Source organism: Micromonospora sp. NPDC047527 (genome assembly GCF_040643015.1).
GTDB lineage: Bacteria > Actinomycetota > Actinomycetes > Mycobacteriales > Micromonosporaceae > Micromonospora.
In genome coordinates, this window is the sequence record NZ_JBEYTK010000002.1 from 225177 (window position 1) to 282847 (window position 57671).

Here is a 57671-nt window from a genome sequence, read left to right on the forward strand (position 1 = left end):
GTTCGACGTGCTGCCGCTGGCCGTGCCGGAGGCCGGGCTGACCGGTGTCGCGGTCATCCTGCCCACCCCGGTGAACCCGGCGGCCCGGGCCGGGCACCGCGTCTACCTCAAGCGGATGCTGCTCACCGAGAACGCCGACGGGCTGCTACCGGACTGGGCGTTCTTCGCGCACTGCGTGGTGGACGCGACCGAACTGCGCCCCACCGCCAGCCGGGAGGCCCTCTACGAGGACACCCTGTTGACGGCGACCCGGGAGGCGCTCGGCGACCAGATCCGGGGTTGGCTGGTCCGGCTGGCACGGCACGACCCGCGCCGGCTGGCCGAGTTCCTCCAGGTGCACCACCTGGGGGTGAAGGCACTGGCACTGCACGACGACGAGATGCTCAGGCTGGTCGACCGGTGGTGGCCGATGGACACCAACGTCGGCACGCTCACCCTCGCCGAGTTCCGGGAGCGCTACGGGGTGGTCCGCTACGCGGCCAGCCTCGACGAGTTCCGTCAGCTCGCCGCGGTGGCCGCCGCGCAGGACCTGGCGGTCGTCAACGCCGGCTACACGTACGACACCGAGCTGATCGAGCGGCTGCCGGTGGTGGACCGCTCGGTGCTGATCGAGCGGCTGGAGCCGAGCGACCTCACGACCCGCTTCGAGGCACTCGACCCGCAGGTGGAGTTGGCGCTACGGCCGTTCCTCACCGCCGCCCAGCGGGCCGTCGAGCGGTCCGGCTGCGAGGTGGTCGTGCGGGCGTACGATCCGGTTTCGCTGCCCGCGCTCTACCTGGTCAGCCGGTCGGCGGCGTTCAACGACCAGCTCGCGGCGAGCCGGGACCGGGCCGACGAGCTGTGGGGCGGGGTGCTCGACGCGCTCGCCGCCACGGCCCCGCCGGACCGCCCGCAACTGGTGCTCAACCACCGCAACCCGCTGGTGCGCCGGGTGGCCATGTTGAGCGACCCGGAGTTGGTCGGGCTCGCCGTCGAGGCGCTGTACGGGCAGGCGCTGCTGCTCGGCCACCACCCGATCCGCGCGGCCGACGCCGCGTTGTTGAACGATTCCTTCCTCGGCCTGCTCGGCCGGGCTGTGCCGGGACGGGAGTGAGCATGAGCGACGAGGATCTGTGGCGGGTGCTGCGCGGCATCGCCGACATGCCGTACGGGGCGGGGCAGATCGCCGCGCTGGAGCAGTTGCTGCGCCGGGTGGACACGGCCGACGACCGGCACCTCGCCTTCGTCGCCCGGATGCAGGCCACCACCGGGTACGTCTACGGCGGTGAGCCGGCGAAGTCGTTCGTGAGCTTCTCCTGGTGCCTGTCCGAGTTCGACCGGGACCCGCAGCCCTACCACCAGGGCCACCTGCACCAGTTGCTGTGGCACTTCAAGTACATGGTGTCCGGCCTGCTGAAGTTCCCCGAGGTGCCGTTGGACCGCACGTACGCGGTGCTGGACGACATGGAACGGCGCTACCGGGCCGGCGGGCACAGCCTGCAGACCGTCCACAAGCACCGGTTCCGCGTGGCCGACCATGTGGGCGACGCCGAGGCCGCCGCGCACTGGTACCGGCTCTGGCAGACCACCCCCCGCGACGACCTCTCCGACTGCGCGGGCTGCGACCCGACGAGTCAGGTCGGCTACCTCGCCGAGACCGGGCGGGACGCCGAGGCGGTGGCGCTGGCCGAGCCGGTGCTCGCCGGCCGGCTCACCTGCACCGAGCAGCCGCAGGCGATCCTCACCGCGCTGCTCCTGCCGTACCTGCGCACCGGCCGGGGCGAGGCGGCGCGGGACGCGCACCGCGAGGCGTACCGCCGGCTGCGCGGCAACCTCGCCGACCTGTGGGACATCGGCGACCACATCGAGTTCTGCACGCTGACCGGCAACGAGGGGCGGGCGGTCGAGCTGGTCGAGCGGCACCTGGACTGGCTGGACCGGCCGCCGTCCCCGGCCGCCGCCATGCACTTCGCGGCGACCGCCGCCGCCGCGCTGCGTCAGGCCGGAACGGCGACCCTGTACCGCCGTGCCGCCGAGGGCCGGCCGGCCGCCGAGGTGCCGGCGTCGGCGCTGGCCGACGAGTTGACCGAGACGGCGACCGGGCTGGCGGCCCGGTTCGACACTCGCAACGGCACCACCTGCCAGTCGGAGTGGATCGGCCGCCGGCTCGCCGTGCGGTCGAGCGGCGAGCACCTGCCGCTCTCCGCGAGCGTCCGCCGCCGGCCGGCCCGCCCGGTCAGCCCGGCGCGACCGGCCGGGGACGAGCCGGCCGCCAGTCAGGGTGGGTCGTCGTCCGGCGATCGGGGCGAGGGTGTCCGCGCCGGCACCGGCGAGCCGCCGACCGTGACCCTGCCCGCCGACGCCGGCCCGGACGACCTGCTGGATCTCGCGGAGATGAGCTGGGGGCGGCACGACCGGGCCACGTTCCGGGCGGCGTTGGTCGCCTTCGACGACCGGTTCGGCGCTGACGACCTGCCCACGCGCACGGCCGCGCACCGGTTGGCGCTGCGCGCGGCCGAGCATGGCGACGAGGACGACATCGCGGGCGCGGTCGAGATGAACCGGGCCGCGCTGGAGCTGTACCGGGAGGCGGCCGACGAGGTTTCGATCCAGGTGGTCGCCGGGCGGCTCGGCGTGCTGTTGACCCGGTCCGACGAGGCCGCCGAGGAGGGGCTGACGCTGGTCCGGGAGGCCGCCGAGGCGCTCGATCGGCTCGGCGACGACCGGCAGCGGGCGGCCGGGCACGACCGGGTGGCGTTGGCGCTGCTGCACCGGGAACGCTGGGCGGACGCCCTCGCGGCGCTCGACCGGGCACCGGCCGACGCGGGTGGCGACCAGCACCTGACGGCCCGGATCGCACTGCACCGGGCACACCTGCTGGAGCAGTCGGACCGCGCCGACGAGGCTCGCGTCGCCGCCGGTGAGGCCCGTCGGCTCGCCGGTGAGCTGGGCATCGGTGAGTTGGTCACGGCGGCCTGCCTGGCGTACGCGCGGCTGGTCGACGATCCGGCCGACGCCGTGGACGCCTGCGACGAGGCGCTGCGATCGGCGCCCGCGGAGGCGGAGTTGCCGGTGCGGGTCGCTCGCGCACGGGCACTGCTCTCCGCCAACCGGGCCGCCGACGCGGTGGACGACTTCGTCGAGGCGGTGACGCTCTGCGTGGAGCGGGGCGCCGAGGGGGACGCGTTCCTGCGCTGGGAGCTGGCGAATGCGTACCGGATGGTGGGCCGGCTCGCCGAGGCAGCCGAGGTCGCCGAGGAGGCCGTGCTCGGTTTGGACCGGTTGGGTGCGCAGGCCGAGGCGGACCGCTGCCGGCATCTGCTGGCCGGCGTCTACGCCGGGCTCGGTGAGATCGATCCGGCTGTGGCACTCCTGGAGCAGTTGGCCGAAAACCTCGATGGACCGGACAATCTCCCGCACCGGGCGCAGGTGTTGGAGGAGGCCGGCGGGATCCTCTACGACGTCGACCGGGACGCGGTGGCCGCCGAGCGGTTCGCCGCAGCCGCCACCGCGTACCGGCTCGCCGACCTGCGGCTGGACGAGCTGCGGGCTCGTCGGCGGGAGGCGTACGCCTGGTTCTGGTGCGACGACCGGCCAGCGGCGCTGCGCGCCGTCGAGCAGGTGGACGAGTTGGCGGCGACGCTGGCCGAGATGGTGGAGCCGGCGGCGACGTACGAGCTGGCGATGGCGGCCGAGGCCGGAGCCCGGGTGCTGACCGTGGAGGACCGGCCGGACGAGGCCCTGCGGCGGCTCGCCGGGGTGCCCGACCGGCTGCGGTCGATCGAGGCGTTCGGCGAGGCCGCCCAGGTGGAGATCCTCGCCGGTGAGCTGTTGCTGCGCCTGGACCGGCCGGCGGAGGCGGAGCCCCTGCTGCGCCGCGTACTCGGTGGGCTCCCGGCCGACTCGCGGCCGGTCCGTCAGACGGCCTGGCTGCTGGCGCGTGCGCTGGACCTGCTGGATCGACCGACGGAGGCCGCCGCGCTGCGCGCGGAGCACCACCTGGACGAGGACCACTGACCCTCGTCGGCCGCCCTCTGCCAGGCCAGCGGGCGGCCGACGGTGGGGCGGGCGCAACTGACCGGTAACCATCTGGGGCTGATCGCGGTCTACGCTTGCCCGGTGAAGGTGGAACAGCAGGCACGGGGTGCGGTGGGTGCGGGTCGACGCCGGTCGCGCAAGGACGAGATCCTGGAGATCGCGGTGGGTCTGTTCGCCGCCCGCGGCTACCACGGTGTGTCGATGGACGACATCGGCGCGGCCGCCGGGGTCACCGGTCCGGCGCTCTACCACCACTTCGCCGGCAAGGAGGCCATGCTGGCCGCCGCGCTGATCCCGGTCAGCGAAGGGCTGCTGGCCGGCGGGCGGGAGCGCTCAGCCGGGCACCCGGACGACCCGCGCGGCGTACTGGAGTCGTTGATCGACTTCCACGTCGAGTTCGCGTTGGCCAATCCGGCGGTGATCGCGCTGCACCTGCACGAGTTGGACCGCCTGCCGGAGGAGCCGCGACGGCGGATCCGCCGCCTGCAACGGCTCTACGTCGAGGAGTGGGTGACCGTGCTCACCGCGCTGCACCCGGGCATGCCCGACGGTGAGGCCCGGGTGCTCGCCCACGCGGCGTTCGGCCTGATGAACTCGACCCCGTTCCTCGGTGGTGAGGTGGACCGCCGGCGCCGCGCCGAGTTGCTGCGCGGTGCCACCCTCGCCGCGTTGCTCGCCTGAGCCGACTCGTCAGAAGCGGTCCGGTCATGGTTCCCTGAGGCGTCCCGACATTCGGACACCTGGAGGAAAGATGATCGAGTCACTGCTGGTCGCCAATCGGGGCGAGATCGCCCGCCGGATCATCCGGACCGCCAAGCGGCTCGGCATCCGAGCGATCGCGGTGTACTCGGAGGCCGACGCCGACCTGCCGTTCGTCGCCGAGGCGGACGAGGCGGTGCTCATCGGCCCGCCGAACCCGACGCAGAGCTACCGCAACACCGAAGCGATCCTCGCCGCCGCGAAGTCCACCGGCGCGCAGGCCATCCACCCCGGCTACGGCTTCCTGTCGGAGAACGCCGAGTTCGCCCGTACCGTCGAGTCGGCCGGGCTGATCTGGGTCGGGCCCGGCGCGGACGCGATCACCGCGATGGGCGACAAGATCAATGCTCGGAACCTGATGGCGGCGGCCGGCGTCCCGGTCGCGCCCGGCACCACCGACCCGGCCGCCGACCTGGAGGCGGCGGTGACGGCCGCTGCGGAGATCGGCTATCCGGTGATGGTCAAGGCCGCCGCTGGTGGCGGCGGCATGGGCATGGGCGTGGCCGTCGACGAGGCCGCGCTGCGCACCGAGTACGACAAGGTGCGCGCGTTCGCCGAGCGGATGTTCGGCGACGGTTCGGTGTTGATCGAGCGGTACTTCCCCCGGGTACGCCACGTCGAGGTGCAGATCCTCGGCCTCGCCGACGGTCGGGTGGTGGCGCTCGGCGAGCGGGAGTGCTCGGTGCAGCGGCGCAACCAGAAGCTGGTCGAGGAGTCGCCGTCCCCGGCGGTCTCGCCCGAGCTGCGGTCGCGCCTCCTGGCGGCGGCGGTACGCGCCGGTGCGGCAGTCGGCTACCGCAACGCGGGCACGGTGGAATGCCTGCTCGATCCGGCCACCGACGAGTTTTTCTTCCTGGAGATGAACACGCGGCTTCAGGTGGAGCACCCGGTGACCGAGTACGTGTACGGCGTCGACCTGGTGGAGGAGCAGTTGCGGGTGGCGTCCGGGTTGGCGCCGACGTTCGACCCGGATGCGTTGACCCCGCGCGGGCACGCCATCGAGCTGCGGATCAACGCCGAGGACCCGAAGCGTTTCCTGCCCGGCCCCGGCAAGATCACGACCTGGGTGGAGCCCACGGGTGAGGGTGTGCGGGTGGACTCCGGCTACACCGAGGGCAACACGGTCACCCCGTTCTACGACAGCCTGCTGGCCAAGCTGATCATCAGCGGCGACACCCGCGACGAGGTGATCACCCGTGCGCGGGCCGCGGTCGCCCAGTTCCAGATCGTCGGCCCGAAGAACAACGTCCCCTTCTTCGCCGAGCTGCTGGAGAACGACGAGTTCCTCTCCGGCGCCTACGACACGGCCATCGTCTCCCGCATGCGCTGAGCCGGCCGCGCCGTCGACGGCCGGTGGTTGCCGGGCCGACGGTTGCTGCCCCGGCGGCGCGGCGACACTGGCATCCGCGCCCTTTGCTCTGCTTACCTGGACGCAACACGGGATGTCCGGATACCGGACGATCGGTGTTGCGTCCGTTGAAGCAGTGCAAAGGGGGGCGTGCACCCGACCTCCGTCCCGATCCGACGTCACAGCGAGGTGACCGATGAGCCAGTTGCCAGATTCCGTCTCGATCCGCGAGGTCGGGCCGCGGGACGGGTTGCAGAACGAGGACCCGATCCCGACCGACGCCAAGGTGCGGCTGCTCGACGCGCTCTCCGGCACCGGCGTACGCCGGATCGAGGCGGTGTCTTTCGTGCATCCGAAGGCGATCCCGCAGATGGCCGACGCCGACGAGGTGTGGCAGCGTGCGGCGAAGGCCGACGGGGTGCGCTACTCGGCGCTGGTGCCGAACACGCGGGGCGCGCAACGGGCCCTGGCCGCCGGGTTCACCGAGATCGAGGTGGTGGTGTCGGCCAGCGACACGCACAACCGGCGCAACGTCAACCGCTCCACCGACGAGTCGCTGGACGACATCGCCGAGCTGATCGACCTGCTGCACGGCGCCTCCGCGCGGGTCGAGGTGATCGTGGCGACCAGCTTCGGCTGCCCGTACGAGGGGGACGTCGACCCGGAGCGGGTGGCCGGCATCGTGGACCGGGTCGTCCGCGACGGCGCGGACCGGGTGGCGTTCGGCGACACCACCGGCATGGCCACTCCGCGTCGGGTCCGCGAGCTGCTGACCGCGGTACGCGACCGCAACGCGCACGTGCCGGTGCTGCTGCACTTCCACAACACCCGGGGCACCGCGCTGGCCAACCTGCTGACCGCCCTGGAGCTGGGGGTGACCGAGTTCGACGCCAGCGTGGGCGGCCTGGGTGGCTGCCCGTACGCGCCGGGTGCGAGCGGCAACCTGGCCACCGAGGAGGCCGTGCACATGCTGCACGACATGGGCATCGACACCGGCATCGACCTGGCGGCGCTGATCGAGGCCGCCGAACTGGCCGAGGAGTTGCTCGGCAAGAAGCTTCCCTCCGGCGTGCTGCGGGCGGGTCCGCGTACCCGACTGACGCCGATGCCGAGCTGACGCGCCGCGACATGGTGGAGGGGCCGGCGTGGTGCCAGCCCCTCCGTCGTTCCCGGTCGGTCAGCTCACGGAGGTGAGCATGCTCGGCCAGCTGTCGCGGAAGATGTCCGCCCCGGCGCGGTCCGCGCTGCGCTCGGTGGCGGCGAAGGTGCCGGCGAAGAGGTTGCTCACCCGGTTCGCCTCGGCGGTGCTCGGGTACGCGTTGGTGCAGCTGGTGCCGGCGCTACCGCCGGACATCAGGAGCGCGCAGTTGCCGTTGTAGTTGTCCGGCAGGCCGAGGATGTGCCCGATTTCGTGGGTCATGATCCGCAGCACGCTGTACTGGGCGGCCTGCTGGGTGTCGATGTAGACCCGGCCGTTGCCGAGGCTGGTCCGCTGGGCGTACGAGCCGCCGCCGGTGATCCGGTAGATCCGGAGGTTGGAGCCGCAGTTCGCCGAGAGTGTCAGGTTGACGGTGGCGTTGTTCCAGATCGTGGCGGCCTGGTTGGCGACGCTGGCGTAGCTGCCGGCCTGGCTGGTGTTGTAGCAGATGGTCATGGCGGCGGACGCGGGCGAGGGGTTGGCGACCGTGATGCCGAGGGTGGCGAGTGCCGTCGCGAGCGACGCGACCGCGAGCCGCTTGAGTCGTGAGGTCATCGCAGACTCCAATCTGGGAGGGGGTGCCAGGAGCCTATCCGCAGACATCTATAAACTTCAATGCCTACCGCCTGTCGTCCCCTCCCGGATTGGTGCCGCGGGCAGCCGCTACTGCGACCACCAGGTCGGCTGGCGGGACCAGCGGTGCCGACGCAGGGTCGACAGCAGGTCCGGCTCCAGCGGCTTCCCGTCGCTCACCGCGATGTTGCTCTCGACGTGCGCGATCCGTCGCATCCCCGGAATGGTGGTGCAGACCCGAGGGTCCGCCAGGATGAAGCGCAGCGCCGCCTCCGGCATCGGCATCCCGGCCGGCAGGTCCTTGCTGAGCGCCTGCGCCCTGGCGACGCTCTCGGCGAGGTTCTCCGGCACGAAGTACGAGTTGCGCCAGTCCCCCTCCGGCCAGGTCGAGTCGAGGGTCAACGTGCCGGTCAACGTGCCCTCGTCGAACGGGACCCGCGCGATGACCGCGACGTCGTGCGCCTCGGCCACCGGGAACAGCTCGTCCTCAGGGGCCTGGTCGAAGATGTTGTAGATGACCTGCACGGCGTCGACCAGCCCGGTCTCGATCGCCCGTACGCCGTTCCACGCCTCCCAGCGGTTGACCGAGATGCCGATCCCGCCGATCAGGCCACTGGCCCGCAGCCCGGTGAGCGTGTCCCGCCAGCGCGGGTCGTCCGTCCAGGAATCCTCCCAGACGTGCAGGTGCAGCAGGTCGATCGACTCCAGCCCGAGATTGTCCAGGCTCTTGTGGACGTACTCCTCGATGTGGTCCGGCGGGAAGACGTCATCGAGGGTCGATTCGCGGGTCGACGGCCACCGCATGTCCTTCGGCGGGACCTTCGTGGCCACGTAGAGCCGGGTGCCGGGGTTGGCCCGCACCAGGTCGCCGAGCACCTGCTCGCTGTGCCCGCGCCCGTACACCCAGGCCGTGTCGAAGAAGTTGCAGCCCAGGTCGACGGCCCGCTGGAGCGCGGCCAACTTCTCGTCGTCCTCGACGCCGGTCCAGCCGTGCAGGCCGCCGCCGACCCCCCACATGCCGTACGAGATCTCACTGACCTGCCAGCCCAGCCGGCCGAACCTGCGGTATTGCATGGTCACCTTCCTGCTGCGAGGGGATGGCGGAGACGGGCTCGCCCCAGGTCCGCACCGCCTGCCGGTAGTCCGAACCGGTGATCGCGAAGGCCCGTACGAGATCCTCGGGGACGCCCGCCGGGGGCCGGACCAGGCCCGCCGTCCATCGCGGCTCGGCACCCCGGGCGCGCTTGGCGCCGTACGTGCCGGCACCGAGGTGCACCACGGGCAGCCCACGCTCCGCCGCCAGATCCCGGGGGCGGTACATGGTCAGGTTGAAGTACGAGTACGCCGCGGCCCGCTCCTCGAAGCCGGCCGCGCGGACGTACACCCCGTCCGGCCACAGGTAGTTGAGGCTGAACCCGACCACGTCGTCGCCGGCGTGTTCCAGGAGCACCAGGCTGTACGCGTCCAGCGCCGACACCTGGGACGCGAAGTAGCGCTGCATGTCGGCGTCGGTGTCCGGGCCGCCGTACTTGCGCTGCGTCGCGCCGAGCAGCGGCGCGATCACGTCCACGCTCTCGGAGAGCCGGACCGACTCCACCCGGTCGACCGCGTCGTCGTACCGCCGGCGTTCGCGTCGCCACTCCCGCCGGCCCGCCGCCTCGGCGGCCCGGTCGGAGACCTCGCCGCCCGGCGCGGGCAACACCGCCTCCGCGGACAGCATCGACGGCACCGGACCGCGACCGGCCGGGCCGACCGCCCGGTCCCAGGCCGCCTGGTACGCGGCCACGTTCTCCGTCGGGGTGTAGAGCAGGGCGACGCTGGCCGCGCCGAGCCGCGCGGCGAGCGCCTCCACCTCGGTGAAGAGCGCGGTCAGCACGGCGTCCCGCCGGACGCCGGTCAGCTCCTTGGAGATCGCGACAGCGCCGTGGTAGCCGGCCCGTGAACCCACCAGCAACGCGGGCAGAAACGCCGCGTGCTCCTCGGGCGACAGTGGCCGTTCCAGATTCTCCTCGGCGATGTGACTTGGGCTGTACGCCAGGTTCATCGACGGCACGCTCGCGCCGCCCCAGAGATATGTCGCCACCGCCGCCACGGTGGCTCCCGTAGCGTCCCGCGCCACCAGGTAATTGGTGACAAACGACGGGTCGGTCTCGGCCCAGGCCATCCACGGGTAACCGAGGTAGAACCCCTCACCCTCGGCGAGGCCGTTCCACACCTGCTCGCCGATCTCGCGGATTGATCGCAGGGCCGTGACCGACACGTCGCCGTTCATCAGCCGTCCTGGTCGCGGCCGTCGTCGAGCAGCTCCAGGGCAACCAGGTCGTCGTACGTCTCCCGCCGCCGGATCAACGAGACCTGGTCGCCGTGCACCAGCACCTCGGCGGGCCGCAACTGACTGTTGTAGTTGCTGGTCATCGTCATGCCGTAGGCGCCCGCCGTGAAGATCGCGAAGAGAGCGCCGGCCTCCAGCACCGGCAACGACCGACCCCGGGCCAGGTAGTCACTCGACTCGCAGATCGGACCCACGACGTCGTACGTCGTCAGACCCTCGAGGCCCGACACGTCGCGGGAGGATGGGACCGCCCCCGCGGCGGGCTGCACCGGCCACATGAAGTGGTAGCTGTCGTACATCGCCGCGCGGGCGATGTGCGTCATGCCGGCGTCGATCACGGCGAGTTGGTGGTCGCCGGCCTGCTTGAGATAGCGGACCGTGCTGAGCAGGATCCCGGCATTGGCGGCGATGGTGCGGCCCGGCTCGAAGATGACCTGACCGCCGTCCCGGGTGAACCCGGTGAGCCGGTGCACGATCACTTCGGCGAAATCGTCCCAGCTCGGCGCGGTGCGGTCGATGTACTCGGCCGGGAAACCACCGCCCAGGTTGAGCGTCGTGATGCGGTGCCCGACCGCCTCCAGCCGCGCGACGAGGGCGAGCAGGCGATCCAGGGCCACGGCGTACACCTGCGGGTCGAAGATCGGGCTGCCCAGGTGGACGTGGAAGCCCTCGATCCGCAGCGCCTCGTCGGCGGCGGCACGCGTGAACAGCGCCTCGGCCCGCTCGATGTCGACGCCGAACTTGCCGCCCCGGGTGCCGGTGGTCGTGCGGGCCGGGGTGCGCTGGTCGGGCGCGACATCGGGGTTGACGCGGATCGCCAGCCGAGGACGTGCGCCCTCCTCACGGGCGATCCGCGACAGCAACTCCACCTCTGCCTCGGACTCGACGTTGATGCAGCGGATGTTGCGGCGAACAGCCTCCCGAAGCTCGGCCTCGGACTTGCCCACCCCGGCCAGCACCGTCCGCTCGGGGTCGATCCCCGCCACCATCGCCCGGTGCAGTTCACCCCCGCTGACCGCGTCGATGCCGGCGCCCTCCCGGCCGAGCAGCCTGAGCAGGTGCACGTTGCCCAGCGCTTTCGCGGAGAAGCACACCAGTGGGCTGATCGCGTCGAAGGCCTTGGCGAACCGGCGGTAGTGATCGATAAGGGTGCTCGCGGAGTAAACGTATGTGGGTGTGCCGAACCGCTCGGCCACCGAGGTCAGCGACACCCCTTCGCACCAGAGGGAGCCGTCGCGATAGGTGAACTCATCCATCAAATCCTCATTCGGGAGATCAGCGATCAGGATATCGCCCACTCAACGAAGAGCTACCCCTATCCGTACTCGTACAGGCCGTCCTGTTCGAGGGCGCGGATCCGCTGGTAGTCCTCCTTCAACCGGCCCGGATCGTCCGCGATCAGATAGAGATGGCCGGGCGAGGTGAACAGGTCGACGGTCCGGTGCACAGGGGTGCCGGGCACCAGGTCCAACGCCGACCCGCAGAAGATCGAGGGGATCTCGGTCAGCCGTTGGGCTGCGCCCTCGGCGACCATGCCGTCGTAGGGCGCCACCAGGCAGACGACCATCAGGGCCCGCTGCCGCCGGTAGCCGGCGCCGATCCGCCGGGCGAAGCGGTCCGGGGCGGTGTACCGCTCGACAGTCAGCGACAACTGGCTCATCCCCGTCGCCTGCGCGGGGCCGGCCGGGGTGACGCCGCCCTCCAGCCGTGCCCCGGACTCGATCAGCACCGGCCCCCGGTCGTCGACGAGCAGCTCGGTGTGCGCCGGGCCGGTACGCACGCCGAGCGCGTCCAGCACACCCTCGACGAACGGGCGCAGCACGTCCTCGATCTCGCCCGTCCCCTCCAGCAGGACCTGCCGGTCGTACACCGGTCGGCCGTCGACGAAGAAGCGGTCATCGCGCCAGATCTCGTGGATGTGGTGCCGGCCGTCGAGACTCACGCTGTTGACGAAGTACTGCTGGCCGACGAGTTGCTCCTGCACCAGCAACGAGTCGTTGAGCTGGCCCATGGCGTTCGTCGCGCCGAGCAGCTTCGCGGTCGCCGTCTGGGCCCGGGCGGCATCCGCGCAGAAGTACACGCCTTCCGAGCCGGCGCTGGCCGCAGGCTTGACCACCACCGGCAGCACCTGGCTGGCCGCCAGCCAGTCGTCGAGCTCCTCCACGCTGCGCACCCGCGCGCCGAGCGGCACCCGCAACCCGGCGCGGGCGACCGCGCTCATCATCGCGGGCTTCTCCCGCCGGGGACGGTCGGCCGAGTGGACGTTGCCGGGCAGCCCCAGCAACTCCGCGAGGTCGTCGGCCACGTTGACGCCCCACTCGCTGCCCGCGATCACCTCGGTGGGTCGCATCGGCGCGAGCAACTCGGCGGTGGTGCTGAGGGCCTGCGGGGATTCGCCCCGCACGGTCAGCACGGTCAGGAAGTCGTCCCGGCGCAGGCCGGCGGCGTACCGCTCGTTGATGGTGCCGGTGAGGACCGCGACGCAGCGCCAACCCTGCCGGTTGAAGGCGGGTGCCAGCAGCGCGCCGGTCGAGAACGGGTCGACGATCACGATGACCCCGCCCTCGGCCACCCCGGCGGCCGGGGGAGCCACGACCGTCTCCGTCACGAAGGAGGCCCGGTACGGACGCAGGTCGAGGCCGTGGGCAGGGCTGAGCACGTCCAGTCGCATCGGCAGCGGAGCCGCCCAGGTGGCCAGCCGATCCGGTGGCCGGGCGTAGCAGAGGCTCATCGCCGGCTCGCTGAGCCGTTCGGTGCTGAGCACCAGCTCCGCCTCGTCGCAGCCGTCGTCGTCGGGGTCGAGGTGGTGCAGCGGCACCGGCACGAACCCGAGCCGGCTCTTGAAGGTGAACAGGCCAGCCTGGGCGATGTGGCCGTACAGGGTGGGGTCGGTGCCGAGGGAGATCCAGGCGAAGTCGCGCCGTCGGGCCTCCTCGAACGCGGCGAGGTAGAGCGCCCTGCTGATCATCGCGTCGCGGACCTGCGGCCGTGCGGCGGAGAAGGCCACCCGCATCGCCTCGTCGGTCGCGGCGACGCGGCAGACGACGCCGGCGATCAGCTCGTCGCCGGAGCGAGCGGAGACGAGGAAGAAATCGGCGAGCCCGGCCTCGGTGGCGACCACCGAGTGCGCCGCCGGCAGACCGTGCGGCATGGCGGCGATCTGGGCGTCGTACACGGCGAGGAACTCGGCGAACAACTGTGGAGTGAGTCGGGCGTGCACCTCGATGGTGAGCCCCTGCGCGTCGACGTGCCGCTGCACGTCCCGGAAGTTGCGCCGTTCGGCCTTGGAGAGCCCGGCGAGGAACTCCTCCTGATCGGCCGGGGTGCGGCGTCCCCACGTCACCCACCGTGGCTTGATCCGGAAGCCCGCGGCCTGAAGGTTCGCCCACTGCTCCCGGGGCGGGTCGGTCACGACGACCACGTCCGCGTCGTCCGCCCACCGTCGGTCCAGTGCCTCCTGCGTCGTCACCGTGCATCTGCGCAGGCCGTAGTAGTCTTTCGCGCCGTCTCCGGACACGCGTCCCTCGCTTTTCTGATCCCAGCCCGGGCGCTGTTCGACCGCGTTGTCCCGTCATGCCCCACTGTCGACTGTGGTCGACGAACCGGCGTTGCTCAGCGTAGCCCGCATCGACAAGACGGCCGCGAACGCGATCAGGGCGGCAGCCGGAGACAGCAGGCGCGCCTCGGTGGGGCCGAGCCAACCCAGGACCGCGCCCGCCCCCAGCGTTCCGACCGCGCTGCCCACCGCCATCATCGTCGCCGCCAGGGCGAACGACTCGTTGATCACCGTCTTGGGCACCAGGCTGCCGAGCAGCCCGAACTCCTCCGAGCTGAGCGCCGCCAGCGGCAGGCCCGCGAGGAACAGACACACCGCGAGCACCGCGACCGACGTGGCGAAGACCAGCGGAACCATGCACGCGACCGCCACCGCCAGCAGCACGAGGTAACGGTTGACCGGCAACCGGGTGTGCTGCCGAGCGCCGTAGACCAGCCCGCCGAGGACGCTGGCCGCCGGCGGCAGGGACAGCAGCGCCACGCCGGTCGCCGCCGCGTCGCCGTTCGCCGACACGGTCGCCGGCACGGTGACCTCGAGTACGGCGAACGCCGCGGCCGCCCCGCCTGCGGCCACCAGGATCGCCACGACGCCGGGGATGCGCCACGGCCTCCGCTCGCCCCGGGCGTGGCTCTTCTTTCCACCGTCGGCTGCGCCCGGCTCGACCCCGTCGGTCTCCTTGCGCATCGTCGAGACAGCCGGTGCGGTGCCGTACAGGAAGGAGCCGACCACGAGCATGCCGCCGGCCAGCAGTGTCGTGGTGAGCGCGCTGAAGGTGCCGGTCAACAGGCCGGTCAGGGCCGGGCCGATCACGAAGAAGACCTCGATCAGCACCGCTTCCAGGGCGTTGGCGGTGTTCAGCGAAGGCCCGGGCGGGAGGATCAGCGCCCACGCGGCGCGGACGGTCGAACCCACCGGGGCCATGGTGAGCGCGACGGGCGTCACCGAGGCCACCAGCAACCAGGTCGGGCCGCTGCCCGCGGCGACGAACACGGCCAGTGCCACCGCGTGCAGCACCGCCAGTGTCAGCAGCACGACCCGCAGCCCGCGCCGGTCGATGAGCCGACCGTGCAGGGGCCAGGCGACGGCCAGCGCCGCCGAGAACAGGCCGAGGGCTGTCGCGCCGGCCGTGTAGGAGCCGGTCTCGGCGCTGATGTGCAGGAAGATCGCGAGCGGTTCGATGGCCACCGGCAGCCGGGCGAGCATCGCGGGCAACATCACCCGGGGAACGCCGGGCGTACGCCAGAGTGCGGCGTAGCGCCCGGCGGCCTTACCCAGCGACATCAGTCACCAGTTCAGACAACGGGGACGGACTCCTTCTGCACGCCCGGCCGGTAGATGCCGTCGTACTGGTCGATCAACGAGCCGTTCAACGCCTCGGTGAGTCGGAGGCGTTGCTCGAACAGTTCGTAGTAGGAGAGGTGGTTGGACGGCATGGGTGAGAGGTAGACGCTGATCACTTCCGGCGTCTCCTCGATGTCGAACGATAGTCGATCCGCCTTCTTCCGGAAGTCTGCGGTGCCGGGGAGCAGAGTCCGGTTGAAGACATTGAAGTAGTTGGTTGCCTCGGTGCTGGCCTCGTTGAGCCGGGCCTTCAGTTGCAGGCACCGGTCGAGGTACATGTCGATCGTCGGCAGGTCGTCGTCGTCATGCCCGATCAGCATGTTGAAGGTCAGGTACCGGACGCCGAGATCCAGCATCGACGTGACGATCTGCAACTGCTCCTGGAACGGCCGCAGCTTGTTGAACTTCTTGGTGGGCTCGTCACCGAGGTACTCGAGCGGGATCTGCACCCGGTAGCAGCCGATCCAGCGGTCCCCGCTGGTGTCGTTCCAGAACAGGGTCTCCATCAACTCCCGGTCGACCTCACCCAGGTCGAGGAACTTGCCGAACTCGAGCCCGTTGGCGAACTCCCAGGAGAAGCCCATCTCGCGGGCCATCCGGAAGATCTCCAGAGTGTCCTCCCGCCCGCTGTCGTGCAGCAGCGTCCCCCGCCCCGAGCGCTGGATCCGGGACAGCGTGTTGTCCTCCTGGAACAGGATGTTCGAGATCCCCATCGACTTCAGGTACTCGAAGTGCCGCCGCACCACGTCCGGCTTCATGTAGCGGTAGTGCCCGCGCATCGGGGTCGCGCAGAACGAGCAGGTCCGGTAGCAGCCGCGCGAGGTCTCGAAACAGGTGAACGGAGCCCGCACGGTCATCGGCGGCTGCCCCTCGCCGGTGTCGTCGTACACCGACAGGTCGTCGATCAGGTCGAGCGCCATCGGCGGCAACTCGGCCAGGTTGAGTTGGGCGCCGCCCATGATGACGAGCCCGTCGCCGACCTGCCGGGTCATCACCATCGACTCGATGGGCTGGCCGGTCGCCCGCGCCTGGACCAGTTTGGCGAAGGTGAGCTCACCCTCAAGCTGGATCACCACGTCGAAGCCGTTGGCCAGATACCACTCCGGCCGGGCGGTGACGTCCATCCCGCCGCCGACGACCAGCGCATTCGGGTTGACCTGCTTCAGGAACGTGGCGAACTCGGCCACCACCCGGGCCGAATTGGTGAAGTTGTTGGAGATCCCGATGATGTCGGCGGCGCGTGCCTCGTCGGCGTACGCCTCGAACGGCCCGCCGTAGCGGTGGCAGTCGATCGTGCGCGGCCCGTACTGGAACGAGGCGTAGTGCTCCGGTTCACCGGCGTCGACCTGGGTGTCGACGATCTTGAACTCCGCGTCGACCCCCCACTCCCGCAGGTAGGCGCGAGCGCCGGCGGCCAGCGTGACGAGGGCGCTCTTGGGGTTGCGGACGCGCACCGGACTGATGGTGGTGTCCTCGTCGCGGAACGACTGCCCGGGGTACGGGGCGTACAACAGGGTGACGCGCATGTCCGAAACCTCCTGGTCAGCCCGCGTAGATGCCGTCGTAGAGACGGTGCATCTCGCGATCGTTGAGCATGGTCGTCATCTCGAGACGCTTCTGGTAGATGTCCCAGTACGTGAAGTGGTCGGTGTTGATCGCCGACAGGAAGATCCCGATCACCTCGGGGTTCTCATCGATGTCGAACTGGAGCAGGGAGTGCAGGGTCGTCCAGTCCCGGGCACCCGGCAGCAGCGACAGGTTGAACACGTTGAAGTACGGCTTGTACTTCCCCTGCCCGACGGCCGTCAGCTCCTCCTTCAGCCGCATGCAGTAGTCGGTGAACATGTCGATGCCTTCGCGGTCGTGCTCGGGGTAGCCGATGAACAGGTCGTACGTCTGGTGGCCGACACCGTGGTCGGTGAGCATCGTCGCGAGGACGTCCACCTGCTCGTCGAAGCCGAGCAGCTTGGGGAACCGGCGCTTCTTGACGTTCATGTTGTCCAGCGGGATCTGCACCCGGTAGCAACCGACCCACCGGCCGTCGACCATCTTGCTGCCGAGCAGGGCGTCGGCGAGTTCGTGATCGAAGCGGCCGTTCTGCATGAACTTGCCGAACTCGATGCCGTTGGCGAACTCCCAGGCGAAGCCGTAGTCCCGGAACATGTGGAACATCGCGAGAACCTCTTCGCGCCCGGAGTCGTACAGGTAACGGCCGGCGCCGTTCTGCTGGATCCGGGACAGGGGGTTGTCCTCCTGCCACACGATCGTCTTGATGCCGTACTCCTGGAACGTCTTGAGGTGCTTCTCCATGGTCGGCAGGCCCATGTAGCGGTACCCGCCACGGGACGGGGCCGTGCAGAACGAGCACCGCCACGCGCAGCCGCGCGACGTCTCCCAGCAGATGAAGCTGCCCTGTACGCCCTCCGGCGGCGGCCCCTCGGCCGTGTCCGTGTAGACCGAGAGGTCGGGGATCAGGTCCAGGGCCATCGGCTCGATCGAGTCCATCGGCACGGTCTCGGACGTGTCCACCTTGGTGGGGATCAGCTTGCCCCGCAGCGAGATGTTCGGGACCGTTCCCAGGTCCTGCTTGCGGTTGAGCGCGTCGATGATCCGAGCGAAGGTCAGCTCGCCCTCGCCGCGCACCACCACGTCGGCGCCCCGGGCCAGGTAGTACTGCGGGCGGGCGGTGCAGTCGACGCCGCCGACGACGACGAGGGCCTTCGGGTTGACCCGCTTGATGTGCTGCGCGAGGTCACTGACGATGTGCGCGCTGTTGGTGAAGTTGCAGGTGATCCCGTGCACGTCGGCCGAGCGGATCTTCTCGTCGGCCTCCTCGAACGGCGTGCCGTACCGGTAACAGTCCATGATCCGGGGGCCGTACGGCAGCGACTTGTACTTCACCCGCTGCCCCCCGAGTTGGAGGTCGACGATCTCGATGTCGCAGGAGTAGCCGAAGTGCGGTGCGTACGCCCGCAGCCCGGCGGCGATGGTGGTCAGCGCACTCTTCGGGTTGAGCGGCCGCTCGGTGTTGATCGGCTCGCTCTCCCCCTGGAAGATCTGCGAGGGGAACGGGGCGTAGTAGAGGTTCACCTTCATGGCATCTCCCGGGCCGATAGATCGCAGTTCACTGGACTGTCGCGGTGGACAGGTGCGGGCTGTTTACCGACAGGAAGGTCCTCGCGAGACGGTCGATCATGGTGTCGATCTCCGTGTCGCGGCCCGTGCCCCAGGTGAGGGCGAGGTCCCGGGCCATCCGGGCGGCGTGGTTCGTGTCGGTGCCGACCAGGGCGTTGTGGCACACCCCGGTCAGTGCGTCGGTCGCCGCGGCGCTGCGGGGCCGAAGAACAGCGAGACAGCGGGCTGTCTCGTCGTCGCCGACGAGGTCGGCGGCCCGGTCGAGGAACCGGTCGTACGAGACCTCCGGCAGCGCCCCCGCGTCGGCGCGGAGCCGGGACAGCAGATCGGTCACGGGCACCGAGGCGGGTGCCACCACGTTCAGGACGGTGCCCGGCCGCACCGGGTGGTGCGGTTCGGTGAGCGCGGCAACCACCCGCGCGACCACGTCGACCGGAGTCCAGTCCACGTGCAGGCTGGTCGGTGGCCGTACGCCGAGCCGCAGACAGAGCCGCAGGATCATGGTCACCGAGGACCGGGGGTTGGCGTGGCCGGTACGCGAGTGGGCGGCGACCTCCCCCAGCCGGACGACGACGGCGGGGACACCCTGCTCGGCGGCTGCCCTCAGCAGTTGCTCGCCGACCCACTTGGACTGGCTGTAGCCGTCGGCCGGCAAGGTAGACCAGGGCGGCAGGAACGCCTCGGCGAGTGGCGTGCCGGGGGTGTGGCGCACGGTGGTCGTCGACAGCGAGATGATCCGCTTGCGGACGTGGGTGCCGGCGAGGTGGATGAGGGTGCGCAGGCCGTGGACGTTCGTGGCGCGTAGGTCGGCGTAGTCGCGGAGGGTGTCGACGCGGCCTCCGGCGTCGACGATCGCGCCGACCTGTCGACAGAGCCGCCGCCAGTCGGCGGCTGGCAGACCGAGGTGGGGCTTGTCCAGGTCACCGGCGAGGGCGGACCACCGGATCATCTCCGCGGGCCCGTAGCCGGCGGCCGACAGCGCCGCCCTGACCCGGTGCCGGGCCGCCTCGTCGTCGGTGGCGCGGACCAGGCAGACGACCGGTCGGTCGCCCTGCGCCGCGAGGGCGGCCAGCACGTGCGAGCCGATGAAGCCGGTCGCGCCGACCAGCAGGATCGTGCCCGGGTCGTCGGGCCGCCGCACCCGCGTCCGGCCCAGCTCGCCGAGGCGCAGGTCGTCGGCCAGATCGTGCGGCGTCACGTCGGGCGGGGGGAGGGAACCGCCCCGGCGGACCAGTTCGGCCTGAGCGGGGATGGTGGCGCAACGGATCAGGTCGCGCACGTCCAGCCGTATCGCGAAGGTGCGTTCGAACTCCACCGCGAGTCGGGCGGCGCCGAGCGATGTCCCGCCGAGGCAGTAGAAGTCGTCGTCGTAGGCGCTGATGCCCAGCACCCGCGTCCAGATCTCGGCGATCCGCGCTTCGACGCTGTCCGGTGGGTACGCGGCCTCGGTGTCGGCGGTCTTCGGCGCGGCGCCCGCCAGGCGGCGGCGCAGTCGCTCCTGGTCGACCTTGCCGTTGGAGAGCAGCGGCAGGGTGGCGAGGCGGACGAACCTGCCGGGCACCAGCGCGGCGGGCAGCGCGGCCCGGGCGTGGTCGCGCAGCGCCTCCTCGGTCACCCCGCGCTCGGCGGAGTAGAAGCAGACCATCGTCGCCGCGACGCCGGCCTCGTCGACGACCACCTTCACCTGGTGGACGCCGGGCAGCGTGGTGAGCGCATGCTCGATCTCGCCCAGGTCCACCCGTATCCCGGCGATCTGGACCTGGGCGTCGCGGCGGCCGCTGAACATCAGCAGGCCGTCCTCGCGTACCCAGCCGAAGTCCCCGGTGCGGTAGAGCAGGTCGCCGGCAACCTCGTCGTACGGGTTCGGAACGAAGACCTGTCGGGTCCGTTCGGCGTCGCCGTGATAACCGGCGCCCAGGCAGACGCCGGCGAGATGGATCTCCCCGATCTCGCCACGGGGTGTCGGGTGACCGTGCTCGTCGAGGAGCAGCACCGACGTGTTGGGCAGGGGCAGACCGAGGGGGATGACCTGTCGGTCGCCGTCGTTCACGGCGTGGAAGACCGAGCCGATCGACGCCTCCGTCGGACCGTAGGTGTTTGTCACGCGGATGTCCGCGAACATCCGCCGGAAGGCCTGCACCGTGTGCGGTTTCGCGGCCTCGCCGCCGATGAAGACCTGGCGCATCGACGCCAGCAGGTGCCGGTCCTGTGGACGGTGCTGGAGGCGTTCGACCAGCAGGTCGAAGATGCTGGGGACGAAGTCCGTCATGGTGACGCCGTGCCGGTGGATCTGGGCGAGCGTCGCGTCGAAGTCGAGGATCCCGGTGCGGTCCGGGATGACCACGGTGCCGCCGCGGGTCAGCGGCCACAGCAGTTGCCAGATCGACGAGTCGAAGGTGTGCGCGGAGTTCTGTAGGACCACCCCGCCGTCGGCGGCGAACCGTTCCGTCATGGAAAGGAAGCGGTTGACCAGCCCATGGTGCAGGTTGATCGCGCACTTCGGCAGACCCGTGGAGCCACTGGTGAAGAACGCGTAGATGGGGTCCTGAGGCCGGGGACGATCGGCGGCGGGTGCGGGAACCCGGGTCGTGGCCGGCTCCGTCCGCACATCGATCACCGGCAGGGCGAGGGCCCCGTCCGGCGGCGGCGACCCGAGGGCTGCGACGGGGGTGAGGCCGTCGAGCATCCGCACCTGGCGAAGGGCCGGCCAGGCGCGGTCGAACGGCACGAACGCAGCGCCCGACCGCATGGTGCCGAGCATGGCGACGAGGAGCCCGACCCGGTCGTCGAGCAGGAGCGCGACGAAGTCGCCCCGCCCGGCACCGACGGCGAGCAGATCGGCGGTGACCGCGTCGGCCAGCCGGTCCACGTCCCGGTAGGTCAGCGTGCCGGTGGGATGGATTATCGCGGTGTCGTCGGGGTGTCGGCGGATCGTGTCGTCGATCAGGTCGACGACGGTCTCGTGGATCGGACGTGGCCGGATCGGTCCGGTGAGGAGAGCGCCGACCTCGGTGGGGTCGGGGCGCACGCGCTCTGTCCTGGCGACGGTCAAGGTGTTTCTGAGGACACCACGGAGGCACCTCTCCCGAGCAGTTTCACAATATGCGTAGCGAAAGTCCCGTTGATGGGATTGGCAGTCAACGTTGACTGCGTCGCATCGTAACTACAGTCTTTTGAAATTGTCTACACATCGATAATGGCAATTAGTCGCGGAGAATAGGGCATAGTGTCGATTTCGGTCCACATCGAACTGACGCGTCGTCGGGTGCCTGCGGCGAGCCGACCCGTCCGGTCGTCGGCTGCCACCTGCTAGCAGCTAAAACCCGGTAGGGGCAAGGTTTCTCAGCACTCGGGATCGGTGGCTTCGACGTCCCGTCAGCCGGCCTGCGGCGACGCACCACTGGGGACCATCGGATCTATGCGGCAATCCCAGAATCAGGTACGGTCCCTCTGCCGTCACTCTGTACTCCCGTTATCCCGGGGAACAAAGGGGCATTACTGTGAATACATATAAGCCGGCCCGAACCGTCGCCCTTGTTGTCACTATCGGTGCACTCATCCTCAGTGCTGGATGTGCCAAAAAGGACGAGGGTGAGGTTCAGGCCAGCGGGGTCAAGCTGGTCAAGGCGGGCACCCTGACCATCTGCACCCACCTGCCGTACCCGCCGTTCCAGTCCAAGGACGCCAGCGGCAAGGTCGTCGGCTTCGACGTCGACGTGATGGACCTGGCCGCCAAGAAGTTGGGCCTTGAGCAGGCGATTGTCGACACGCCGTTCGAGGGGATCAAGTCCGGTCAGGACCTGAACACGGGCAAGTGTGACGCCGCCGCCGCGGGCATGACGATCACCGAGGAGCGGCGCAAGGTGATGGACTTCTCCGATCCCTACTTCGACGCGACGCAGGCGATGCTGGTCAAGATCGGCAAGCCGTACAAGTCGCTGAACGACCTGAGGGGCAGGAAGGTCGGCGTTCAGGCGTCGACCACGGGCCGTGACTACGCCCGCAAGTTCGAGAAGGAGTTGAGCCTCCAGCTCGTGGAGTTCGAGGACCTCGCCGCCGAGCAGCAGGCTCTCGCCAACGGGCAGATCGAGGCCGCCATCAACGACCTGCCGGTCTGGGCGGAGTACATCAAGAAGAACCCGGGCGGGTTCGAGGTGGCGGCCGAGTTCGACACCGGCGAGCAGTACGGGATCTCGGTGCGCAAGGACGGCAACCCGGAGCTGCTCAAGGTGATCAACGAGGAGTTGGCCAAGGCGAAGCAGGACGGCACGTACGACGCGCTCTACGAGAAGTGGATCGGCAAGAGGCCCAGCGTCTGACCCGACCCGCACCCTCTGCACGACACTCGGCGGTTGGTTCGCCGCCGCACGCCCGGGTACGTTAGCCTAACGATCGTTTAGGTCGGTCGGCGGGCCCGTGCGGCTGGCCGGCGTGGGTGGCGGCAGTAGGGGGTCGGCGTGACGCTCGACGGTGAGGCGCTGGAGCAACTGCGCAAGCGGGCCCGGTCCGGCGGCGCGGACAAATACCACGCGGCCAACGCGGCCAAGGGCAAGCTCTTCGCCCGCGAACGGGTCGCGCTGCTCGTCGACGAGGGCTCCTTCGTCGAGGACGGCCTCTACGCCAACGCGCTCGCCGAAGGGCTGCCCGCCGACGGCGTGGTCACCGGCACCGCCACCATCGACGGCCGGCAGGTCTGCCTGATGGCCAACGACTCCACCGTCAAGGCCGGCAGTTGGGGCGCCCGCACCGTCGAGAAGATCATCCGGATCATCGAGCGGGCATACTCCACCAGCGTCCCGATGGTCTACCTGGTCGACTCGGCCGGCGCCCGAATCACCGACCAGGTCGACCTCTTCCCCGGCCGGCGCGGCGCCGGCAAGATCTTCTGGAACCAGGTTCGCGCCTCCGGCTCGATCCCGCAGGTCTGCGCGCTGTTCGGCCCGAGCGCCGCCGGTGGGGCGTACATTCCGGCGTTCTGCGACGTGGTGGCGATGGTCGACGGCAACGCCAGCATGTACCTCGGCTCCGACCGGATGGTCGAGATGGTCACCGGGGAGAAGACCACCCTGGAGGCGATGGGCGGAGCCAAGGTGCACACCGCCGAATCCGGCGTCGGGCACTTCCTCTGCAAGACCGAGGCCGACGCGCTCGACGTGGTGAGGACCTACCTGTCGTACCTGCCGGCCAACTGGACGCAGGCGCCGCCGACCGCGCCGGCCGTCGCCGCGCCCGCGAAGGCCGACCTGGCCGCGCTGGTGCCGGCCAGCGAGCGGCAGGCCTTCGACATGCGGCGGTACGTCAAGGGCCTGCTCGACGAGGGTTCGTTCTTCGAGATCCAGGCGCTCTGGGCCAAGGAGATGACCATCGGCTTCGGCCGGCTCGACGGCGAGGTCGTCGGCGTGCTCGGCAACAACTCGATGTTCAAGGGCGGGGTGCTCTTCGTCGACTCGGCCGACAAGGCGACCCGGTTCGTGCAGCTCTGCGACGCGTTCAACGTGCCACTGCTCTTCCTCAGTGACGTGCCCGGCTTCATGGTCGGCAGCGCGGTGGAGAAGCAGGGCATCATCCGGCACGGCGCAAAGATGATCACCGCGATCTCCGAGGCGACCGTCCCGAAGATCTGCGTGGTGGTCCGCAAGGCGTACGGCGCCGGCCTGTACGCGATGGCCGGCCCCGGCTTCGAGCCGGACGCCACCATCGCGCTGCCCAGCGCGAAGATCGCGGTGATGGGGGCCGAGGCCGCGGTGAACGCGGTCTACGCCAACAAGATCGCGGCGATCGAGGACGAGGCCGAGCGGGCCGCCTTCGTGGCCGCCAAGCGGGCCGAGTACGAGCAGGACATCGACGTCGTACGGCTCGCCAGCGAGTTGGTGGTGGACGCCATCGTCGAGCCACACGACCTGCGTACCGAGCTGGTCCGCCGGTTCGCGGCGGCACGTACCAAGGACCGCTCCTTCTCCCGGCGCCGTCACGGCATCACCCCGGTCTGATCCCCGACCACCCGCAGCGACCGTCCGGCGTCACAAGCGTAGGGCGATCGTCCACACAGGAGGACTGAGATGGACTTCCGGCTCACCGACGAACAAGCGGCGCTGCGGTCCAGCGTGCGGGACTTCGCACGCGAGGTGGTCGCCCCGGTCATCGCCGAGCACTACGAGCAGCACACCTTCCCGTACGAGGTGATCCGGCAGATGGGCAAGATGGGCCTGTTCGGCCTGCCCTTCGCCGAGGAGCACGGCGGCATGGGCGGCGACTACTTCGCGCTCTGCCTGGCCCTGGAGGAGTTGGCCCGGGTCGACTCCAGCGTGGCGATCACGCTGGAGGCGGCGGTGTCGCTGGGCGCGATGCCGATCTACCGGTTCGGCACCGAGGAGCAGAAGGCGACCTGGCTGCCGAAGCTGCTCAGCGGCGAGGCGCTGGCCGGCTTCGGGCTCACCGAGCCGGGCACCGGCTCCGACGCCGCCGGCACCCAGACGCGGGCGGTGCTGGACGGTGACGAGTGGGTCATCAACGGGTCGAAGGCGTTCATCACCAACTCGGGCACCGACATCACGGCCATGGTCACCGTCACCGCGGTGACCGGCACGAACCCGGACGGCTCGAAGGAGTTGTCGACCATCATCGTGCCCACCGGCACGCCGGGGTTCACCGTGGCGCCGGGCTACTCCAAGGTGGGCTGGACCGCCTCGGACACCCACGAGTTGACCTTCGACGACTGCCGGGTGCCGGCGGGCAACCTGCTCGGCGAGCGGGGCCGGGGCTTCGCCCAGTTCCTGCGGATCCTCGACGAGGGCCGGATCGCCATCGCCGCGCTGGCCGTCGGCCTCGCCCAGGGCTGCGTCGACGAGTCGATCAAGTACGCGAAGGAGCGGCACGCCTTCGGCCAGCCGATCGGCGCCAACCAGGCGATCCAGTTCAAGATCGCCGACATGGAGTTGAAGGCCCACACCGCCCGGCTGGCCTACTACGACGCCGCCGCCCGGATGCTGGCCGGCGAGCCGTTCAAGCGGCAGGCCGCCATCGCCAAGCTGCACGCCAGCACGATCGCGGTGGACAACGCCCGCGAGGCCACCCAGATCCACGGCGGCTACGGCTTCATGAACGAGTACCCGGTCGCCCGGTTCTGGCGGGACTCCAAGATCCTGGAGATCGGCGAGGGCACCAGCGAGGTGCAGCGCATGATCATCGCGCGGGATCTGGGTCTCTGAGCGACCCCGCACCAGGCACCGTCACCGCCGGGCCCGTCTACGCGCGATCCCGGAAACCGGCCGAGTTGGCCCGCGGCACGCCGTGCGACCCACTCGGTCGCCCAGCCGTCCCAGGCCGGGCTGTCCGTTCGGCTGTCGGATATCGGCGAGCGGGCGTCGGTAGCCCGACGTTCGACTGCCGCTCGTCGGAGCCGAACCGTACTCTTCGTGCCCATGACTCCGGATCAGGAGTGGTCGCGGAGCCCCGCCGGTCGTCCCAGGTTGCCGGAGCTGCTCCATCGGCATCGACGTGCCGCCGGCCTGACCCAGGCGGAGCTGGCGTCCCGAGCCGGGGTGGGCGTGCGGACGGTGCGCGACCTGGAACGGGGCCGGTCGGTCCGGCCCCAGCGCACGACCGTCGAGCTGCTCGCCACGGCGTTGGAGCTGACCGGTGCCACCCGGGCGGCGTTCCTGGGCGCGGCCCGCGGCACCGCCGGTGGTGAGCCTGCCCAGCCGGACGGCGTCCCCGGTGTGCTCAGCGGTGACACCGGGCCAACCTGGTCCGCCCCACCGGTCGCCCTGCCGCCGCCGGTCGCCCTGATCGGGCGCGACCGCGACGTCACCGAGCTGGCCGAGATGCTGATCGCGGAGCGGGGGCCCCGACTGGTGAGCCTGGTCGGGTTGGCAGGGGTCGGCAAGACCGCACTCGCGCTGGCGGTGGCCCACGCGGCAGCCCGGGCATACCCGGCCGGCGTCGCCGGGGTGCTGGTCGGCGAGGGCTCGGACGGCCCGGACGTGCTCGCCGGCACGATGACCGTGCTCGGCGTGGCCCGGCTGCCGGAGCTCGTCGCCCGGTTCGCCGGACGGCCGGTCCTGCTGGTGATGGACGCGGTGGAGCGATCCCCGGGCCCGGTGGCCGAGACACTGCACCGGCTGACCACGGTGCTGCCGTCGCTGCGGGTGCTGGTCACCGGGCGGCATCCGGTCGGGCTGCCCGGCGAGCGGGTCTGGCCGGTAGCCCCGCTCGAGGTGCCGCCGCCCGACGCCCAGCGTTCCGGACCGGCCGCGCTCGGGTCGTGGCCGGCGGTCGCACTGTTCATCGCCCGGCTCGCCCAGGTCCGTCGGGAGCCACCCACCCCCGAGGAATTGCCGGCGTTGGCCGCGCTGGTTCGCCGACTGGGTGGGCTGCCGCTGGCCATCGAGCTGATGGCCGCGCGGGGACGGCTGCTCGACCTCACCGAGCTGCTCGACCGGTACGGCGACCGGGTGCTCGACCTGGCCACCCCCGCCGACCCGGGCTGGGACGCGCCGGAGTCGGCAACCCGCCGCCGGTACGGCACCGATGCCACCCGGGCGGCGGGGGCGGTCACCCTGCGGGATGCGGTGGCGAGCAGCTACCGGCTGCTCGCGCCCGATGAGCGGGACGCGCTGCGGCGGCTCGCCATGTTCGGCAACCGGTGGTCGGTGGAGCTGGCCGAGGAGATGCTCGCCGACGAGGCCGACCGGGACGGCACGGTGGCCGTCGACCCGGTCCCGCTGCTGGACCGGCTCGCCGAACTCGGCCTGTTGAGCGTGCGCGGCACCGGACCGTTCCGGTTTCGCCTGCTCGACGCCGTCCGTGAATTCGCTGTCGAGCAGGCGGTCGGCGGTGGCGAACTGGCCTGCCACCGCCGACGGCATGCCGAGGTGGTCGCTCGCCTGGTGGCGCGGACCGCCGGCGACCTGGCCGGTCCCCGGCTGCTCGACGCGGTGCACCGGCTCGACGAGGCGAGCAGCGACATCAGCTCGGCGCTGGCGCACGCCGCCACCGACGATCCGCTGACCGCCCTCCGCCTGGCGGCCTGCCTGACCCGCTGGTGGCGGTTCCGGGGGCGCGACGTGGCCGGCCGGCAGTGGCTTCGGCGCCTGTTGGCCGATCCGAGGACCGCCGACGCCGGCCCGATCCTGCGCGGTTGGGCCAGTCTCGGGGTGGCGCGGCTCGCTGCCGAGCATGGCGCGGAGGCCGACGAGCTGCCGACCGCGCGGGCCGCGCTGGCCATGTTCCGGAAGGCGGGCGACGTGACCGGCGAGTTGGAGGCGCGCAACGTGCTCGGCGCGCTGCTGACCACCGTCGGCGCGCACGACGAGGCCCGCGAGCAGTCGGAGGCGCTGCTCCGACTGGCCGTCCGCAACGGGCGCACCCGGGACATGGCGGTGGCACAGAACAGTCTCGCCTGGCACGAGATCCGGGTCGGTGACCTGGCCGCGGCCCGTCGCCGGCTGGCCGCCGTGGACCGGCTCGCCGCCGAGGGCGGTGAGCCACGGTTGCGGGTGCTGGCCTGGGCCAACCGGGCCGAGGTCGCCCGCCTGGAGGGCCGGTACGCCGACGCAGTCGACGAGGGTCGGCGGGCGGTGGCGGCGCTGTCGGAGTTGGGTGATCCGGGCCATCGCCGCCGAGTGCTCGGGACGGTCGGGCTGGCGTTCGCCCAGGACGGGCGTGCCCCGGAGGCGACCGAGGTGCTCACCGAACTGCGTACAGGGGTGGCGGTTGCCGTACCGGGGCGACGCTGGGCCGAGCGGGCCGGACCGCCCCGACCGCGCTCGGACGGGGCCGCGCTGTCCTGGGGCGGGCCGGAGGCGGGAATCTGCGCGTTGATCGAGGGGAACCTGGCCCTGCACCGGGGTGACCGGGAGTTGGCGGCCGAGTGGTTCGCTGCCGCCGTCGAGGCCGATCACGATCGGCGGGGCGTGGTCGAGGCGCTGGTGGGGCTGGCCGCCAGCACCGGGGACCCGATCGTCCTCGATCGTCTCGACCGGGTCTGCGAGGAGAGCGGCATCCGGTTGTTGCCGCAGGAGTCGGGCTTGCTCTATGCGCTGACGGCCGGGCGGGGTGGGCCCCCGGGCCGGTAGTCGGGCGGGGAGTGGCGCGAGCGAAAGCCCCCTTGGTGCTACCCCTCGCTGTTCGCCCGCGCCGTCACCCCCCGGTGATTCCCCGGTGGAGCCAGCCTGCCACCGCCGCTGGGGCGGAAAGTGCCCTTCAAGCGGTTTGTCCGGCCGGCAAGGTCAGTTCTGCCGGTCTTTCTGCCGGTGCTGTTTCGACACTGCTCCGCGCGCGTTCCGCCCGCGCGGGACGGCTGGCGGGGTCAGGCCGCGCCGGTGTCCTCGACCAGCTCGTGCCCCTGGTCAGTGCTGCCGGCGGTGGCACCGGGATGCACGGCGTCGCGCACCCGGCGCAGGCCGTCGAGCAGCGCTGCCAGGGCCTCGGGGTCGAGTTGGCCGGTGAACCACTGCTCGATGATCCGCAAATGCCCGGGTAACGTCTCATCGAGCCGTTGCAGGCCGGCCGCGGTAACCACCGCGTACGAGCTGCGTCGGTCGTTCGGGCAGGCGCGGCGGGTGAGCAGCCCGTCGCGTTCCATTCGGTCCACCACGCGGGTCACTCCGCTGGTGGACAGGGATGTCTGAGCCGCGAGGTCGGTCATCCGCAGTTGGTTGCCCGGCGAGCGGGCCAGTCGGGTGATCACCTCGAACTCGACCGAGGAGAGGCCATGCTCTTCGAGTTGGGCGGAGAACCGGGCCGACAGCCCGGCGTGTGCCTCGTAGAGCAGGCCAACGGCGGTAATCCGGGGGTCGTCGAACACGTTGGTCACTCGTTCACTCTACCAGTACTTGACACGGGGAATATTGTCGCGGTTATAGTTGCTCAGGCAGTTGTTGGGCTACTAAACAATTCTCCTGGAGGAACAGCATGACCAGCAGCACCGATGCGGTTACCCGCGACTGGGACGGCCTCACCATCCCGGCGCCCGGCACCTACGTGCTGGACGCGGCGCACAAGCGGGTCGGCTTCGTCGCCCGGCACATGATGGTGAGCAAGGTCCGCGGCGAGTTCAACGAGGCCACCGCCACCATCACCATCGCCGAGGACCCGCTGCAGTCCTCGGTCGTCGCGACCATCCAGGGTGCCAGCATCGACACCACCCAGGCTGACCGGGACGGGCACCTGCGCAGCCCCGAGTTCCTGGACGTCGAGAAGTACCCGACCCTGGAGTTCCGCAGCAACGGCGTCAAGTCCCGCCGCGGCAACGAGTTCGTCCTCACCGGTGAGCTGACCATCAAGGACGTCACGCGTCCGGTCGAGCTGGAGGTGGAGTTCGAGGGTGTCGGCCGCAGCCCGTTCGGGCAGGACATCTTCGGCTTCTCCGCGAGCACCGAGATCGACCGCGAGGAGTTCGGTCTGACCTGGAACGTCACCCTGGAGACCGGTGGAGTGCTGGTCGGCAAGAAGGTCAAGATCGAGATCGAGGGCGAGGCCATCCGCCAGGCCTGATCCCTCGGATCGCCGGTACGCCGGGCCCACGCCGCAGGTCGGTGTGGGCCCGGCGTCGTCTCCGAGCGCGTGTGAATTGTCACGAGCTGTTCGCACTGTCATCGGGTCCGATCCGGCCCGGACGGGGTAGAGACGGCGCCACGAGTGCGTCCGCTCCGGCCGGCATCGGATCACCGCCGTCGGCCTCTGGCCCTGGCCAGGCGAACGCTCCTAACGTGGTGGTTCACAATGCGCTTTCCGGGACGGCAGGATCCCGACCGCGCCGGCTGTCGGGAGGACACAATGGGCAGGGACGTCGCGCAGGGCGCCTTCACCCGGGAGGACCGCGTCCGTTACCGGCAGAAGGTCCGGCGATGTCTGGACGTCTTCGCGCTGATGCTCGACGACTTCGGGTTCGACGCCGACCGGCCGATGACCGGCCTGGAGATCGAGCTCAACCTGGTCGACTCGGCGGCCGAGCCGGCGATGCGCAACGAGGAGATCCTCGTCGACATCGCCGACCCGCTCTTCCAGACCGAGTTGGGGCAGTTCAACCTGGAACTCAACGCCGAACCCCGGCTGATCGAGGCCGCCGGTTTCGCCGACTACGAACACGACCTGCGCAGCAGCCTCTCCCGGGCCGACGAGCGGGCCGCCAAGTCCGACGCGAAGATCGTCCTGGTCGGCATCCTGCCCACCCTCACCGAGCGCCACCTGGTCGAGGACAATCTCTCCACCAACGAGCGTTACCGTGTGCTCAACGACCAGATCGTCGGCGCCCGGGGCGAAGACATCGAACTCGACATCCGTGGCGTCGAGCAGTTGCGGACGCACACCGACTCGATCGCCCCCGAGGCGGCCTGCACCAGCCTCCAGTTCCACCTCCAGGTCGCACCGGACAGCTTCGCCGACTACTGGAACGCGTCCCAGGCCATCGCCGGAGTGCAGGTGGCGGTCGGGGCCAACTCGCCCTTCCTGTACGGCCGCCAACTCTGGGCCGAAACCCGGATCGCCCTGTTCAAGCAGGCCACCGACACCCGCCCGGAGGAGCTGAAGGCCCAGGGCGTACGCCCCCGGGTCTGGTTCGGCGAGCGGTGGATCACCTCGATCTTCGACCTCTTCGAGGAGAACGTCCGGTACTTCCCGCCGCTGCTGCCGATCTGCGAGGACGAGGACCCGGTGGAGGTGCTGCACGCCGGTGGGGTGCCCCAACTGGGCGAGTTGCGGCTGCACAACGGCACGGTCTACCGGTGGAACCGCCCGGTCTACGACATCATGAACGGCCGCCCACACCTGCGGGTGGAGAACCGGGTGTTGCCGGCCGGCCCGACGGTGGTCGACATGCTGGCCAACGCGGCCTTCTACTTCGGTCTGGCCCGCGGCCTGGCCGAGGCGGACCGGCCGATCTGGAGCCAGCTCACCTTCAGCTCCGCCGAGGAGAACTTCCATTCCGCCGCCCGGCGCGGCCTCGACGCCGTGCTGCACTGGCCCCGCCTCGGCGACGTACCGGTCACCAAGCTGGTGCTGGACCAGTTGCTGCCCGTCGCCGCGACCGGCCTGGACGGGTTCGGGGTCGACCCGGCGCAGCGGGACCGGCTGCTCGGCATCATCGAGCAGCGCTGCCGCACCGGCCGCAACGGTGCCGTCTGGCAGACCGAGGCGGTCTGGGCGGCGGAGCGACACCGGGGGATGGACCGCGCCGCCGCACTGCACCACATGGTCCAGCGCTACGCGGAACTGCAACGCGGCAACGAGCCGGTCCACACCTGGCCGGTCGACTGACGATCCCCCGGTCGTGCTGCTCGCGGGCCGGGATCAGTCGGTGGTGGGGCGGGCTGGCCGACGGCGCCGGCCAGCCGGAGCAGGGCTCTCCGTCGGTTCGCCGCCGGTGGGTTCAGCCGCATCCGAGAGATCCGGGTCCGTGCGCGGCGACGGCACCTGGGGTACGCCGGCCCGGTCGCGGCGCGGGGGAACGGCGACGCCCCGCGTCGGGGCCGCGTCGACGTCACGTGCGCGGGGAACGGCGGCGTCGCGGGCCCGGGACCGCGTCGCCCGGCTCGTCGGCGGGGTGGAGTCGGCCCCGCTGTCCTCAGTGGAGGCCCCGCTGGCCGTCAGCGCCCCGGATCGCGCCTCGTCGGTAGAGGTCACTTGAGCGTCGGCACCCGGGGTCGGGCCGGGGGAAGCTGCCGGTGCGGTCGCCGGCCGGTTGGCGGCCCGGGTCCGCTCGACACGTTCGGCGAGGACGGCGACCAGCACCGAGCCACCGATGCCGGCGATCACCGCGTACGGGGCGATGAGCTGGGTGGAGAACTGCGCCGGGCCGAGCGTCGCCCAGCGCGGCACGGTGGTCAGGTAGGCGAGCGCGACGAGGAGTGGGCCGGCCGCGCCGGAGGCCGCCGCACCGACCCGGTGCCCGCCCGACCGCGCGGCCCGTCGGGCGGCCAGCGCGCCTATCACCAGCGCGGGAACAAGTGCCAGCAGCGCACCGGGCCAGTAGAGCTGGCCCCCGATCCAGTACCGCGCGTGGTCCGGGTCGAGCTGCCAGGTGCCGAGCTGGGCGCCGGTAAGCCCGCGTCCGACGCGTACCCCGTCGATCACCGAGACCACCGCGAGCAGCCAGAGCCAGGCGGCCGTGGCGGTGACGTTCAGCGCGGCGGTACGCGAGCGCAGCGCCCAGAGCGCGACGAGGACGCCGATCAGGATGCCCAGCGCCGCGTGCAGGGCGGCGACCCGCTGCGGCACGCTTGTGTCGGCACCCACCGCGACCCGCGCCGGCACGGCGACCAGCAGCACGGTGACCAGCCCGCCGAGCCCGGCGGCGAGCGCCAACGCCAAGCTGCGGAGCAGGCCGTCGCGTTCGCCGGGCAGCGTTTCGGCCACCTGCGTCGGCCGGCCGGCCGTCGCGCTCGGTCCGTCCTGAACCGCGTCGGTGCCCGTGCCCGCCGGACCGGCCACGAGCGCCGTCGGCTCCGGTGCGTCGGCCTTGTTCCGCGGGGCCGGTGCCGGCTGAGTGGGCGGCGTCGGGTCCGGCAGGGGTACGCGCCGGTGGTGCAGCCGCTGCGCGCAGACCGCACCCAGCACCGTTGAGCTGGCGGCGAGCCAGGTGGCCCAGGCGAGGCCATCCGCCCAGGCCGTGTCGTTGGCCCCGGCATCGGTCGGCGTCCACGTGATGACGCCGAGCCCGTAGCCGAAGCCGAGCTGCGCGGCGCCCGCGCCGGCAGCGACCCCGATCGCCGTCACGATCGATACTCCCCAGCCCCGTCTGGCCATGCCGGGCAGCGTAACGTCCCGTCGTCGGCGCGGCGAGTCGCAGCGACCCGCCGGATTGAACGGTCGGCACAACGAGGTTGGGCGGCGAACGGTACGGTCGCCGGTGATGAGGCGGTGGGCGGTATGACGGACGCGAACACGGGTCGGCAGGATTCCGCCGGCATCCGGGGCGGCGGTGGTGCGGGTCGGGCCAGCGTTCTGCTCGGTGGCGGGCTGGTCGCCGTGCTCCTCGCGGTCGTCGGTGCGACAGGCGGCTGGCTGCTGGCCGGCGAGGACGACGGAAGCACGGTGGATCCGCAGGCGGTGGCGAGCGCGACCGCCACGCCGACAGGTCGGGCCACCCCGTCCCGACCGGGTACGAGCCGGACCACTCCCGCCGCACCCCGGACATCCGCCGCACCGACCAAGGGGGCGGGGCTGACCGTGCCACCGGTCGTCGGCATCGACTTCGAGAAGGCTCGCGACACGCTGCGCAAGCAGCGGTTGGGCTGGCGGCTCGTCTTCGGCAACGGCAGCGGCCGTACGGTGGAGAGCACCTTGCCGGAGGTGGGCACCGAGGTGGCCCGGGGCACCACGGTGCAACTTCAGGTGGCCGGCCCGCCGCCGCCCGCCGAGGTGCCGGACGTGATCGGCGACGACTGCGCCGAGGCGGCGGACGACCTGGTCGATGCGGGTCTCTACCCGCGTTACCGCAGCGGGCGCAACGGAGAGGTCAGCCGGCAGGAACCGGCCGAGGACGGCCCCGCTCGCTGGAACGACGAGGTCAGCATCTGGTGCGGGTCGGATCCGCCGAACCAGCCGACGACGAAACCCCCCGCCTGACCGGCCGCGCGCCGATCCCACCGCCGGCCCGACCGTTTGGCCCGTCACGCCCGCCCGACCCGATCGGAGCCGGCCGGGCGCCCTGCGGCACGCGGTTCGCGTCGCTGATCCCCGCCCAGGTCGACCGGGGCGGTTAGGTTGGCGGTCGAGGGCCATGGTGCCCGCCCCGGTTCGGGAAAGGACGTGCGATGAGCGACGACCGCCAGGAGCCGCCCACCGGGGAGCCCGACGACGACCGGACGCGCGCTCTGCCACCCCCCGCCGACCAACCGCGGCCACCGGTGCCCGCCGCGTCGCCGGACGAGACCATGCCCATCGACCGCTCCGCGTCGGCCGGGCGCACCGCGTCGCCGGACGAGACCGCCCCGATCGACCGCTCCGCGTCGCCGGACGAGACGATGCCCATCGACCGCTCCGCGTCGCCGCACGAGACCGCGCCGATCGAGCGGGCCGCGTCGCCGGACGAAACCATGCCGATCGACCGGACCGCGCTGGGGCAGCCGGGTGACCGGACGGCTCGGATGCCGGTGGAGCGGTCGACGACGCCGCCGTGGGCCGGGCGGGCCGAGGTCCGGGCGCCCCGACCGGCCGAACCCGCCGAGGGCTGGTACGTCGAGGAGCAGAGCGGCAGGCGCTGGTGGCTGCCGATCCTCTGGGGGGTGCTCGCACTGCTCTTCGCCGGACTGCTCGGGGCGGCGCTCTGGGTGGTGCTGAGCGCGCGGGACGACGACCCCGACGGCCCGGGGTCGACTCCGTCGCTGCCGCCGGCCAGCGCCACCACGGCGGCGCCGACCAGCGCCGCGCCCACGTCGGCGGCGCCGACCAGCGCATCGCCGAGCAGCCCGCCGACCAGCGCCGCGCCGGAGGAGGTGCCGATGCCGCCGCTGACCGGCCTGCCGCAGGCCACCGCCGAAGGGCTGCTGGACCGGCTCGGCCTGACCTACCGGGTGGTGTACCGCCCGTCCGAGTTGCCGCCGGGGACGGTGGTGAGCACCGAACCGGAGCCCGGCACGCCTGTGCCGACCGACGAGGAGGTGCTGCTGGTGATCTCGCAGGCCCGGTCCTCGACGGGCAGCCCGGCCAGCCCGAGCCCGACGGTGACGGGCACGCCGTGACCGACGCTCACCACATCCGGCGGCGGGTGCCGACCAGGCCGAGGCCGGCCAGCGAGATGGTGAGGCCGAAGATGCCGGACCAGAACAGTGAGCGGCGGACGTCCGTGGCGCTGTGCCCGGCCGGAGCCGCCTCGGCGGTCTCCTGCTGGCCGTCGGACTGACCGCCGGCACCGGCGCCGGCCGCCGGGCCGGTCGGGTCGACCCGCCCCTCGTCGGCGGTGATCCAGTCGGGTTCGGAGTACGTCGGGTCGGAGTCGACCACGGTGATCTCGGGTGCCGGCACCGGAGTGACGAGCCGGGTGGACGACAACGCCGGGTCGCGGGCCAGCACCACGAGGGTGGTCACGGCCCCGAGCAGGGCGAGGAGTCCGAGAGCATAGGTGATACGGGAGCGGTTGTGCCGCCGCACGGCGGGCTGATTGACCATGACCATCCCAGGCTCAGGGTCCTGGACGTGCGGGTGGAACGGTGCCGGGGTGGGCGTACCAATTCTATGGCGACGGCACGCCTACCCGTGGCGGTTCGCGCTGGTCAGCCAACTTTGACCGGAGTACGGGCGACCGGTCGCCGGGGCCGCACGGTGTGCTGGCGGGGCTGAGGTGCGGCCTGCACCTGCCGCAGCCCGTCTCGCTGCACGAAGATCGACCGTCGGTTGACCGCGTCGCCCGCGGTGTTGAGTTCGTAGCCGTCGAGCCAGAGCCAGCCGTCGTAGGTCGGCCATTCAAGCACCCGGATCACCCGGAACATGATGGGCCTGAGGAACTGGACACTCGCGGCGCGAGTCACATGCAGTACGTCACCGGAGCGGGGAAGCACATGGGCTCCTGGGGAGGGTCGGCCGGCGACGTGCCGGCGGTGACTTGTCGGGGACGTCTCGGCCCGGTGACGGGGTCGCTCCTCTTGGGCCGCTGGTGCGAGGTGGCGGTGGTCGGGCCGTACCCGCTGGTGGCGTGCCGCCACCCGACCATCACCTGACTGCTTCCGGGGAACCGCGCCCACCGCCACAGCCGGCTGGCTTGCAGCGGTGGGGTCTTCACCCCGGGGCAGGTCTGTGCGTCGCTGGCCGGGCCCGTGCCCCGAGAAACTCTCCGAGATCGGTGGGGTCACCACACCCGGAGAGCGGATCGAGACGCTGAGTGATCCATGCCATACGGACAGAGTGCATCAGCGACGTGCTTCATGCAAGTTGCACGTCGACTTTTGCCAATACGTGAGTCCGACACGCAAATCGCCGCTTGAAGCCATCCGCGTGCGGACGGCACACTGGGGGCCGGTTTCGCCCGTCGCGGCCGTCCGATGCCGGCACCAACCCCTCGCCGCGAACGCCCGCCGGCCGACCATCGCGCCCCCGGCGGGCGGCAGTCAGCGGCGCGTCAACCGGAGGTAGCCCGCGTGGGGTCGAGCAACCAGCGGTGGGAACCAGAAACTCAGAGGTCGCGATGAGTGAGCGACGCAGCCCGACGATCAGACGGCGAAGGCTCGGTGCGGAGCTACGCCGGCAGCGGGAGTCGGCGGGGATAACCATCGAGGTGGTCGCCGAGCAGTTGGAGTGCTCGGCGTCCAAGGTCTCCCGGATCGAGACCGGGCACACCACGGCCACGCCGCGCGACGTGCGGGACATGCTGCGGATCTACGGCGTGGTGGGTGCCGAGAGCGACGAGCTCGTGCAGATCGCCCGGGAGGCACGGCAGAAGGGCTGGTGGCACCCGTACAGCACGGTGCTGGTCGGGGCGTACGTCGGACTGGAGGCCGCCGCGAGTTCGATTCGGGCGTACGAGCAGCAGGTGGTCCCCGGTCTGCTGGAGACCGAGGAGTACGCCGGGGCGATGATCCGCGCCGCCCGCCCCGATTTCACCGCCGACCAGGTGCACCAACGGGTGCGTGTCCGTCTGGGTCGTCAGTCGTTATTGACCCAGGACGATCCGGTCGATCTGTGGGTGGTGCTCGATGAGGCGGTGGTAAGCAGGCCGGTGGGCGGGGACGAGGTGATGCGCGGCCAACTCAGGCGGTTGGTCGAAGTGGCCGAGTTGCCGAACGTGACGCTGCAGATCCTGCCGTTCGAGGTGGGAGCGCACGCGGGCATGGACGGGACCTTCACGATCCTCAGCTTCCCCGAGCCCGGTGATCCGGATGTCGTGTACGCGGAGAACGCCACGGGTGGGCTCTTCCTCGAGAAGAGCGACGAACTACAGAAGTACAGCTTCATCTTCGATCACATCCGTGCTGCGGCCATTCGTCCGGAGGAGTCCGTCGCACACATCGCAAAACTGGCAGAGGAGCCGAGATGGCGACCAAAGGGTTCCCCGTGGACCTGACGCAGGCAACGTGGTTCAAGAGCTCGAAGAGCGGGCCGAACTGTGACAACTGCGTGGAGGTGGCGTACGTGACCGGTGCTGTCGGAGTTCGGGACTCGAAGGACAAGGCCGGTCCGGCTCTGGTCTTCGCGCCCGGCGACTGGCACGCCTTCGTCGCCGGTGCCCGGGGTGGTGTGTTGAGCACGTCCTGACCCAGCGGTCAGGTGAGGTCCCCGTCCGGCTCGACCGGGCGGGGACCTTCCGCGTCCCGGTTTCGGGCTGCCCCGGGGTCGGATCGGCCGGGTCCCGGTGAGGTTCCGCCGGGATTCCCGTCGCCACAGCGCGCCCGCCTCGTTGAACCGGTCGGTACGGCGCTGGATCACGACCCGCCGCACCGACCGCACCCGAACGAGGTAGGCGATACGGATGACGACGATCGGTTCAGACAACCTCACCAACGGTCCGGGCAAGCCGGAGCGGTTCGGTGGCAAGTACCGCGGGGCGCGTCGGGACACCGTACTGACCGAGGTGGTCTCGACCGAGCAGGAGTTGAACGGCCGGGAGTCGTCGGACTCCGAGGCGGCCGACGCGCCGCTCTCGTTGCCTTCGCTGGACCCGAACCCGCTGGTCGAGCCGTCGTTCCCGCCGACCGGCTGGCCGATGGAGCCCGCCGGTTCGCTGGCCGACCACCCGCTGCTGCGCGGCCTGCTGATGGAGTTGCCCCCGAAGGGCAGCGTGCCGCCGCCGGGCTGGCTGGACCGCTGGTTCGAGGCCACCCGGGCGATCCTGGAGCTGCTATACGTGCAGGGATCCGGTCGCTCGCGCTGAGCGTGGCGCATTCGGAAGCGCCCGCTCGGCGAGCCGGCTGTGCCGGAGTGCGTGCCGGACGCCGATGGCGGCCACCGCGAGTGCGCCGACGGTGATCGCCGGCCCGGTGACGCCGGGCTCGGCGCCGAGGTCCGCCCCGGCGGCCGCGATGACCGCCGGCACGGTCGCCAGGGCTGTCACCTGCAACGGCAACCCGACGAGCGGGTGCGCCGCGGCGGCGCGCAGCCCGTGCGGGGCGGGCGTGCCGGGGGCCGTCTCGAACGCGCCGGCGCCGGCCCGCAGGCGGCGGATCCGTCGTACGGAGCAGACTGCCACCACGAACGCCGGCCCGATGGCGAGGGTGAGCGCCGCGGCGGCCTGGTCGACCGGCGCGGTGCCGGCACTGAGCAGCCCGCCGATGGCCGCCGCCGCGACGAGCGCCACGCCGGCCAGCGCCAGCGCCAGCAACCATCCGGTACGCCTGCGCAACGCGGAGGTGTCGCGCAGCCGGGGCAGTCCGTCGGCCAGGACCCCGGCGGCCAGCCAGACCGCGGCTACCGGCAACAGGATGGCGAGCTGACTTTCCATGTTCGAGAGTCTTTCCCGATCCGGAGCTCGGCGAATCCGGGTCGGTCCCCGGTTCCCCCCGGAAGCCAGCCCGTAGGGGCCATCCCATCGAGGTGATGGACGTTTCGACATGTTTCTCAACCCGACTTACCGATCTACCCTCGGCTAGATCGGCAAGTGTCGATCGAGTTGATCGGTGGTAGTGGTTTCGCCGCCGGTCGGAGGGAGGTAGGGAGATGGGTCTTCCACGCAGGTCCGTACTGGTCGGGGTGGTAACCGCGACCGTGCTGGCCGTCGGTACCCCGGCCCTGGCCGCCGAGCCCGTCGGCGTGGTCCGGGAGGCCGGCGGAGCCACCGCCGTCCAGGACAGCTACATCGTCGTCCTCAAGGACAGCGCCGTCGCCCGCAACCGGGTCGGCGACGCCGCGCAGCGGCTGACCGGCCGGCACGGCGGGTCGGTCGCCCGCACCTACGGCACGGCGCTGCGTGGCTTCGAGGTCACCGTCAGCGCGAAGGCGGCGGCTCGGATCGCCGCCGACCCGGATGTGGCGTACGTCGAGCAGAACCACACCGTGTCGATCTCCGGCACGCAGGCCAACCCGCCCTCCTGGGGTCTGGACCGGATCGACCAGCGCAACCGGCCGCTGGACAGCTCCTACACCTACCCGAACACGGCGAGCAACGTACACGCCTACATCATCGACACGGGCATCCGCTTCGCCCACAGCGACTTCGGTGGCCGGGCGACCTCCGGCTTCGACGCGGTGGACGGCGGATCGGCCGACGACTGCAACGGGCACGGCACGCACGTCGCCGGCACCGTCGGCGGTTCCGCGTACGGCGTGGCCAAGGGCGTCCAACTCGTCGGCGTACGCGTGCTGAACTGCTCCGGCAGCGGCACCAACGCTGGTGTGATCGCCGGCGTCGACTGGGTCACCCAGAACGCGATCAAGCCGGCCGTGGCGAACATGAGCCTCGGCGGTGGGGCGAACAGCTCGCTGGACACCGCGGTCCGCAACTCGATCGCGTCGGGCGTGACGTACGGCCTCGCGGCCGGCAACGACAGCGGCGCGAACGCCTGCAACACCTCGCCGGCCCGTACCGCCGAGGCCATCACGGTCGGCTCGACGACCAACACCGACGCCCGTTCGTCGTTCTCCAACATCGGTACCTGCCTGGACATCTTCGCCCCCGGGTCGTCGATCACGTCGGCCTGGCACACCAGCAACACCGCGACCAACACGATCAGCGGCACCTCGATGGCCACTCCGCACGTGGTCGGCGCGGCTGCCCTGGTGGCCAGCGCCAACCCGAGCTGGACCCCGCTGCAGGTCCGTAACGAGCTGGTCGCCAACGCCACCCCCAACGTGGTGACCAGCCCCGGCACGGGCTCGCCGAACCTGCTGCTCTACGTGGGCAGTGGCGGCACCACGCCGCCGCCTCCCACCGGCTGCACCGGCACCAACGCCACCGACGTGACGATCCCGGACGCCGGGTCGGCCGTCACCAGCTCGATCACCATCGCCGGATGTGCCCGCAACGCCTCCTCGTCCTCCACGGTGGCGGTGAACATCGTGCACACCTACCGCGGCGACCTGGTCATCGACCTGCTCGCCCCGGACGGCAGCGCGTACCGGCTGAAGAACAGCGGTTCGGACAGCGCCGACAACGTGATCGCCACGTACACGGTCAACCTGTCCAGTGAGGCCGCCAACGGCACCTGGCGGCTCCAGGTGCGCGACGTGTACTCGGCCGACACCGGCTACATCAACAGCTGGACCCTGACCGTCTGACCGATCTTCCTACTGGACGAGGCCCCACCCGTTGTCCCGGGTGGGGCCTCGTGCCGCGCTAGTTCGAGGGTCAGACCGCGAAGGTGGCCGGTCGCTCGGTGGCCGGAGCCGGCGGGCGGGCCTTCCACAGGCCGGTCTTCTGCCCGGCCAACCGGGCCAGGTAGGCGGGGTTGAGGATCACGTAACGCTTCCAGAGGCGCTTCGGCTCCAGACCGAGCCGCCAGAACCACTCCAGGCCGGCGCGCTGCATCCACGGCGGAGGCTGACGCAGCAGCCCGGCGTGGTAGTCGAAGGCCGCGCCGACCGCCATCAGCGGCATGTCGAGCAGCGGGCGCATGGCGTACGTGAAGACCTCCTGGCGCGGGCAGCCGAGCCCGACCAGGACGAGCCGGGCACCACTGGACCGGATCCGGTCGGCGATCTCGGCGTCCTCGCCCGGCTGGGCCGCGCGGAACTTCGACGGCTCCACCCCTGCGATCTTGAGCGCGGGGAACATCCGCTCCAACGCCGGGATCAGCTTGGCCAGCGTCTCCTCGGTTGAGCCGTACAGGTAGACCGGCAGCCCTTCGTCCGCGAAGCGGGAGAGCACGTGCAGGGTCAGCGTCGGCCCGTAGACACGGTCGGTGAGCCCGGCGTGGTGCAGCAGGTTGAGCGCCCAGCGCACCGGCTGCCCGTCCGGGGTGACCACGTCGAAGGAGTTGAGCCGGGCGTTGTGCGCCGGGTCCAGCACGCCGGTCATCACGCCGTGCACAGCGAGTGCGGTAAGCGCGAGCGGACGCCGCTCGTGCGCCGCGGTCACCACCGCGTCGGTCGCCGTGGTGTAGTCGGTGGCGTCGACGAGGACGCCGAGCACGTTGCGCTTGGTCTGTGCGGTCATGACTGCGGCACCCACTTGTCCACGTTGGCCTCGTAGATCTCCCGCAGGATCATCGGGACGTCGTACGTGATCTTCCAGTCCGGGTACTGCTCCTCGAACCGGCCCATGCTGCTCACGTACCACTGGTGGTCGCCGGTGCGGTTCTGCTCGACGTAGTTGATCCGCGCCTCGCGGCCGGTGATCTCCTCGGCGATCCGGAACGCCTCGATGTGCGAGGTGTTGGAGTGCCGGCCGCCACCCAGGTTGTAGACCTCGGCCGAGCGGGGCGCACGGAAGAACGCCTCGAACGCGGTCAACACGTCGTGGGAGTGGATCGCGTCGCGGACCATCTTGCCCTTGTAGCCGAACAGGTTGTACGTCCGGCCCTCCATGACGCAGCGCATCAGGTACGCGAGGAACCCGTGCAGCTCGGCGGCCGAGTGCGCCGGGCCGGTCAGCGTGCCACCCCGGAAACAGGCGGTCTTCATGTCGAAGTAGCGCCCGTACTCCTGCACCATCACGTCCGCGGCGACCTTCGAGGCGCCGAAGACCGAGTGCAGCGAGTGGTCGATCGACATGTCCTCGGTGATGCCCTGGTACCAGCGGTGGTCCTCGGGCAGCTCGTACCGGGTGTCCAGCTCGATGAGCGGCAGGCTGTTGGGCCGGTCGCCGTAGACCTTGTTCGTCGAACAGTGGATGAACGGCGCGTCGATCGCGTGCCGCCGGGTGTTCTCCAGGATGTTGAGCGTGCCGCCGGCGTTCACGTCGAAGTCCGTGTACGGCTCCTTGGCCGCCCAGTCGTGACTCGGCTGCGCCGCGCTGTGGATCACCACGGCGATGTCCGGGCCGTACTTCTTGAAGACCTGCTCAAGACCGTCGCGGTCCCGGATGTCCACCGCGAAGTGGGTGTACGAGTTGCCCAGGTCACGGCTCAGCCGTTCCAGGCTCCACGAGGTGGAGCCGTCCTCGCCGAAGAAGTACCGGCGCATGTCGTTGTCGATGCCGACGACGTCCAGGCCGAGGCCGGCGAAGTGTCGGACCGCTTCGGAGCCGATCAGACCACCCGAGCCGGTCACCAACGCGACAGTCACACGCCACTCCTGGTCCATCGGAGGCAGAAACCATCGGAGCATAGCGTGATGCCCGGCACGCCCCGATACGACGGAAGGGCCCCGCATTTAGCGGAGCCCTCGTCATTTTGGTGGGGATGGGGGGAGTTGAACCCCCACGCCCTTTCGGGCACACGGACCTGAACCGTGCGCGTCTGCCATTCCGCCACATCCCCGTGGCACAACCCGGACCACTCTAGCCGCCTCGGGCCCGCTGTCTCCAACAGGCCCCGGTGAGACTAGGCTGTTCCGGGCGCTCGCCACGAGCGGTTACCGTTCGTGGCGGACGAAAGAGTAGCACGGCAGTCCCGGCCCTTCCGAACGGACCGGGAGCAGGCCGGCCGAGCGGCGTGTGAGCTGCGCGCGCCCCGGCCGGATACCATCATGGCCTCGGGACCCGAGGAGGAGCCGGTGAGCGTGCTGCAACGCTTCGAGAAGCGTCTGGAAGGCCTGGTCGAAGGGGCCTTCGCCAAGGTCTTCAAAGGGGTGGTCCACCCCGTGGAGATCCTCAATGCCATGCAGCGGGAGGCTGAGGCGCACAAGGCGATCCTGGCCGGTGGGCGGACGTTGGTGCCCAACCGCTACGTGATCGATCTCTCGCCGTTCGACCACGGTCGGCTGGCACCGTACGCCGCCGCGCTGGCCCAGGAACTGGCCCAGTCGCAGGCGGAGTTCATCGGCGAGCAGGCCTGGACGGTCTACGGCGACGTGATCGTCGAGATCGAGCGGGGCGAGGGCCTGGACACGGGAATGTTCCGGGTCACCGCCGAGGTCTACACCGGTGGCGAGGTCGCCCCCGTGTCGGCACCCGGCTACGACGCCGGCCCGCCCGCCTACCCCGCGTACGACCAGGGCGGGGGCTACGGCCCGCCGCCCGGGCACGGTGGCGGCCGCAACGTGCGGCTGGTCTCCGGCGACGGTCGCACCTACCCCCTCCAGATGGGGTCGACGGTGATCGGTCGCGGTGACCAGGCCAACCTGCGCCTGCCCGACGTCGGCATCTCCCGGCGACACGCCCGGCTGGATTTCGACGGCGGCCAGGTCGTGCTGACCGATCTGGGTTCCACCAACGGCACCATGGTCAACGGCCAGCGGGTCTCGGCCGTCGCCCTCAACCCTGGTGACATGGTCCAGCTCGGCACCACGACGCTGACCTTCCGCGTGGACGGCTGAGCCGCCTTGCCGGCACTGGTCATCACCGTTGCCCGGTTCGGGTTCCTGATCCTGCTGTGGATCTTCGTGTTCACGGTGGTCGGCGTGATCCGCCGGGACCTCTTCGCGGGAGCCCGGTCCGGTCGCCTGGTGGCGGCACCACGCGCGGTCGGCGCCTCGACGGGGCAGGCGGCCAAACCGGCGAAGGTGAAGCGGGGGCGGGCGGCCCACCAGTTGGTGGTGACCGCCGGTCAACTGGCCGGCACCCGGATCACCCTCGGCGAAGCGCAGATCACCATCGGTCGAGCCGAGGATTCCACGCTGGTCATCACCGACGACTATGCCTCCGCGCGGCACGCCCGGCTCATGCCGCGCGAGGGGCAGTGGTTCGTCGAGGACCTCGGCTCGACTAACGGGACTTACCTCGATCGCGCTAAGGTCACCGGACCAACCCCCGTCCCCCTCGGCGTGCCGATCCGGATCGGCCGCACTTCCCTCGAATTACGGCCATGACTCTGACCCTGCGCTATGCGGCCCACAGCGACCGCGGTCTGATCCGTGACGGCAATCAAGACTCCGTCTACGCCGGGCCGCGGCTACTCGCCGTTGCCGACGGCATGGGCGGCATGGCCGCCGGTGACGTCGCCAGCAACATCGTCATCGGTGCCATGGCGCCGCTCGACGAGGACGTCCCAGGGGACGCACTTGTCGACGCGTTGCGTTCGGCCGTGGGCACCGCCAACCAACAGCTCCGCGACACGGTGGACGCCAACCCGCAGTTGGAGGGGATGGGCACCACGCTGACGGCGACCCTCTTCTCCGGCAGCAAGCTGGGGATGGTCCACATCGGCGACTCGCGGGCCTATCTGCTGCGCAACGGTGAGTTCGCCCAGATCACCAAGGACGACACGTACGTCCAGATGCTCGTCGACGAGGGCCGGATCAGCGCCGAGGAGGCCAGTAGCCACCCGCAGCGCTCGCTGCTGACCCGCGCCCTGGACGGCCGGGACATCGACCCGGAATATTCGGTGCGCCAGGTGCTGCCCGGCGACCGCTACCTGATCTGTAGCGACGGCCTCTCGGGCGTGGTCAGCGCCGAGACCATCGGTGAATCCCTCCGGGAGTACACCGACCCGCAGCAGTGCGTCGAGCGGCTAGTCCAGCTCGCGCTGCGCGGCGGCGGTCCGGACAACATCACGGTGATCATCGCCGACGCCACCGACCACGACATCGTCGAGGCGACCCCGATCGTCGGTGGCGCCGCCGCCCGGGACCGGGGCATGGCCACCTCGGCCGACAACTCGACCCCCGCCGCGCGGGCCTCGGCGCTCTCCGCGCCGCGCCCGGCCGTGCCGGAGGAGCCGGCGGCCTCGGACGACGAGCCGGAGCGGCGCAAGCACCGGCCGGTGCGGGCCACCGCCATGGCGCTGGCCCTGCTGGTGATCCTCGCCGGTGGGCTCTTCGCCAGCTGGACGTACACCCAGCGCCAGTACTACGTGGGCGCCACCGAGGAGGGGCAGGTCGCGGTCTTCCGGGGCATCCAGGGTCAGATCGCCGGGATGGACCTCTCCACCGTGCACCGCACCAGCGGCACCCGGCTGGACGACCTCACCGTCGCCGCTCAGGACACCGTCAAGGTGGGCATCCGGGCCAAGAGTGAGCCGGACGCCGAGCGTCAGCTCGCCGAGCTGACCAGCGACACCCCGAGCAACCCCAACCTGAAGCCGATCTGCCCGCCCGACCCGACGGTGGTGGACGGCACGCCGACGCCCACGCCGACAGCGGCCCTGCCCGGGACGACCCCGAGTCCGAACGGCAGCCCCAGCGCCGGCCCACCGGCGACCCCCAACGGGGTCGTGAGCCCGACCATCGCGGCCACCGCCGATGCCGGCGCAACCGATCTGACCTCCCCATCCGACGCCACGCCCTCCGACTCGACACCGCCGGCGCTCGACCCGGCCGGCTGCCGGTCTCCTGAGTGAGCGTCGGCTGAGATCCCAAGGACTCCACCCGTGACCGTAGCGGCCACACCGGCACCCTCGCCCGCCACCACGGGCGGGGATTCCGGCGTACGCCTGGCCCGGTCCCGCCGCAACGCCGAGCTGTCCCTGCTGCTGCTGGCCATGGTGCTGGTGGCCGCCTACATGGCGACCGTCGAGGCGAACCTGCTGGACACGGTCACCCCGGACTTCTGGATGCCGGCCGCAGCGGTCGGCGCGGTCTTCCTCGGCCTGCACCTGGTGATCCGGTTCCTCGCCCCGTTCGCCGACCCGGCCCTGCTGCCGGCGGTGGCCCTGCTCAACGGCCTCGGGGTGGGCTTTCTGCGCCGGATCGACCTGGGCGAGGCAGCAGTTGCCGACCGGGAGGGCCTGGCCACCTTCGCCGGTATCGGCGGCCGGCAGTTGGCCTGGACGCTCGTCTCGGTGATCCTCGCCGCCGTCCTGCTGGCCATCATGCGCGACCACCGTTCGATCTCCCGGTACGCGTACACCCTGGGGCTTGCCGGCATCGTGCTGGTGATGCTCCCGGCGGTGCTGCCCAGCAGCATCTCCGAGATCAACGGCGCCAAGCTGTGGATCCGGGTCGGTGGCTTCTCCATCCAGCCGGGCGAGTTCGCCAAGCTGGCGCTGCTGGTCTTCTTCGCCTACTACCTGGTGCGCAAGCGCGAGGTGTTGTCGCTGGCCAGCCGGCGCTTTCTCGGCATCGACTTCCCGCGCGGGCGCGACCTCGGCCCGGTGGTCGTGGTCTGGCTGATCAGCGTCCTGGTGCTCGTGTTCGAGAAGGACCTCGGCACCTCGCTGCTCTACTTCGGCATGTTCGTGGTGACGCTCTACATCGCCACCGAACGCGTCAGTTGGCTGCTGATCGGTCTGATCCTCTTCTTCGGGGGCGCCTACCTCGCCTACGTCCTCGGCTCGACGGTCGGTGGGCCGTTCGCCAACTTCTACGTGCGTGCGGAGATCTGGCTGGACCCGTTCGCCGATCCGCACGGCAAGGGCTACCAGCTCGTCCAGGGCCTGCTCGCCCTCGGTACGGGTGGGCTCTTCGGCGCCGGTCCGGGCGGCGGTCAACCGGACATCCTGCCCGAGGTGCAGAACGACTTTATCTTCGCCGGCATCGGTGAGGAGATCGGCCTCTTCGGCCTCTCCGCGCTGCTGGTGGTGTATCTGCTGATCGTGGAGCGGGGCCTGCGCGCCGCGCTCGCGGTGCGCGACTCGTTCGGCAAGCTGCTCGCCGGCGGTCTCGCCTTCACCCTGGGCCTGCAGGTCTTCGTGATCGTCGGCGGCATCAGCAAGCTCATCCCGCTCACCGGTCAGACCACCCCGTTCCTGTCCGCCGGTGGCTCGTCGCTGATGGCCAACTGGCTGCTCATCGCGGTGCTGCTGCGGGTCTCCGACGGTGCCCGTCGGCCGGTGACCGGCGGTGGCGGCAAGGCGGCCCGACCGACGGGCGGCCCGCCCGAGCAGTTGCATGGTGCTCCCACGGAGGTGATCAGGCCGTGAACGCACCCCTGCGCCGGGTCGGTGTCGTCGTCATCGTCCTGTTCGGTCTGCTCTTCGCGAACCTGAACTGGATCCAGGCGTACAAGGCCGACGAGTACCGCACCAGCGACTACAACGGTCGGGTCCAGGTCGCCGACTACAAGCGCAAGCGCGGCAACATCGAGGCCGGCGGCACCGCGCTGGCCACCAGCAAGGAGACCACCGGCAAGCTGAAGTTCCAGCGCAGCTACCCGGGTGGCGCCAAGTACGCCCACGTGCTCGGCTACAAGCCCGTCAACCTGGCCGATCAGGGCATCGAGCGGGTGGAGAACGACTTCCTGGCCGGCACCAGCGACCAGCTGATCGGCGACCGGTTCAAGGACCTGTTCACCGGTGACGAAACCGGTGGCGGCAACGTGCTGCTCACGCTCTCCAAGCAGGCTCAGGACGTGGCGTACGACCAGCTGCGAAACAACCAGGTGGGGGCGAAGAGGGGCGCGGCGATCGCGATCGACCCGCGTACCGGTGCGGTGCAGGCGCTGGTGTCCATGCCCAGCTTCGACCCGAACCCGCTGGTCAGCCACAACACCACCGAGGCGGCCGCGGCGTTCAACAAGCTGGAACAGGACCCGGAGCGCCCGCTGAACAACCGCGCGCTCGGCGAGACGCTGCCGCCGGGCTCCACCTTCAAGATCGTGGTCGCCGCGGCGGCGCTGGAGAACGGCATCGGAAAGACCACCCAGATCCCGGCGGGGTCGAGCTACACCCCGCCCACCTCGGGCAGCCCGATCCGCAACGCCGCTCCGTCGATCTGCCCCGAGCGGCAGGTCACCCTGCTGGACGCGGTCACCGAATCGTGCAACACCGGCTTCGCCCAGCTCGGCGTGCGGCTCGGCGCCGACACGCTCAAGGAGAAGGCCCGGCAGTTCGGCTTCGAGCAGGAGGACCTCACCGTCGGCCAGCTCGGCGAGGGCGGCCTGCCCACGGCGGCCAGCCGGACCGGAGACATGCAGAACCCGGACGGCAGCACCGACCCGGCCGCACTCGCCCAGTCCTCGATCGGGCAGAACAACGTCCGGATGACCCCGCTGGAAGGCGCCATGATCGCTGGCGCGGTCGCCAACAACGGCAGCCAGATGCGGCCGTACCTGGTCCGGCAGTTGCTCGCTCCGGACCGGACCACGAGCTACTACACCGCCAAGCCGCGGGAGCTGCGCCAGCCGGTGAACGGCCAGGTCGCCGGTGACCTGCGCGAGATGATGGTCAGCGTGGTGCAGAACGGCACCGGTCGGAAGGCCTCGATCAGCGGTTACACGGTCGGTGGCAAGACCGGCACCGCGCAGTCCGCCCCGGACCGACCCGACCACGGTTGGTTCATCGGCTTCGCATTGGACAAGAACGGCAACCCGGTCTCCGCGGTCTGTGTGGTGCTGGAGCAGGCCGGGAGCGGCGGCAGCGCCGAGGCCGCCCGGATCGCCGGCCAGATCATGCGGGCCGCCATCGCCGACCCCGGGGGTCGCTGACATGCTCAGCCCCGGCGTCCAGCTCGGCAACCGCTACCGTCTCGACGAGCGGATCGCCAGCGGCGGCATGGGCGACGTGTGGCGCGGCACCGACCAGGTGCTCGGCCGGACGGTCGCGGTGAAGAGCCTGCTCCCCGCGCTGCTCGACGACCCGGACTTCGCCGAGCGGTTCCGCGGCGAGGCCCGGACGATGGCCACCATCAACCACCCCGGCGTGGTGGACGTCTACGACTTCGGCAACGACCAGCAGATCGCCTTCCTGGTCATGGAGTACGTCGAGGGCGACGCCCTGTCGTCCACGCTGAGTCGGGTCGGTCGGCTCACCCCGGCCCGCACGATGGCCCTCGTCGCGCAGGCCGCGGACGCGTTGCACGCCGCCCACGAGAAGGGCATCGTGCACCGCGACGTGAAGCCGGGCAACCTGCTGGTCCGGCCGAACGGCACACTCGTGCTGACCGACTTCGGCATCGCCCGCTCCGATCTGGTCGGCCAGCTCACCGCCGCCGGCTCGGTGCTCGGCACCGCCTCGTACATCTCCCCGGAGCAGGCGACCGGCGGGGTGGCGACCCCGGCGTCCGACGTGTACGCCCTCGGCGTGGTCGCCTACCAGTGCCTCGCCGGCCGGCGACCGTTCGAGGGCGACAACCCGCTCGACATCGCCATGCGGCACGTCCGGGAGAAGCCCCGGCCGCTGCCCGCCGACATCCCGCCGCAGGTCCGGGCGGTGGTGGAACGTGCGTTGGCCAAGGACCCGGCCGCCCGGTGGCCCAGCGCCGCCGCCCTCGCCGGGGTCGCCCGCCAGCTCAAGGCCGCGCTGTCCCAGCAGGCCAGGGCCGGTGGCAACCCCGGGCCGGTCTCCGCGGCACCGGCGTCACCGGCCGCACCCGGCCGGGCGCAGGTGCCGGCGGCGCAGCAGATGCGGCCGCCCGGCGCCCCGCACCGTCCGGTGCCCGTGGCGCAGCGGCCGACCTCGGTCCCGCCGGCGCAGCAGCTCCGCCCCACCACCGTCGCGCCGGCCGTGCCATACGCCCGGCCGCCGGCCGCCCCGACCGGCTACCCGCGTGGTGCAGCAGCGGTGCCGCCGGCACAGACCCGACAGGAACACCCTCCGGCGTACGTCCACCCGGCCGGCCCGACGCCGTCCGCGCCGGACGCCCACCGGTCGCGGCCCGGAATGGTGCTTCTCGCCATCCTGCTGGCCGTACTGGTCCTGGTTTGCTCCGGCGTGATTTCCTACAACCTGCGGAAGCAGTCGCAGTCCGGTGCCGCCGGTGCGCTGGCTACACAGACTGCGACGTCCGGCGCGCTGGGGCTCGACGGACGAGACGATGCGACCCGGACGTCGTACCGTCGTGAGGTACGACTCCAGCCGGGCGACGGCGGGACGACGACGAGCGAAGGACGACAGACGCGATGACAGCGCAGGCCCGCCTGCTCGGTGGCAGGTACCAGGTCGGCGAGCTGCTCGGCTATGGCGGCATGGCCGAGGTGCACCGCGGTCGCGACCTCCGGCTTGGTCGGGATGTCGCGATCAAGATGCTCCGTACCGACCTCGCCCGGGACGCGACGTTCCAGATGCGGTTCCGTCGGGAGGCACAGAACGCCGCCTCGCTCAACCACCCGGCGATCGTGGCCGTCTACGACACCGGCGAGGAAACCGCGCCGACCGGTGAGACGCTGCCGTTCATCGTCATGGAGTTCGTCAACGGGCGGACGTTGAAGGAGGTGCTCGGCGCCGAAGGGCGACTGCAGCCCCGCCGGGCGCTGGAGATCTGCGCCGACATGTGCGCGGCGCTGGAGTTCAGCCACCGGCACGGCATCATCCACCGGGACATCAAACCGGGCAACGTCATGCTCACCCAGACCGGCCAGGTCAAGGTGATGGACTTCGGCATCGCGCGGGCGCTGGCCAGCGGCGCGACCACCATGACGCAGACCAGCGCGGTGATCGGCACGGCGCAGTACCTCTCCCCGGAGCAGGCGCGCGGTGAGGCCGTCGATGCCCGCTCCGACGTGTACGCGGCCGGCTGCGTGCTCTTCGAGCTGGTCTGCGGGCACCCGCCGTTCGTCGGGGACAGCCCGGTCAGCGTCGCGTACCAGCATGTGCGGGAGACGCCGCCGACGCCGAGCGACATCAACCCGGACGTCAACCCGGCCGTCGACGCCATCGTGCTCAAGGCGCTGTCGAAGAACCCGCTCAACCGCTACCAGAGCGCCGGGGAGATGCGGGCCGACCTGCTCCGCGCCGCCGCTGGCCGGCCGGTGCTGGCCACTCCGGTGCTGCGCGAGGCCGAGACGGTGGCGATGGCTCCGGCCGGCGGTGGGGGCGGCTACCCGGCTGCCGCCGCTGGGGCGCAGACCCGGCAGATCCCGGCCCGGGTCGGCGACCCGCGCCAGCGGAAGGCATCCTCCTGGCTGATCGCCCTGTTCAGCGCGGTCGGCGTGCTGGCGGTGATCGCCCTGGTGGCGGCGCTGCTCTGGAGCCAACAGCAGGACAAGAACCTGAAGTCGGTGCCCACGCTGGCCGGTAAGACGCAGGACGCCGCGTTCAGTGAGATCCGCAACGCCAACCTCCAGCCGGTGCTGGGTGACCCGGTTTCGAACAGCACCTGCAAGGAAGGCACCGTGGTCGGCCAGAACCCGCAGCCGGACACTCGCCTGAAGGCGGCCAGCACGGTCACCATCCAGATCTGCGCCGGCAAGCCCGAGGTGACGATTCCTCCGGGTCTGGTCAACTCCCAGGCCGAGAACGTCGAGCCCCAGCTCAAGGCTCTCGGGCTGGTGGTCGAGCAACGCCCGGTCGACAACCCTGCCCAGAAGGGCATAGTGGTCAGGGTCAACCCCCCGTCCGGGACCACCGTCGCCCAGAACAGCAAGGTGACGCTCGACGTCTCGCGGGGCAATGTCAACAAGGTCCCCAACGTCGTCAACTCGACCAAGGATGAGGCCGCTCAGGAGCTCCGCGCGGCGGGTTACGAGGTCAGATTCCGTGATGGTGACGAGGTGTCGCCCGACCGGGCCGGCCGCGTCCAGTCGCAGAACCCGAAGGCCGGCACCGAGTTGGCCCAGGGCAAGACGGTGACCATCGAGGTCAGCATCCCGGAGAAGGTGGACGAGACGCCCAGTCCGCCGCCGACGACGCCGACGCCGACGACCACGCCGACCACGCCGGGCGGCGGTGGCGGCTCGGGTCTGCCGTTCCCGCCGATCCGGCTCCCCGAGGAGTAGGCCGTCGCACGTCGGAGCGCCCCGGTGGGCAGCGGCCCCAGCGCTGGCCGGTGGCGACGGAACCTGCTCCGCGGGGCCGCCGCTGGCCTGGCCGCGCTGCTGCTCGCCAGTGTCCCGTGGCTGTGGACGACGATCGGTGCGCGCGGGCACGTACACGACGAGGCGGATGCGCCGGCCGCCGACGTGGTGATCGTGCTCGGCACCGCCGTGGCGGCGGATCGACAACGGCCGGGAGAACGGCTCGCCGGCCGCCTGGAGACCGCCGCCGAGTTGGTGACCAGCGGACGGGCCAAGGTCGTCCTCGTGTCGGGCGACGGCGGCGGCAACTCGGGTGACGAGACGGCGGTGATGACGTCGTACCTCGCCGATCTCGGTGTCGACCCGCGTCGCGTGGTGGCCGACCCGTTCGGCCTCGACACCTACGACAGTTGCCTGCGAGCGCGTGAGGTGTACGGCGTCGAGCGGGCCCTGATCGTGACCCAGTCCTACCACCTGTCCCGGGCCGTGACGCTGTGCCGACATCTCGGCCTCGACGTCGACGGCGTGACCGCACGCTGCGACGGTTGCGGTCGCGCGCTGCTCGCCGAGAAGTCGGTCCGGGACTACTTCGCCAGCGGCAAGGCGGCGTGGGACGCGGTCCGAGGCCGGGCACCGGCGGTCAGCTCGCCCGCGGATCCGGCGGTCCAGAACGCGCTGCGCGGCTGACCTCGCGGCGCTGGGCGGTGGCCGCTGTCGATCCGCTCCCAGACAGCTTCAACGGCCTGCCCAGGAGGCCCGGTGGAGTCCTCGCGTCGTCCAGCCGCCACCGATTGTCGAGCGCCCCGTCGCAGGCCCATCGACCGTGAGCGACCAGGGCTCGTCGGTCCCACCCTCCAAAGGGGACAGCGCGGCCGCCCTCGGCCAACTATCATTCGTGTTTCTTGATCCTTGGCTGCGGTGAGGGAATCAGCGGGCGCCGTATGTCCGCCGACCAACCTTGGAGGAAAAACGGTGAAGCGTGTCGCGTTTTCGGTAGCAGGGGCTGTGGCTGCTACGGCTTTCATTCTCGTACCGGCTGGGGCCGCGCAAGCTGCGGATGGCGGTGATGGAAGCGTTCTCTGCAACACGGGCGAGATCTGCTTCCGCAAGGACACCTACGGCACCGACCAAATGCGCAAACAGTTCTGGAACGGCGCCAACCATGGCGCGAACTCCAAGCACGGCGACTACATGTGGTTCTATGTTTCGGGTGGCTACACGACCACCGAACGAGTTATGGACAGCGCTCGGTTCCTTACCAATCGTGACACCGAGTGCACTGTCTACGTATGGGACGTCGACAGGTACGGCAACTGGTTCACGTACGCTTCCCAGGGCGCGAACAGTGGCGGTACTTCTCGTAGCATCGACCCATACAACAACGGTCACTCCCGCTGCGGCGGCTCGGCGAGTTACAACCCGAAGAACCTGTAACACCCAGGGCGTGCGTCCTGGAAGAATCATCTTTCCTGCGTCCATCGCTCAAGTTGAACAGGGTCTGCCAATTTCCGCCAACCCCACCTGGTCGCAGCAAGCGGCGTGGCTACGGCGTGCCAGCGCCGTGGCAGTGGTGTTCTTACATCTAGCAACGGAGGAAAGTTTCCATGAGGACAGCTCCAGCTAAATCTGCCGGCCGAAGGATCGCCAGCTTGGGCTCCGCCGCAGCGCTAGTGGCCGCCGGTGTCACGATCCCTGCCACGGCGGCGCAGGCCGATGACAGTGGTAACGGAACCGTTGTGTGTGTCGTCGGCGAGATCTGCTTTAGCAGCGACAAGTATGGCGGCAACACCATGCGGAAGCAGTTCTATAACGGCGCCAACCATGGCGCGAACTCCAAGCACGGTGACTACCTGTGGTTCTACGTCCCCGGTGGCTACACGACAAACGAACGCGTTATGGACGGCGCGGAGCACCTTAATAATCGCGATACCGCGTGCACGGTTTACGTGTGGGACGTTGACGGTTACGGCAACTGGTTCACGTACGTGTCGGTTCAGAACGACGGAATGCCTTTCCCCGTCAGATCCGCTACGCCCCGTAACAACGGCCACTCCCGCTGCGGTGGCAGTTCAAGTTACAACCCCAAGAACCTCTGATACTTACCTGACCGTATGCGTGGGCGGACGGGACGTCCGCCCACGCATAATTCCTCATAAACTCCTCTGGAGGTGTTCCCGGTGTCCGCGCTACGCCGCGCTGAGCCCCGTCGCCTGCTGACTGTCCTGCTCGCGCTCGCCTTAACGACGGCCGGTTGCGGCAGCAACGGAGGAACGCCGTCGGGTTCGGGACCGACCGGCGTCGCCGGTCGGACGGCAGCGCCCAACCAACCCTTCGACGCCCTGCTCGGCGAGGAGTACAGTTCGGTCGAGTTGGCCAGGCTTCGCATACGCGATAAATGCCTTGCCGACGCTGGTTATCCGCAGAACCGTGACAATTTCAGCACGTGGCGTCCGCCGGACCCGTTCGAGCCACTGCTGCTGTCGGCCCAGAACCTGGGGCCGACCAGTGAGCAGGAGGCACGACGTCTCGGCTTCGGTGCAGACTTCCCCGGCGAGCCTGCTCGAATCGTCAGCCTTGATGCTGGCTACGACACGAACCTCAAGCGGTGCGAGGCTGAGGCGTGGACGCGGTTCGGCCCTAAGGCCAAGCAGACGATGACCGACTACTTCGACTTGTTCAACGTGCTCGGGCCGTACCGGTACGAGGTCGAGCGCGAGATGCCCTCGGATCTGGCGTCCAAGCTATATGACTGCATGGCCACGAAGAACTACCGGGCAGACCGCGATGCGTTCCTCAGGACACCGAACTACACCCTCTTCGGTGTGCAGTTCGGCGCCAGCGAGCGCGGCCCCGAGGAGGACTGGCAGCCGGCTAGCCGACCCGGAGTGGTCCAGGTCGGTCCAGCCATCCCCGCCCGGCGGTATGTACCCACGCCGGCCGAGTCGGATCTCGCGGTGGCCTGGTTCCAGTGCAGTAAGGACGTCGGACGGGTCGAGGCTCATCTCGCTGCCGCGTTCCGGGTGCAGCAGCGCTACGTGGACCGTTACGAGAGCCGCATAACGGAGCTCAATGAGCAGATCAAGACCCTCGCTCGCCAGTCGGCCGGCCTGCTGGCCCAGAATTAATGCGGCAGGCATCGCGTGTGTCTGGCGCGTCGGTGTTGTGGCAGCCAGGTCGTCGAGTTGCTGCACACCACGCACGCGCTTACGGGTCGGTGACATCCACGCCGCCCAGAGATTGCTGCCTACGACGATGATGACGACCATGTGCCACGGGGAGAAATTCTTCCGTCGCGACGTGAACGGTGCGGTGACGCGAGAACTCCCGCCGGCCAGCGCTGCGAACGCAGATGCAGCGCAGCACAATCGGCTTCGGCTTTGATCAGGAGAACAATGTGACTGGCGTGTCGAGATGGCGCTCGCGGCGCGGCCTCCAGGCCGTGATTGGGACGGTCGGCGCTGTGGCGCTGTTAACCGCCATGTCGCTGGTGTTGGGATCGCAGCTTCGCTCGCCGGAGCAGGCTGCGGCCGACGCCGCACCACCCACGGCATCCCTGATTACGGTCCCGGCCGAGCTGCGCGTGCTCTCCCAGCCGGTCGTGCTGCGCGGTCGCGTGGTTGCCGGCGCGAGTCGGAAGATCAAGCCTCCGGGACCCGCTATCGGCCCAAATAGTGTCGTCACGTCCGTCCCGGTGAAGAACGGGCAGTCCATTAAGGAAGGCAAGGTCCTGCTCGTGGTGACGGGGCAACCGGTCATCGCGCTGAACTTGGCCTTCCCGCTCTACCGGGATCTTGTCGGCGGCGTGCGTGGTCCGGACGTGTCCGAAGTTCAGCGCGCTCTTAGCCGACTCGGCTATCGTGTCCGCGTTTCCGGAACATTCGATAGGTCTACTCAATCAGCGGTCGGGCGACTATTCAAAGATCGCGGGTTCGAGGCCAGCCCTGGCAAGGCCGAGGCGGCGGCCGCGTTGCCCGCTGCGCGTGCCGCCGTCGGGCAGGCCCAGGCTAGCTTGGAAAAATCGGTAGCGGCGAATACCGGCGTGGCCGATGCCAAGGCGGTATTGAAGGCCGCACAGACGACGCTGGCCACCACGGAACGGGAGGCTGGTCCAAGTCTGCGGCAGGCCGGTGTGATCCGGATCGGCTCGGCCGGCACCGTTACCAAGGTGCTGGTCCGCGTCGGACACCTACTTGATAAGCCGGACGCAGCTTTGTTCGAGGTGGATGGTAGCGCTGCATATGTCGTTGCCGCAGCCAGCCGGGACCAGATCGACCTGATCACCGCTGGCCAGCCGGCGTCTATTGCGGATGAAGCCACCGGTCGTACTGCTGCCGGGACCATCAGACAGATCGCAACCGAGCCCAGCAACGACCAGGAACTCGGCCTGTCCGGTTTCATTATCAGCGTTACCTTCACCGGCGAGGCGATGGCGCCGATCGCCGACCGGACCGTCCGGGTCGATCTCGCCGCAGCCGCGAGCGACACACCGGTGCTCGTCGTTCCTGTCGCGTCGGTTTATTCGCGCGCCGACGGCAGCACCTTTGTCACCGTTCTGCGGCCCAACAACACCATTGACGACGTCACGGTCAGCGCGGGGCGGGTGGCTGGAGGTTGGGCCGAGGTGACGCCGCAGGGCACCGGCACATTGACCGCCGGGGACCGGGTCGTGGTCGGCCAAGGCAACCAGGGCTAGCAGCGGTGCTGGAGCTGACCGGCGTGAGCCGAACCTACGATGATGGGCATCCAGTGCACGCGTTGCGTCCGACCAATCTGCACATCGCGCCAAACGACTACGTCACGATCACCGGCCCCTCTGGATCCGGAAAGTCGACTTTGCTCAACATCTTGGGACTGCTTGACGCTCCCAGTAACGGCAGCTATCGAATCAACGACGTAGAGATGACCGGTTTGCGGGAGACCACCCGCGGCGCCGCTCGGGGGCAGCTTTTCGGCTTCGTGTTCCAGGCCTTCCACCTGCTGTCGGGTCGGACCGTGGTGGAAAACGTGGAGCTTGGCATGCTGTACGGCCCGCAGACGCGGCGTGAGCGGAGGCGGCGCGCTGAGGAGGTGCTGGAGCGGGTTGGACTCTCCCACCGGGCCACGGCTGACCCACGGACGCTATCCGGGGGCGAGCGCCAGCGGGTGGCCATCGCTCGGGCGGTGGCCTACCGGCCGCGGGTGCTGTTCTGCGACGAACCGACCGGCAACCTCGACTCAGCCAACACAACCACAGTGCTGGAGTTGCTGCGGGAGCTGCACACCGAGGGCCAAGCCGTCATCGTCGTCACCCACGAGGCTAATGTGGCCGCCCAGGGCGCTCGTCGGCTCCGGGTCGACGATGGGGTGGTGTCAGAGGAGTGAGACGCATACCGCGTTTTGCGACCCGTCGGACCGACGAGTCGCTGTGGGAGACACTCGGTGTCCGGCCGTCTCACATGGGTCTGATCGACTGGGCCAGGGAAGCGACCCTGTCAGTGATGCGGCATCCGGGACGCGCCCTCATGACTGCGGTGGGCACCGTACTCGGCGCGGTGGCGTTCGTAGCTACCCTGGGGATCTCCTCCACCATAAGTCAGCAGGTGTCGAGCAGCTTCGACATCAGGCGCGCCACCGAGGTCGTCGTCTCTCCGCAAAGTAAGGGTTTGGACATCAGGTGGCAGGACGCCGAATCCCTGACCCGACTGCGGGGACTGAACGGCGTCGTCGATGCGGGCTCGCGCATCAGTCTTGGTGAGCAACCCATTGCTCGCGGGCTCGGTGCCCCAACAAGCCCATTCGCAGTATTCGGGGTCGACCCGGGTGCGCTGGCCGCGATCGAACCCCGGCTCACCGTCGGTCGCTCCTTCGATGCATTTCATGAATCTCGCGGGGCGAACGTCGTCCTGCTGTCGCAGCCGGTCG

Annotated in this window: 47 protein-coding genes and 1 tRNA gene (2 of these 48 cut by a window edge); 31 read left to right on the top strand and 17 right to left on the bottom strand. The window is 70.5% G+C overall.

Translation table 11 applies throughout. The features are described from left to right. The 5 genes from ABZ808_RS09855 to ABZ808_RS09875 form a co-directional block, all read left to right on the top strand. Positions 1 to 1093: the 3' portion of an HSP90 family protein gene (locus ABZ808_RS09855; RefSeq protein WP_357003251.1), read on the top strand. 695 nt of this gene lie to the left of the window's left edge; the window shows 1093 of its 1788 coding nt (coding positions 696-1788); its start codon lies off the left edge, out of view; it ends in the stop codon at positions 1091 to 1093. 2 nt (positions 1094 to 1095) lie between these two features. Next, positions 1096 to 3996 carry a hypothetical protein gene (locus ABZ808_RS09860; protein ID WP_357003253.1) on the top strand — a complete coding sequence of 967 codons (2901 nt, stop codon included), beginning with the start codon at positions 1096 to 1098 and terminating at the stop codon, positions 3994 to 3996. Positions 3997 to 4128: 132 nt separating this feature from the next. Continuing rightward, the gene (locus ABZ808_RS09865; RefSeq protein ID WP_357004793.1) at positions 4129 to 4698 is read left to right on the top strand and encodes a TetR/AcrR family transcriptional regulator; all 570 of its coding nucleotides are present in this window, start codon (positions 4129 to 4131) and stop codon (positions 4696 to 4698) included. 70 nt (positions 4699 to 4768) lie between these two features. Next, positions 4769 to 6106 carry a biotin carboxylase N-terminal domain-containing protein gene (locus ABZ808_RS09870; protein ID WP_357003255.1) on the top strand — a complete coding sequence of 446 codons (1338 nt, stop codon included), beginning with the start codon at positions 4769 to 4771 and terminating at the stop codon, positions 6104 to 6106. 223 nt (positions 6107 to 6329) lie between these two features. Then, on the top strand, positions 6330 to 7241 hold the full coding sequence (locus tag ABZ808_RS09875; protein ID WP_357004795.1) for a hydroxymethylglutaryl-CoA lyase: 912 nt from the start codon (positions 6330 to 6332) through the stop codon (positions 7239 to 7241). Positions 7242 to 7301: 60 nt separating this feature from the next. On the opposite strand, the gene ABZ808_RS09880 is transcribed toward ABZ808_RS09875, so the two are convergent. The 9 genes from ABZ808_RS09880 to ABZ808_RS09920 all read right to left on the bottom strand — a co-directional run bounded on the left by ABZ808_RS09880 (position 7302) and on the right by ABZ808_RS09920 (position 21287). Continuing rightward, positions 7302 to 7877 carry a snapalysin family zinc-dependent metalloprotease gene (locus ABZ808_RS09880; protein WP_357003257.1) on the bottom strand — a complete coding sequence of 192 codons (576 nt, stop codon included), beginning with the start codon at positions 7875 to 7877 and terminating at the stop codon, positions 7302 to 7304. Positions 7878 to 7985: 108 nt separating this feature from the next. Then, complete coding sequence (locus ABZ808_RS09885) at positions 7986 to 8969, bottom strand: aldo/keto reductase (RefSeq protein ID WP_357003259.1); 984 nt, start codon at positions 8967 to 8969, stop codon at positions 7986 to 7988. Beyond that, positions 8926 to 10167 (bottom strand): GNAT family N-acetyltransferase, encoded by a 1242-nt coding sequence (locus tag ABZ808_RS09890; RefSeq protein ID WP_357003262.1) that lies wholly within the window; start codon positions 10165 to 10167, stop codon positions 8926 to 8928. Before ABZ808_RS09890 ends, ABZ808_RS09885 begins: the two co-directional genes overlap by 44 nt. Beyond that, positions 10167 to 11483: a diaminopimelate decarboxylase gene (lysA, locus tag ABZ808_RS09895; protein ID WP_357003264.1), complete on the bottom strand. Its 1317-nt coding sequence runs from the start codon at positions 11481 to 11483 to the stop codon at positions 10167 to 10169. Before lysA ends, ABZ808_RS09890 begins: the two co-directional genes overlap by 1 nt. 59 nt (positions 11484 to 11542) lie before the next feature. Continuing rightward, a complete protein-coding gene (locus ABZ808_RS09900) occupies positions 11543 to 13696 on the bottom strand; it encodes a GNAT family N-acetyltransferase (protein WP_357003266.1) in 2154 nt (717 codons plus the stop codon). Positions 13697 to 13798: 102 nt separating this feature from the next. After that, entirely contained in the window at positions 13799 to 15064 is a 1266-nt protein-coding gene (locus ABZ808_RS09905; RefSeq protein WP_357003268.1) for an MFS transporter, read from the bottom strand. Positions 15065 to 15075: 11 nt separating this feature from the next. Beyond that, the gene (locus tag ABZ808_RS09910; protein WP_357003270.1) at positions 15076 to 16650 is read right to left on the bottom strand and encodes a cobalamin-dependent protein; all 1575 of its coding nucleotides are present in this window, start codon (positions 16648 to 16650) and stop codon (positions 15076 to 15078) included. Positions 16651 to 16666: 16 nt separating this feature from the next. Continuing rightward, positions 16667 to 18220 (bottom strand): cobalamin-dependent protein, encoded by a 1554-nt coding sequence (locus ABZ808_RS09915; protein ID WP_357003272.1) that lies wholly within the window; start codon positions 18218 to 18220, stop codon positions 16667 to 16669. Between the two features lie 28 nt (positions 18221 to 18248). Continuing rightward, on the bottom strand, positions 18249 to 21287 hold the full coding sequence (locus ABZ808_RS09920) for an amino acid adenylation domain-containing protein (RefSeq protein WP_357003274.1): 3039 nt from the start codon (positions 21285 to 21287) through the stop codon (positions 18249 to 18251). Between the two features lie 472 nt (positions 21288 to 21759). On the opposite strand from ABZ808_RS09920, the gene ABZ808_RS09925 reads away from it, so the two are divergent. The 4 genes from ABZ808_RS09925 to ABZ808_RS09940 all read left to right on the top strand — a co-directional run bounded on the left by ABZ808_RS09925 (position 21760) and on the right by ABZ808_RS09940 (position 28335). Further along, positions 21760 to 22578, top strand: a complete 819-nt coding sequence (locus tag ABZ808_RS09925) for a basic amino acid ABC transporter substrate-binding protein (RefSeq protein WP_357003276.1) — start codon at positions 21760 to 21762, stop codon at positions 22576 to 22578. A gap of 138 nt (positions 22579 to 22716) precedes the next feature. Further along, positions 22717 to 24249, top strand: a complete 1533-nt coding sequence (locus ABZ808_RS09930; RefSeq protein WP_357003279.1) for an acyl-CoA carboxylase subunit beta — start codon at positions 22717 to 22719, stop codon at positions 24247 to 24249. 69 nt (positions 24250 to 24318) lie between these two features. Next, positions 24319 to 25467, top strand: coding sequence for an acyl-CoA dehydrogenase family protein (locus tag ABZ808_RS09935; RefSeq protein ID WP_357003281.1), 1149 nt, complete (start codon positions 24319 to 24321; stop codon positions 25465 to 25467). A 213-nt stretch (positions 25468 to 25680) separates the two neighbouring features. After that, entirely contained in the window at positions 25681 to 28335 is a 2655-nt protein-coding gene (locus tag ABZ808_RS09940) for a helix-turn-helix domain-containing protein (RefSeq protein ID WP_357003283.1), read from the top strand. 233 nt (positions 28336 to 28568) lie between these two features. Here the strand turns inward: ABZ808_RS09940 and ABZ808_RS09945 are convergent, their stop codons facing one another. After that, positions 28569 to 29075 carry a MarR family transcriptional regulator gene (locus ABZ808_RS09945; RefSeq protein ID WP_357003285.1) on the bottom strand — a complete coding sequence of 169 codons (507 nt, stop codon included), beginning with the start codon at positions 29073 to 29075 and terminating at the stop codon, positions 28569 to 28571. A gap of 98 nt (positions 29076 to 29173) precedes the next feature. On the opposite strand from ABZ808_RS09945, the gene ABZ808_RS09950 reads away from it, so the two are divergent. Then, positions 29174 to 29755 (top strand): YceI family protein, encoded by a 582-nt coding sequence (locus ABZ808_RS09950; protein ID WP_357003287.1) that lies wholly within the window; start codon positions 29174 to 29176, stop codon positions 29753 to 29755. Between the two features lie 282 nt (positions 29756 to 30037). Then, positions 30038 to 31516 carry a glutamate--cysteine ligase gene (locus ABZ808_RS09955; RefSeq protein WP_357003289.1) on the top strand — a complete coding sequence of 493 codons (1479 nt, stop codon included), beginning with the start codon at positions 30038 to 30040 and terminating at the stop codon, positions 31514 to 31516. A 33-nt stretch (positions 31517 to 31549) separates the two neighbouring features. Here the strand turns inward: ABZ808_RS09955 and ABZ808_RS09960 are convergent, their stop codons facing one another. After that, on the bottom strand, positions 31550 to 33004 hold the full coding sequence (locus ABZ808_RS09960) for a hypothetical protein (protein ID WP_357003291.1): 1455 nt from the start codon (positions 33002 to 33004) through the stop codon (positions 31550 to 31552). Positions 33005 to 33127: 123 nt separating this feature from the next. On the opposite strand from ABZ808_RS09960, the gene ABZ808_RS09965 reads away from it, so the two are divergent. After that, on the top strand, positions 33128 to 33826 hold the full coding sequence (locus ABZ808_RS09965; protein ID WP_357003293.1) for a PASTA domain-containing protein: 699 nt from the start codon (positions 33128 to 33130) through the stop codon (positions 33824 to 33826). A 188-nt stretch (positions 33827 to 34014) separates the two neighbouring features. After that, positions 34015 to 34941 (top strand): PASTA domain-containing protein, encoded by a 927-nt coding sequence (locus ABZ808_RS09970; RefSeq protein ID WP_357003295.1) that lies wholly within the window; start codon positions 34015 to 34017, stop codon positions 34939 to 34941. Between the two features lie 7 nt (positions 34942 to 34948). On the opposite strand, the gene ABZ808_RS09975 is transcribed toward ABZ808_RS09970, so the two are convergent. Together ABZ808_RS09975 and ABZ808_RS09980 are read right to left on the bottom strand one after the other, a co-directional pair. Beyond that, entirely contained in the window at positions 34949 to 35374 is a 426-nt protein-coding gene (locus tag ABZ808_RS09975) for a hypothetical protein (protein ID WP_357003297.1), read from the bottom strand. Between the two features lie 98 nt (positions 35375 to 35472). Beyond that, a complete protein-coding gene (locus ABZ808_RS09980) occupies positions 35473 to 35757 on the bottom strand; it encodes a hypothetical protein (protein ID WP_357003299.1) in 285 nt (94 codons plus the stop codon). A 623-nt stretch (positions 35758 to 36380) separates the two neighbouring features. Between ABZ808_RS09980 and ABZ808_RS09985 the strand changes: the two genes are divergently transcribed. The 3 genes from ABZ808_RS09985 (at position 36381) to ABZ808_RS09995 (ending at position 38063) form a co-directional block, all read left to right on the top strand. Then, the gene (locus ABZ808_RS09985; protein ID WP_357003301.1) at positions 36381 to 37256 is read left to right on the top strand and encodes a helix-turn-helix transcriptional regulator; all 876 of its coding nucleotides are present in this window, start codon (positions 36381 to 36383) and stop codon (positions 37254 to 37256) included. Further along, entirely contained in the window at positions 37226 to 37447 is a 222-nt protein-coding gene (locus ABZ808_RS09990) for a DUF397 domain-containing protein (protein ID WP_357003303.1), read from the top strand. Before ABZ808_RS09985 ends, ABZ808_RS09990 begins: the two co-directional genes overlap by 31 nt. 214 nt (positions 37448 to 37661) lie before the next feature. After that, a complete protein-coding gene (locus tag ABZ808_RS09995) occupies positions 37662 to 38063 on the top strand; it encodes a hypothetical protein (RefSeq protein WP_357003306.1) in 402 nt (133 codons plus the stop codon). On the opposite strand, the gene ABZ808_RS10000 is transcribed toward ABZ808_RS09995, so the two are convergent. Beyond that, on the bottom strand, positions 38031 to 38630 hold the full coding sequence (locus ABZ808_RS10000) for a hypothetical protein (protein ID WP_357003308.1): 600 nt from the start codon (positions 38628 to 38630) through the stop codon (positions 38031 to 38033). The two genes, ABZ808_RS09995 and ABZ808_RS10000, sit on opposite strands and share 33 nt — an antisense overlap. A gap of 215 nt (positions 38631 to 38845) precedes the next feature. Here ABZ808_RS10000 and ABZ808_RS10005 point away from each other — a divergent pair, with 215 nt between their 5' ends. Beyond that, a complete protein-coding gene (locus tag ABZ808_RS10005; RefSeq protein WP_357003310.1) occupies positions 38846 to 40402 on the top strand; it encodes a S8 family serine peptidase in 1557 nt (518 codons plus the stop codon). A gap of 70 nt (positions 40403 to 40472) precedes the next feature. Here ABZ808_RS10005 and ABZ808_RS10010 read toward each other — a convergent pair whose 3' ends face one another. From ABZ808_RS10010 to ABZ808_RS10020, 3 genes are all read right to left on the bottom strand, one after another. Next, positions 40473 to 41279, bottom strand: a complete 807-nt coding sequence (locus ABZ808_RS10010; RefSeq protein WP_357003312.1) for a WecB/TagA/CpsF family glycosyltransferase — start codon at positions 41277 to 41279, stop codon at positions 40473 to 40475. Beyond that, on the bottom strand, positions 41276 to 42391 hold the full coding sequence (locus tag ABZ808_RS10015) for an NAD-dependent epimerase/dehydratase family protein (RefSeq protein WP_357003314.1): 1116 nt from the start codon (positions 42389 to 42391) through the stop codon (positions 41276 to 41278). Before ABZ808_RS10015 ends, ABZ808_RS10010 begins: the two co-directional genes overlap by 4 nt. Before the next feature lie 66 nt (positions 42392 to 42457). Continuing rightward, a tRNA-Leu gene (locus ABZ808_RS10020) sits at positions 42458 to 42543 on the bottom strand. Positions 42544 to 42751: 208 nt separating this feature from the next. On the opposite strand from ABZ808_RS10020, the gene ABZ808_RS10025 reads away from it, so the two are divergent. From ABZ808_RS10025 to ABZ808_RS10090, 14 genes are all read left to right on the top strand, one after another. Further along, a complete protein-coding gene (locus ABZ808_RS10025) occupies positions 42752 to 43540 on the top strand; it encodes a DUF3662 and FHA domain-containing protein (protein ID WP_357003316.1) in 789 nt (262 codons plus the stop codon). Positions 43541 to 43546: 6 nt separating this feature from the next. Further along, positions 43547 to 44032 carry an FHA domain-containing protein gene (locus ABZ808_RS10030; RefSeq protein ID WP_357003318.1) on the top strand — a complete coding sequence of 162 codons (486 nt, stop codon included), beginning with the start codon at positions 43547 to 43549 and terminating at the stop codon, positions 44030 to 44032. After that, complete coding sequence (locus tag ABZ808_RS10035) at positions 44029 to 45501, top strand: protein phosphatase 2C domain-containing protein (RefSeq protein ID WP_357003320.1); 1473 nt, start codon at positions 44029 to 44031, stop codon at positions 45499 to 45501. Before ABZ808_RS10030 ends, ABZ808_RS10035 begins: the two co-directional genes overlap by 4 nt. 30 nt (positions 45502 to 45531) lie before the next feature. Continuing rightward, entirely contained in the window at positions 45532 to 47022 is a 1491-nt protein-coding gene (locus ABZ808_RS10040; protein ID WP_357003322.1) for an FtsW/RodA/SpoVE family cell cycle protein, read from the top strand. After that, on the top strand, positions 47019 to 48524 hold the full coding sequence (locus tag ABZ808_RS10045; protein ID WP_357003324.1) for a penicillin-binding transpeptidase domain-containing protein: 1506 nt from the start codon (positions 47019 to 47021) through the stop codon (positions 48522 to 48524). Before ABZ808_RS10040 ends, ABZ808_RS10045 begins: the two co-directional genes overlap by 4 nt. Before the next feature lies 1 nt (position 48525). Further along, positions 48526 to 49941 carry a protein kinase gene (locus tag ABZ808_RS10050; protein WP_357003326.1) on the top strand — a complete coding sequence of 472 codons (1416 nt, stop codon included), beginning with the start codon at positions 48526 to 48528 and terminating at the stop codon, positions 49939 to 49941. Further along, positions 49938 to 51752, top strand: a complete 1815-nt coding sequence (pknB, locus tag ABZ808_RS10055) for a Stk1 family PASTA domain-containing Ser/Thr kinase (RefSeq protein WP_357003328.1) — start codon at positions 49938 to 49940, stop codon at positions 51750 to 51752. The genes ABZ808_RS10050 and pknB overlap by 4 nt, the downstream gene beginning before the upstream one ends. A 24-nt stretch (positions 51753 to 51776) precedes the next feature. Continuing rightward, positions 51777 to 52457: an ElyC/SanA/YdcF family protein gene (locus ABZ808_RS10060; protein ID WP_357003330.1), complete on the top strand. Its 681-nt coding sequence runs from the start codon at positions 51777 to 51779 to the stop codon at positions 52455 to 52457. Positions 52458 to 52742: 285 nt separating this feature from the next. Next, on the top strand, positions 52743 to 53204 hold the full coding sequence (locus ABZ808_RS10065; RefSeq protein WP_357003332.1) for a hypothetical protein: 462 nt from the start codon (positions 52743 to 52745) through the stop codon (positions 53202 to 53204). 215 nt (positions 53205 to 53419) lie between these two features. Next, complete coding sequence (locus tag ABZ808_RS10070) at positions 53420 to 53866, top strand: hypothetical protein (protein ID WP_357003334.1); 447 nt, start codon at positions 53420 to 53422, stop codon at positions 53864 to 53866. An 81-nt stretch (positions 53867 to 53947) separates the two neighbouring features. Beyond that, positions 53948 to 54895 (top strand): hypothetical protein, encoded by a 948-nt coding sequence (locus tag ABZ808_RS10075; protein WP_357003336.1) that lies wholly within the window; start codon positions 53948 to 53950, stop codon positions 54893 to 54895. A gap of 224 nt (positions 54896 to 55119) precedes the next feature. Then, positions 55120 to 56463, top strand: coding sequence for a peptidoglycan-binding domain-containing protein (locus tag ABZ808_RS10080; RefSeq protein WP_357003339.1), 1344 nt, complete (start codon positions 55120 to 55122; stop codon positions 56461 to 56463). A 5-nt stretch (positions 56464 to 56468) separates the two neighbouring features. Continuing rightward, a complete protein-coding gene (locus ABZ808_RS10085; RefSeq protein WP_357003340.1) occupies positions 56469 to 57131 on the top strand; it encodes an ABC transporter ATP-binding protein in 663 nt (220 codons plus the stop codon). Between the two features lie 74 nt (positions 57132 to 57205). After that, positions 57206 to 57671, top strand: partial view of an ABC transporter permease gene (locus ABZ808_RS10090; RefSeq protein ID WP_357003342.1) — the 5' portion only. The gene runs 713 nt beyond the window's last position; the window shows 466 of its 1179 coding nt (coding positions 1-466); the start codon lies at positions 57206 to 57208; its stop codon lies beyond the right edge, outside the window.

Coding starts and splice junctions, on each gene's coding strand:
- ABZ808_RS10050 (WP_357003326.1), top strand. CDS start 48,526: ATGCTCAGCCCCGGCGTCCAGCTCGGCAACCGCTACCGTCTCGACGAG.
- ABZ808_RS09880 (WP_357003257.1), bottom strand. CDS start 7,877: ATGACCTCACGACTCAAGCGGCTCGCGGTCGCGTCGCTCGCGACGGCA.
- ABZ808_RS09860 (WP_357003253.1), top strand. CDS start 1,096: ATGAGCGACGAGGATCTGTGGCGGGTGCTGCGCGGCATCGCCGACATG.
- ABZ808_RS09940 (WP_357003283.1), top strand. CDS start 25,681: ATGACTCCGGATCAGGAGTGGTCGCGGAGCCCCGCCGGTCGTCCCAGG.
- ABZ808_RS09970 (WP_357003295.1), top strand. CDS start 34,015: ATGAGCGACGACCGCCAGGAGCCGCCCACCGGGGAGCCCGACGACGAC.
- ABZ808_RS10000 (WP_357003308.1), bottom strand. CDS start 38,630: ATGGAAAGTCAGCTCGCCATCCTGTTGCCGGTAGCCGCGGTCTGGCTG.
- ABZ808_RS09905 (WP_357003268.1), bottom strand. CDS start 15,064: ATGTCGCTGGGTAAGGCCGCCGGGCGCTACGCCGCACTCTGGCGTACG.
- ABZ808_RS09995 (WP_357003306.1), top strand. CDS start 37,662: ATGACGACGATCGGTTCAGACAACCTCACCAACGGTCCGGGCAAGCCG.
- ABZ808_RS09960 (WP_357003291.1), bottom strand. CDS start 33,004: ATGGCCAGACGGGGCTGGGGAGTATCGATCGTGACGGCGATCGGGGTC.
- ABZ808_RS09965 (WP_357003293.1), top strand. CDS start 33,128: ATGACGGACGCGAACACGGGTCGGCAGGATTCCGCCGGCATCCGGGGC.
- ABZ808_RS09955 (WP_357003289.1), top strand. CDS start 30,038: ATGGGCAGGGACGTCGCGCAGGGCGCCTTCACCCGGGAGGACCGCGTC.
- ABZ808_RS09885 (WP_357003259.1), bottom strand. CDS start 8,969: ATGCAATACCGCAGGTTCGGCCGGCTGGGCTGGCAGGTCAGTGAGATC.
- ABZ808_RS09975 (WP_357003297.1), bottom strand. CDS start 35,374: ATGGTCATGGTCAATCAGCCCGCCGTGCGGCGGCACAACCGCTCCCGT.
- ABZ808_RS10025 (WP_357003316.1), top strand. CDS start 42,752: ATGGCCTCGGGACCCGAGGAGGAGCCGGTGAGCGTGCTGCAACGCTTC.
- ABZ808_RS10005 (WP_357003310.1), top strand. CDS start 38,846: ATGGGTCTTCCACGCAGGTCCGTACTGGTCGGGGTGGTAACCGCGACC.
- ABZ808_RS09915 (WP_357003272.1), bottom strand. CDS start 18,220: ATGAAGGTGAACCTCTACTACGCCCCGTTCCCCTCGCAGATCTTCCAG.
- ABZ808_RS10015 (WP_357003314.1), bottom strand. CDS start 42,391: ATGCTCCGATGGTTTCTGCCTCCGATGGACCAGGAGTGGCGTGTGACT.
- ABZ808_RS09935 (WP_357003281.1), top strand. CDS start 24,319: ATGGACTTCCGGCTCACCGACGAACAAGCGGCGCTGCGGTCCAGCGTG.
- ABZ808_RS09870 (WP_357003255.1), top strand. CDS start 4,769: ATGATCGAGTCACTGCTGGTCGCCAATCGGGGCGAGATCGCCCGCCGG.
- ABZ808_RS10080 (WP_357003339.1), top strand. CDS start 55,120: ATGCAGCGCAGCACAATCGGCTTCGGCTTTGATCAGGAGAACAATGTG.
- lysA (WP_357003264.1), bottom strand. CDS start 11,483: ATGGATGAGTTCACCTATCGCGACGGCTCCCTCTGGTGCGAAGGGGTG.
- ABZ808_RS09990 (WP_357003303.1), top strand. CDS start 37,226: ATGGCGACCAAAGGGTTCCCCGTGGACCTGACGCAGGCAACGTGGTTC.
- ABZ808_RS09890 (WP_357003262.1), bottom strand. CDS start 10,167: ATGAACGGCGACGTGTCGGTCACGGCCCTGCGATCAATCCGCGAGATC.
- pknB (WP_357003328.1), top strand. CDS start 49,938: ATGACAGCGCAGGCCCGCCTGCTCGGTGGCAGGTACCAGGTCGGCGAG.
- ABZ808_RS09910 (WP_357003270.1), bottom strand. CDS start 16,650: ATGCGCGTCACCCTGTTGTACGCCCCGTACCCCGGGCAGTCGTTCCGC.
- ABZ808_RS09985 (WP_357003301.1), top strand. CDS start 36,381: ATGAGTGAGCGACGCAGCCCGACGATCAGACGGCGAAGGCTCGGTGCG.
- ABZ808_RS09950 (WP_357003287.1), top strand. CDS start 29,174: ATGACCAGCAGCACCGATGCGGTTACCCGCGACTGGGACGGCCTCACC.
- ABZ808_RS10035 (WP_357003320.1), top strand. CDS start 44,029: ATGACTCTGACCCTGCGCTATGCGGCCCACAGCGACCGCGGTCTGATC.
- ABZ808_RS10010 (WP_357003312.1), bottom strand. CDS start 41,279: ATGACCGCACAGACCAAGCGCAACGTGCTCGGCGTCCTCGTCGACGCC.